Annotated in this window: 46 protein-coding genes, 2 pseudogenes and 1 riboswitch (1 of these 49 running past the window's edge); of the genes and pseudogenes, 18 read left to right on the forward strand and 30 right to left on the reverse strand. The window is 72.4% G+C overall.

Annotation, left to right across the window (positions count from 1 at the left end; translation table 11 throughout):
* Positions 1-22 precede the first annotated feature (22 nt).
* On the forward strand, positions 23-1378 hold the full coding sequence (locus K228_RS0104000; protein ID WP_025617248.1) for a right-handed parallel beta-helix repeat-containing protein: 1356 nt from the start codon (positions 23-25) through the stop codon (positions 1376-1378).
* 303 nt (positions 1379-1681) lie between these two features.
* On the opposite strand, the gene K228_RS0104005 is transcribed toward K228_RS0104000, so the two are convergent.
* Together K228_RS0104005 and K228_RS0104010 are read right to left on the reverse strand one after the other, a co-directional pair.
* Positions 1682-2452, reverse strand: a complete 771-nt coding sequence (locus tag K228_RS0104005; protein ID WP_025617249.1) for a DUF5995 family protein — start codon at positions 2450-2452, stop codon at positions 1682-1684.
* Between the two features lie 94 nt (positions 2453-2546).
* Positions 2547-5453: a helix-turn-helix transcriptional regulator gene (locus K228_RS0104010; RefSeq protein WP_025617250.1), complete on the reverse strand. Its 2907-nt coding sequence runs from the start codon at positions 5451-5453 to the stop codon at positions 2547-2549.
* Positions 5454-5659: 206 nt separating this feature from the next.
* On the opposite strand from K228_RS0104010, the pseudogene K228_RS29355 reads away from it, so the two are divergent.
* Positions 5660-6889, forward strand: a pseudogene (locus K228_RS29355) (adenylate/guanylate cyclase domain-containing protein); the annotation flags it as partial.
* A 546-nt stretch (positions 6890-7435) separates the two neighbouring features.
* On the opposite strand, the gene paaI reads toward K228_RS29355, so the two are convergent.
* Positions 7436-7939 (reverse strand): hydroxyphenylacetyl-CoA thioesterase PaaI, encoded by a 504-nt coding sequence (paaI, locus tag K228_RS29360; RefSeq protein ID WP_025617253.1) that lies wholly within the window; start codon positions 7937-7939, stop codon positions 7436-7438.
* Positions 7940-8094: 155 nt separating this feature from the next.
* Between paaI and K228_RS0104025 the strand changes: the two genes are divergently transcribed.
* Together K228_RS0104025 and crcB are read left to right on the forward strand one after the other, a co-directional pair.
* Entirely contained in the window at positions 8095-8610 is a 516-nt protein-coding gene (locus K228_RS0104025; protein ID WP_025617254.1) for a fluoride efflux transporter FluC, read from the forward strand.
* On the forward strand, positions 8607-8972 hold the full coding sequence (gene crcB / locus K228_RS0104030) for a fluoride efflux transporter CrcB (protein WP_025617255.1): 366 nt from the start codon (positions 8607-8609) through the stop codon (positions 8970-8972). Before K228_RS0104025 ends, crcB begins: the two co-directional genes overlap by 4 nt.
* 65 nt (positions 8973-9037) lie before the next feature.
* On the opposite strand, the gene cobA is transcribed toward crcB, so the two are convergent.
* The 14 genes and pseudogenes from cobA to K228_RS25310 all read right to left on the reverse strand — a co-directional run bounded on the left by cobA (position 9038) and on the right by K228_RS25310 (position 27371).
* Positions 9038-10699, reverse strand: a complete 1662-nt coding sequence (gene cobA, locus K228_RS0104035) for a uroporphyrinogen-III C-methyltransferase (RefSeq protein ID WP_025617256.1) — start codon at positions 10697-10699, stop codon at positions 9038-9040.
* Positions 10696-11286: a precorrin-8X methylmutase gene (locus K228_RS0104040; protein ID WP_025617257.1), complete on the reverse strand. Its 591-nt coding sequence runs from the start codon at positions 11284-11286 to the stop codon at positions 10696-10698. The genes cobA and K228_RS0104040 overlap by 4 nt, the downstream gene beginning before the upstream one ends.
* The gene (locus tag K228_RS0104045; protein ID WP_025617258.1) at positions 11283-11540 is read right to left on the reverse strand and encodes a DUF362 domain-containing protein; all 258 of its coding nucleotides are present in this window, start codon (positions 11538-11540) and stop codon (positions 11283-11285) included. The genes K228_RS0104040 and K228_RS0104045 overlap by 4 nt, the downstream gene beginning before the upstream one ends.
* A complete protein-coding gene (cobJ, locus tag K228_RS0104050; protein WP_025617259.1) occupies positions 11528-13261 on the reverse strand; it encodes a precorrin-3B C(17)-methyltransferase in 1734 nt (577 codons plus the stop codon). Before cobJ ends, K228_RS0104045 begins: the two co-directional genes overlap by 13 nt.
* Positions 13258-14574 (reverse strand): bifunctional cobalt-precorrin-7 (C(5))-methyltransferase/cobalt-precorrin-6B (C(15))-methyltransferase, encoded by a 1317-nt coding sequence (locus K228_RS0104055; protein ID WP_025617260.1) that lies wholly within the window; start codon positions 14572-14574, stop codon positions 13258-13260. Before K228_RS0104055 ends, cobJ begins: the two co-directional genes overlap by 4 nt.
* Entirely contained in the window at positions 14541-15683 is a 1143-nt protein-coding gene (locus tag K228_RS0104060; RefSeq protein WP_025617261.1) for a cobalt-precorrin-5B (C(1))-methyltransferase, read from the reverse strand. Before K228_RS0104060 ends, K228_RS0104055 begins: the two co-directional genes overlap by 34 nt.
* On the reverse strand, positions 15683-16594 hold the full coding sequence (gene cobM / locus K228_RS0104065; RefSeq protein WP_025617262.1) for a precorrin-4 C(11)-methyltransferase: 912 nt from the start codon (positions 16592-16594) through the stop codon (positions 15683-15685). The genes K228_RS0104060 and cobM overlap by 1 nt, the downstream gene beginning before the upstream one ends.
* Entirely contained in the window at positions 16591-17334 is a 744-nt protein-coding gene (cobI, locus tag K228_RS0104070) for a precorrin-2 C(20)-methyltransferase (RefSeq protein ID WP_025617263.1), read from the reverse strand. Before cobI ends, cobM begins: the two co-directional genes overlap by 4 nt.
* Positions 17331-18689: a cobyrinic acid a,c-diamide synthase CobB gene (locus tag K228_RS0104075; RefSeq protein ID WP_025617264.1), complete on the reverse strand. Its 1359-nt coding sequence runs from the start codon at positions 18687-18689 to the stop codon at positions 17331-17333. The genes cobI and K228_RS0104075 overlap by 4 nt, the downstream gene beginning before the upstream one ends.
* Entirely contained in the window at positions 18683-19294 is a 612-nt protein-coding gene (gene cobO / locus K228_RS0104080) for a cob(I)yrinic acid a,c-diamide adenosyltransferase (protein WP_019872397.1), read from the reverse strand. Before cobO ends, K228_RS0104075 begins: the two co-directional genes overlap by 7 nt.
* Positions 19294-21513 carry a VWA domain-containing protein gene (locus K228_RS0104085; RefSeq protein WP_025617265.1) on the reverse strand — a complete coding sequence of 740 codons (2220 nt, stop codon included), beginning with the start codon at positions 21511-21513 and terminating at the stop codon, positions 19294-19296. The genes cobO and K228_RS0104085 overlap by 1 nt, the downstream gene beginning before the upstream one ends.
* On the reverse strand, positions 21510-25178 hold the full coding sequence (cobN, locus tag K228_RS0104090) for a cobaltochelatase subunit CobN (RefSeq protein ID WP_025617266.1): 3669 nt from the start codon (positions 25176-25178) through the stop codon (positions 21510-21512). Before cobN ends, K228_RS0104085 begins: the two co-directional genes overlap by 4 nt.
* A gap of 259 nt (positions 25179-25437) precedes the next feature.
* A riboswitch (cobalamin riboswitch) is annotated at positions 25438-25568 on the reverse strand.
* Positions 25569-25677: 109 nt separating this feature from the next.
* Positions 25678-26022: a hypothetical protein gene (locus K228_RS0104095; protein ID WP_025617267.1), complete on the reverse strand. Its 345-nt coding sequence runs from the start codon at positions 26020-26022 to the stop codon at positions 25678-25680.
* Positions 26023-26160: 138 nt separating this feature from the next.
* Positions 26161-27371 (reverse strand): annotated as a pseudogene (locus K228_RS25310) (RsbRD N-terminal domain-containing protein).
* A 201-nt stretch (positions 27372-27572) separates the two neighbouring features.
* Here K228_RS25310 and K228_RS0104105 point away from each other — a divergent pair.
* A complete protein-coding gene (locus tag K228_RS0104105) occupies positions 27573-29228 on the forward strand; it encodes an FAD-binding dehydrogenase (protein WP_025617268.1) in 1656 nt (551 codons plus the stop codon).
* 96 nt (positions 29229-29324) lie between these two features.
* Here the strand turns inward: K228_RS0104105 and K228_RS0104110 are convergent, their stop codons facing one another.
* Together K228_RS0104110 and K228_RS0104115 are read right to left on the reverse strand one after the other, a co-directional pair.
* A complete protein-coding gene (locus K228_RS0104110) occupies positions 29325-30104 on the reverse strand; it encodes a TIM barrel protein (RefSeq protein WP_025617269.1) in 780 nt (259 codons plus the stop codon).
* Positions 30105-30275: 171 nt separating this feature from the next.
* A complete protein-coding gene (locus K228_RS0104115; RefSeq protein WP_025617270.1) occupies positions 30276-31490 on the reverse strand; it encodes an MFS transporter in 1215 nt (404 codons plus the stop codon).
* 168 nt (positions 31491-31658) lie between these two features.
* On the opposite strand from K228_RS0104115, the gene K228_RS0104120 reads away from it, so the two are divergent.
* The 3 genes from K228_RS0104120 (at position 31659) to K228_RS0104130 (ending at position 34554) form a co-directional block, all read left to right on the forward strand.
* A complete protein-coding gene (locus K228_RS0104120; RefSeq protein WP_025617271.1) occupies positions 31659-32645 on the forward strand; it encodes a LacI family DNA-binding transcriptional regulator in 987 nt (328 codons plus the stop codon).
* A gap of 94 nt (positions 32646-32739) precedes the next feature.
* Positions 32740-33387, forward strand: coding sequence for a CatB-related O-acetyltransferase (locus K228_RS0104125; RefSeq protein WP_025617272.1), 648 nt, complete (start codon positions 32740-32742; stop codon positions 33385-33387).
* A gap of 267 nt (positions 33388-33654) precedes the next feature.
* Complete coding sequence (locus K228_RS0104130; protein WP_025617273.1) at positions 33655-34554, forward strand: hypothetical protein; 900 nt, start codon at positions 33655-33657, stop codon at positions 34552-34554.
* A gap of 26 nt (positions 34555-34580) precedes the next feature.
* Here K228_RS0104130 and K228_RS0104135 read toward each other — a convergent pair whose 3' ends face one another.
* The gene (locus tag K228_RS0104135; protein WP_025617274.1) at positions 34581-36203 is read right to left on the reverse strand and encodes an ABC transporter permease; all 1623 of its coding nucleotides are present in this window, start codon (positions 36201-36203) and stop codon (positions 34581-34583) included.
* Positions 36200-37126 (reverse strand): ABC transporter ATP-binding protein, encoded by a 927-nt coding sequence (locus K228_RS0104140; protein WP_025617275.1) that lies wholly within the window; start codon positions 37124-37126, stop codon positions 36200-36202. The genes K228_RS0104135 and K228_RS0104140 overlap by 4 nt, the downstream gene beginning before the upstream one ends.
* 321 nt (positions 37127-37447) lie before the next feature.
* Here K228_RS0104140 and K228_RS0104145 point away from each other — a divergent pair, with 321 nt between their 5' ends.
* Positions 37448-39229 (forward strand): N-acetylglutaminylglutamine amidotransferase, encoded by a 1782-nt coding sequence (locus tag K228_RS0104145; RefSeq protein ID WP_080671537.1) that lies wholly within the window; start codon positions 37448-37450, stop codon positions 39227-39229.
* Between the two features lie 19 nt (positions 39230-39248).
* Here K228_RS0104145 and K228_RS0104150 read toward each other — a convergent pair whose 3' ends face one another.
* Positions 39249-40385: a carboxylate-amine ligase gene (locus K228_RS0104150; protein WP_025617277.1), complete on the reverse strand. Its 1137-nt coding sequence runs from the start codon at positions 40383-40385 to the stop codon at positions 39249-39251.
* 153 nt (positions 40386-40538) lie between these two features.
* Complete coding sequence (locus tag K228_RS0104155; RefSeq protein WP_025617278.1) at positions 40539-40961, reverse strand: Fur family transcriptional regulator; 423 nt, start codon at positions 40959-40961, stop codon at positions 40539-40541.
* 258 nt (positions 40962-41219) lie between these two features.
* Here K228_RS0104155 and K228_RS0104160 point away from each other — a divergent pair, with 258 nt between their 5' ends.
* Genes K228_RS0104160 through K228_RS0104175 form a run of 4 tightly spaced genes read left to right on the forward strand, consistent with a single transcriptional unit; the run spans position 41220 to position 44324 of the window.
* Positions 41220-41645, forward strand: a complete 426-nt coding sequence (locus tag K228_RS0104160; RefSeq protein WP_025617279.1) for a TOBE domain-containing protein — start codon at positions 41220-41222, stop codon at positions 41643-41645.
* Positions 41642-42418, forward strand: a complete 777-nt coding sequence (gene modA, locus K228_RS0104165; protein WP_025617280.1) for a molybdate ABC transporter substrate-binding protein — start codon at positions 41642-41644, stop codon at positions 42416-42418. The genes K228_RS0104160 and modA overlap by 4 nt, the downstream gene beginning before the upstream one ends.
* Positions 42415-43263 carry an ABC transporter permease gene (locus K228_RS0104170; RefSeq protein WP_025617281.1) on the forward strand — a complete coding sequence of 283 codons (849 nt, stop codon included), beginning with the start codon at positions 42415-42417 and terminating at the stop codon, positions 43261-43263. The genes modA and K228_RS0104170 overlap by 4 nt, the downstream gene beginning before the upstream one ends.
* Positions 43260-44324 (forward strand): ABC transporter ATP-binding protein, encoded by a 1065-nt coding sequence (locus K228_RS0104175; RefSeq protein ID WP_025617282.1) that lies wholly within the window; start codon positions 43260-43262, stop codon positions 44322-44324. Before K228_RS0104170 ends, K228_RS0104175 begins: the two co-directional genes overlap by 4 nt.
* An 89-nt stretch (positions 44325-44413) precedes the next feature.
* On the opposite strand, the gene K228_RS0104180 is transcribed toward K228_RS0104175, so the two are convergent.
* The 5 genes from K228_RS0104180 to K228_RS0104200 form a co-directional block, all read right to left on the reverse strand.
* Positions 44414-46204: an IucA/IucC family protein gene (locus K228_RS0104180; RefSeq protein WP_025617283.1), complete on the reverse strand. Its 1791-nt coding sequence runs from the start codon at positions 46202-46204 to the stop codon at positions 44414-44416.
* Positions 46201-46767, reverse strand: coding sequence for a GNAT family N-acetyltransferase (locus K228_RS0104185; RefSeq protein WP_025617284.1), 567 nt, complete (start codon positions 46765-46767; stop codon positions 46201-46203). Before K228_RS0104185 ends, K228_RS0104180 begins: the two co-directional genes overlap by 4 nt.
* Positions 46764-48050 (reverse strand): lysine N(6)-hydroxylase/L-ornithine N(5)-oxygenase family protein, encoded by a 1287-nt coding sequence (locus K228_RS0104190; RefSeq protein ID WP_025617285.1) that lies wholly within the window; start codon positions 48048-48050, stop codon positions 46764-46766. Before K228_RS0104190 ends, K228_RS0104185 begins: the two co-directional genes overlap by 4 nt.
* A gap of 36 nt (positions 48051-48086) precedes the next feature.
* A complete protein-coding gene (locus K228_RS0104195; protein WP_025617286.1) occupies positions 48087-49688 on the reverse strand; it encodes a pyridoxal phosphate-dependent decarboxylase family protein in 1602 nt (533 codons plus the stop codon).
* A 127-nt stretch (positions 49689-49815) separates the two neighbouring features.
* Positions 49816-50847 carry an ABC transporter substrate-binding protein gene (locus K228_RS0104200; RefSeq protein ID WP_025617287.1) on the reverse strand — a complete coding sequence of 344 codons (1032 nt, stop codon included), beginning with the start codon at positions 50845-50847 and terminating at the stop codon, positions 49816-49818.
* Positions 50848-50912: 65 nt separating this feature from the next.
* Between K228_RS0104200 and K228_RS0104205 the strand changes: the two genes are divergently transcribed.
* Genes K228_RS0104205 through K228_RS0104225 form a run of 5 tightly spaced genes read left to right on the forward strand, consistent with a single transcriptional unit; the run spans position 50913 to position 56511 of the window.
* Positions 50913-52013, forward strand: a complete 1101-nt coding sequence (locus K228_RS0104205; RefSeq protein WP_025617288.1) for a FecCD family ABC transporter permease — start codon at positions 50913-50915, stop codon at positions 52011-52013.
* Positions 52010-53038: a FecCD family ABC transporter permease gene (locus K228_RS0104210; RefSeq protein ID WP_025617289.1), complete on the forward strand. Its 1029-nt coding sequence runs from the start codon at positions 52010-52012 to the stop codon at positions 53036-53038. The genes K228_RS0104205 and K228_RS0104210 overlap by 4 nt, the downstream gene beginning before the upstream one ends.
* 26 nt (positions 53039-53064) lie before the next feature.
* Complete coding sequence (locus K228_RS0104215; RefSeq protein ID WP_025617290.1) at positions 53065-53874, forward strand: ABC transporter ATP-binding protein; 810 nt, start codon at positions 53065-53067, stop codon at positions 53872-53874.
* On the forward strand, positions 53871-55964 hold the full coding sequence (locus K228_RS0104220; RefSeq protein WP_025617291.1) for a penicillin acylase family protein: 2094 nt from the start codon (positions 53871-53873) through the stop codon (positions 55962-55964). Before K228_RS0104215 ends, K228_RS0104220 begins: the two co-directional genes overlap by 4 nt.
* Positions 55957-56511 carry a GNAT family N-acetyltransferase gene (locus K228_RS0104225; RefSeq protein WP_025617292.1) on the forward strand — a complete coding sequence of 185 codons (555 nt, stop codon included), beginning with the start codon at positions 55957-55959 and terminating at the stop codon, positions 56509-56511. The genes K228_RS0104220 and K228_RS0104225 overlap by 8 nt, the downstream gene beginning before the upstream one ends.
* Before the next feature lie 124 nt (positions 56512-56635).
* On the opposite strand, the gene K228_RS0104230 is transcribed toward K228_RS0104225, so the two are convergent.
* Positions 56636-57325, reverse strand: coding sequence for a RibD family protein (locus K228_RS0104230; protein WP_025617293.1), 690 nt, complete (start codon positions 57323-57325; stop codon positions 56636-56638).
* A protein-coding gene (locus K228_RS0104235; protein WP_025617294.1) for a GTP cyclohydrolase II crosses the window boundary here: on the reverse strand, positions 57318-57671 show its 3' portion. It continues 291 nt past the right edge of the window; only the last 354 of its 645 coding nucleotides appear in the window; the start codon falls outside the window, past its right edge; its stop codon occupies positions 57318-57320. Before K228_RS0104235 ends, K228_RS0104230 begins: the two co-directional genes overlap by 8 nt.

Raw genomic sequence — 57671 nt, forward strand, 5'->3', positions numbered from 1 at the left:
GGGGAAGGACACCGAGACCGCGATGAACCATCCGCACCAGGACCACGAACCGAACCGGCCAGGTGGAGGCCGGACGAGGGGACGGTGGTGGACCCTCGGGCTGGCCGGGGTAGCTGGCCTGGCCCTGACCACCGCCGCCGCCACCCCGGCCGCCGCCGCCATCGGACATGCTCTCAGCGCCGACGACCGGCCCTCCGCCGACGGGCACCGCAAGGCGGGCAAGGGCGACGACAAGAGCAAGGGAGGTAAGGAGAACAAGCCCACGGGCACCCCGGTCCCCTGCAGCGCGGACCAGCTGATCGCCGCGATCACCCTCGCCAACGCCAACGACGGCGCCGTCCTCGACCTCGCCAAGGACTGCACCTACCTGCTCACCGCCGACATCGACGGCGCCGGCCTCCCCGCCATCACCGCCCCCATCACCCTCAACGGCAGCAAGAACACCACCATCGAACGCTCCACCACCGCCGACGAATTCCGCATCCTCACCGTCAACACCGGCGGCAACCTCACCCTCAACAAACTGAAGATCACCGGCGGAGTATCCGAGAATAATGGTGGGGGCATCCTCGTCAATGAGGGTGGGGAATTGACCGTCAAGCACAGCACCATCACCCGCAACGTCGCCGACAACAACGGCGGGGGAATCGCCAACAACGGCACCACCCGAGTCAAGAACTCCACAATTACCCTCAATCGCGCAGAGGTGGGTGGCGGCATCCAGAGCAACGGCATCCTCACCGTGACGGAAGCGAAGATAACGGACAACGTGGCCTCCGACAACGGAGGCGGCATTGACGCAAACGAGGGTGGCACCACACTGATACACAAGAGTGTCGTCAGCGACAATGTTGCCGAAAGCGAGGGCGGCGGAATAAATGTAGTCGCCAGCATTCTCCAACTCACCAGGTCGGAAGTCACGGGCAACTCCGGCCCGGAAGAAGGGGGCGGCATCCGACTCGACGAGTCAACGCAGGCCACCCTACAGCACGTGAAAGTCCTCAAGAACCGCGCTTTCGAAGGCGCCGGAATAAATTCCCTGTCTGGTTCCACGCTCGTGATCGACAAGGCCTTGGTCACGAAGAACATAACCCTGGCGGATGGCGGCGGAATCGCCACCGAAGGAGACACCGTAATACGTAATTCCGAGATCGTCAGCAATCTGTCCGAGGACATAGGTGGCGGGATATACAATGACGACCCCGGCACGGTCAGCCTGTTCAACACAAAGGTGATCAAGAACCTCGCCGTCCTCGAAGGTGGCGGAATCTTCAACGAAGGCGGCGGCACGGTGAACCTGAACCCCGCCACCGGCACCGTTGTGATCAAGAACCGGCCGGACAACTGCTCCGGCGACGTACCCGACTGCGTCGGATAGCAGGATCCGAACACCTCGGACCCACGAGGGGTTTCGTTCCCGCCGCTGGCCGGTGGGGGCGGAACCCCTCCGCCCGTACGTGCAGCCGGGTGGATTGGCCAGCACCTGCCGGCCAACCCACCCGGATATCCCCCCGCCCCTCGGCAGCGGCCGGAACGGATACCCCCGTTACCGCCGAACGTCCCCACGCCCGGCGCGCATCCATTCCTGCCTCCACCACGCCGTCCGCAACCCGGATCCCCGGGCGGACGACGCGGACGGTGCCCGCGCCCCGCTGCGCTGCGGAGCGCGGTCCCCCGCCGACTACTGCAGGTATGCCCCCAGGGGCGAGAGCAGTAGCCGGCCGAGCAGTTCGGCATGGTTCTCCAGCCGCAACCGCTCCTGCTCGTGGGCGGCCCGATCGTTGCGGCACCGCCAGATCTTCTTCGCGTTTCGCCAGGCGACGTCGCGGACGTACTCGACCAACTCCCCCTGGTACCAGTCGTCGATGTTCCCGTTGAGCAGGTCGATCACCAGCTGCCAATGGTCGAGATAGCCGCGCCGCAGGCTGGGGATCTCCGCGGCGAAGATGTCGTTGATCTTCAGATAGTCGGCATGCTGGTCGCTTCCGTCCACCAGCTCCGACTCGAGGCTGTCGAACGTCGTCACCAGCGCGAACGGCAGGTCGTAGTTGATGTGCGCGTTGATCCCGGCGGCAGCCGACGGCAACGGCCGAACATCCGGGCCCTCCATTCGCTGGAACAGGCACGACCATGCCTTCGGGCAGCGCGAGCTGGAGTCGGTCCACAGCCGCAGCGCGTCGAAGTAGCGAGCGGCGAACTCGACATCCAACCGGGACAGAAAGACCACGTCGGCGAAGGATCCCTCGTACAGGCCCTCCAACACCCGCTCGGTGATAGTCAGGTAGAGCCGGTTGAAGACGGCCAGCGGGCAGCCATCCTTCGAGGGAGAACGCCGATCCAACAGATCCTGCAACTTGGTCAGGTGGTCAACTACCGCCGGAACGTCCACTGGACGGTCGGCGAGCAGGTCGACGACGTCCCGGTGCACGAAGCCCCAGACCACATCACTCATCTCTGCTCCCCTGCGGCAGACGTCCCGTGGTGCCGTACGCTGCACAGCCTCGCAGCTGGCAGGAGCAGCGCGAATCAGTAGAACGACGTATTCGTCAGCGCACGTCCGGCGGCTGGTTGCGGAGGAGGATCGCGCTCGCCTGCACTCGGGTACGGACCTGCAGCTTGTCGAAGATGTGCGAGACGTGCACCCCGATGGTCCGCTCACTGATGAACAGCCGCTGGCCGATCTCCTTGTTGGTCAGCCCCTCGGCCACCGCCGCGAGCACCTCCCGCTCGCGTGCGGTCAGCGCCGCCAACTCGCCCCCACCAACCGGAGCACTGGAGGTTGGGCGATCAGCCGTCGCATCCCGCTCCGCCAACGAGACCCGCGCCCGCCCGGCGACGGTCCTGATCTCAGCGGTCAACGGCACCGCGCCCAGCCCCAAGGCCGCCTGATACGCCTGGCGAAGCAACTTCCCGGCCTTCGCACTCCGGCTGCGTCGGGCGAGCAGCGCCTCCGCCTGGCGCAGCCGCGAGTAGGTTGCCGGATAGGGGTGGTTACGCCGGTCCCACTCCGTCACCGACCGGGCCCAGAGCTCCGGGTCGCTTCCGTCGATCCGGCTCACCTCGCCGGCGCAGAGGGCCAGGAACGCCTCGACCACGCTGCGCACCGGGCGGGCCGCCGTCCCGGCCCGCCGAGCCACCCGGTCGGCGGCCGCACGGAGCCGCCGCACCGCCGTCTCGTCCACCGGGATACTCCGGCTGGCGTGCGCCTCGGCCTCCGCCCGCAAGCCGTGCCAGATCAGGGCGGCGAGGATCACCAGATCGTCGGAGCGGCTCTCGGTCAGGCCCCGTTGTACGGCCTTCCGGGCCAGATCGTGCCGGCCCTGCCACATGGCCAGCCCGGCTCGCAGGGTTAGCAACGGGATCACGTGTCGCGCCCCGCCACCGGCGCAGAGGGTAGCGACCGCGTCGAGATCCCGGTCGGCGGCCTCGATGTCGCCGTATCCGACCGAGAGCCGACAGCGGGCCAGCAGCACCTCGACCGCATCCGCACCGGACGGTCGGTGCCGTAGCGCCGCCGCGGCCACCTTCTCCGCCTCGGCCCACTGACCTACCCGGAACAGTCCGTTGATGGCGATGGCCAGCAGCCGGGTCTCATAGGTCCGGCCGAGCCCCAGCTCGGCGACCCGCTCCGCGCCCCGTCGCGCGACGACCACCCCCTCCTCGAGAGTGTTCAGCGGTCCGGTCAGCAGCTCGGCCAGGTGCAGGTACGCGCAGGCCACATCCTCCGGACGGCCGGACCGCTCAGCCGTGTCCAGGGCCCGGCGCACCACGGCCAGACCCGCCTCCGGGTCCTCCCGAAAGGCCTCGGAGAAGCCCAACGCCGCGCTGGCCAGCACTACCTCCGAGGTGGAACCCGCAACAGCGTCGGCCAGCTCCAGCGCTTCCCGGGCCCGGGCACCGGCGTCGGCGTACCGGCCCAGATGTAGCAGCAACTCGGCGAGGTGGGCCGTGATGGTGGCCCGCTCGCGGGGCGTACAGTCGGCGGCAGCGAGGGCTCGCTGGTATTCGACCTCGGCCAACGCGGAGCGACCGGCGGCGGCGAGGTAGCGGGCCCGCCGGATGGACAGCCCGCAGGTCGGCTGGGCAGCGTCGGCGTCCGCCACCTCCGCCAGCAGGGTCAGCGCCCGGGCATGCTCACCGCAGTGGTGCGCCGCCTCGGCGGTCCGCTCCAGCAACATCACCCGGTCGGCGGTCGCCCCGACGGAGGGCACCTCGGCCAACTGCACGGCGGTCGACCAGTGCCGGTGCGCCTCGACGTAGCCGTGCAGCCGCTCGGCTTCCTCGGCCGCTGCCATCGCCGCCGGCAGCGCCCGGACCGGCTCCCCGGCGAGGCGCCAGTGATACGCCAGTCGGGCCTGGTGCAGCTCGGCGTGCGCGCCGGTCAACGCCTGCGCGTAGCGCTGGTGCAGGGCGGCCCGCTCCACTGGCAGCATCTCCTCCTCCAGCACCTCGGCGACCAGCCGGTGTCGTAGCCGGTAGCCCTCGTCCGCGCCGACCAGCAACCGGTGCGCGACGGCTTCCCGGACCGCGTCGATCAGCTCGTCGTCAGGCAACCGCACCACCTTTGCGAGCAGCCAGTGCTCCACCGGCTCCACGCCGACGGCTACCGCGTGCACCACGGCATGCGCGTCCGGCGGCAACACCTCCACCCGGGCCAGAAAGATCTCCCGCACCGTGTCGGAGAGTCCGTCCCGGCCATCCCGCAGATCGCGAGCCAGCTCCTCCACCACGAAGGGGTTACCACCGCTGCGCCGCCACAGTTGCTCGGCTGCAGTTGTGGACAGGGCCGCACCGGCCACCGCAGCGGCCAACTGCTCGGTGTCGGCCCGATTCAGCGGCGCCAGGTCGAGCACCCGCACCGTACGCAGGCGGCGCAGCTCGGTGAGCATCCGGCGCAGCGGGTGCGCGCCCTGGAGGGACTCGGCGCGAACGGCGGCCAGCACCGAGAGGTGTAGGTCGCCCAGCCCTGCGAGCAGGTAGAGCAGGAGCTGCCGGGTGCTGCGGTCGGCCCATTGGAGGTCATCGAGGACGAGTACCAGCCGCTGCCCGCCGGCAATCAGGTGTAGTCCGTGGGAGACCTGCTCCAACAGCGCTCCGGCACCGTCGAGGCTACCGGCCTGGTCAGCGAACATCTCCAGCAGCCCCCGGAGGGCCGCGGAGGCGTGGGTGGGCCGGGTGGTCAGCTCGGCGTCGAGGCGACGCAGCGCCTGGCGCAGTGGATGCAGCGGAGAGGCGTCACCGATGTCCAGACAGGCGCCGGTGAGCAGCAGGGCACCCGCCTCCCGCAGCTCAAAACCGATCTCACGCAGCAGCCGACTCTTACCAACCCCACTCTCACCGGTGAGGAACACCGCCGTGGGTTGCCCCGGACCAGTACCGGCCAGAGTGGATCGCGCCGCCGCCAGCATTTCGCCCCGGCCGACGAGCGGCGCACCGTCCACATCGCTGATCATCCATGCAGACTAGCTACCAGGCCCGGCGTATTCTACCAGCAATTTAGCTGATTTTCCTCATTCCGTCGGCATTGTGAATAAAAGTGGCAGCCAGCGGAGATACGTCATTCGGCAGATCCCGAAGCGACTCAAAGCTGACAGTCTCGGATTGTTGGCAAGGTTCGCAGGAGCCCACCCACGGGGGACCGAAAGGACAGATGCACGCCATGTTGAACGTCACCGCTGGGCCCCCTCTGGTCGCCAACCGGTATCCCAGCACCCCCCCTCACACCCCACGCGTCGGCGCCGACACACCTGGCCGCTGGCCGGTGCCCGAGGAGAGGCGCACGGTCAGCGTCCTCTTCGCCGACATCGTCGGGTCCACCCGGCTGGTCGACCAGCTCGACCCCGAGGAGGTACGGGCCCTGCAACAGGCCTACTTCGACACGGTGGCCCGGGTGCTTCGCCGCTGGGGCGGAGTGGTGGAGAAGTACATCGGCGACGCGGTGATGGCGCTCTTTGGTGCCAGGGAGTCCGACGGCTTCGATGCCTACCGCGCGGTCCGGGCCGGCCTGGAAATCCAGCGCTCGCTGGACCGGCGGACGTTCCCTGGGGCACCGACGCTAACCGTCCGGGTCGGGGTGGCGACCGGCGAGGCGGTGGTCGATCTCAGCACCATCCACGACGGCGCACACGGCATGGCCAGCGGCGCGGTCATCACCGTCGCCGCCCGCCTACAGACCTACGCCCCGCCGGGTGGGGTTGTCCTCTGCGCCGTCACTCACCGGGCGACCAACCGGCTGATCGGTCAACGGCCGGTGCCCGCGGTGGCGGTCGTCGGTAAGTCTCGGCCCATCGAGGTCTGGCACGCCACCGGCCCGGCCCGGCCCGAGCCGACGCGGCACTGCGGGCCCCTGATCGGGCGCCGCGGGGAGCTCGCCGCCGCCCGGGACCAGCTGGTGCGGGCGGTGCGGGACCGCCGACCCCGTTGGGTCTCGGCGACCGGCCCGGCGGGCAGCGGGCGCAGCCGGCTGCTCCACGAGCTGGTACGCGCGGTCCCGGCAATCGACGGAGCCCCGGTCCGCTGGTGTGTGGCGGCGTGCCCGCCGTACCCGGAGCAGCCACTGGCACCCGTAGCCGACCTGGTCCGCGCCTTCGCCGGAGTCGGTGACCAGGATCCGACCCCGGTAGTCCGGGCCCGGCTCACCTCCGCCGTCGCCACGGTGATCCCGCCGACACGCCGCGCCGAGGTGGTGTCCGCGCTGCAGGAACTGCTGGCGGAGCCGGACACCGGCGGCAACGCCCATCGGGGGGTGGCGAGATGGCAGGAGTGCCTGCTCGGCCTCGCCGAGCGGCAGCCCGTGGTGGTGGCGGTTGACGACCTCGACCGAGGCGCCCCGGAGGTGAGCCGCTTCCTGCACCGGCTGCTCGCCGCCGCCCGGATCCGGGCCCTGCCCCTCGCGGTGATCGCCCTGCACGGTCCGGGGCCGGCGGCTGCCCGGATCGTCGGAGGCCGGCGGGAAGGGCTGCCGCTGCACCACCTGTCGACCAACGAATCCGAACGGCTCCTGCACCACCTGCTGCACCGGGCCGGTCAGCCAGCGGCGCTCGCCACAGTGCTACTACCACTGGTCCGCGGCCTCCCCGGTCGGGCCGCCGCGTACGTGGCGTCGCTGGCCCCCGGCTCCGTGCCATCGGTTCCCGATCCGATCCGGCGTGCCCTCGACACTCGGCTCGACCAGCTGGACGGTACCCGCCGGGCAGTGTTGATGGCCGCCGCCGCCATCGGGACGCCCATCACGCCGGTGCTGCTGGACCGCGTACTCGGTTGGCCACCGGGCTGGGCGGTCGCGGCGCTGCACGATCTGGCGAACCAGGACCTGCTGGCCGCAGGGCCGGACGGCTACACCGTGCCGGACCCGGTGGTCGCCGCCGTCGCCGCCGCTCGCCTCACCCGGGCCGTCCGGACTCAGTGGCGCACCCGTGCCGCCGTCCCGGCCGGCTCAGGCCCCGTTCAGAGTGCGGCTACGGCCACGGAACTCGGCGATCACCGCACCGTCGTCCCGGGTGACGGTGACGTCGTAGATCCCGCTGCGGCCGTACCGAACGCACTCGGCGGCCCGGGCAAGCAGCACATCCCCCTCGCGCGCCGGCCGGACAAAGACAATGTCCCCGCCGGCCGCGACCGTCACCGGGCCGTAGCTGTTACAGGCCAACGCGAACGCGGTGTCGGCGAGCAGGAACAGATAGCCGCCGTGGGCGATGCGGTGACCGTTGACCATCGCCTCGGTTACCCGCATCCGGGCCACCGCCGCCCCCGCCGCCGCCTCGACCAGCTCGATGCCGAGCGCACGCGAGGCGGCATCGGCAGCGAACATGTCGTACGCGGCGTTGCGCCGCTGCGGGTCCGGCTTTGGACGGTGACCGGGCCCGTCCGGCTCCGGCACCGGCGCGCTCTCCCGTCCGGTCGGCTCCCGCCGGTCCGGGTGGGGCGGACGATCCGACATCGCCGCTCTCCTCACTGCGCCGGACGAACACTTCGACGATCTTGCCACCGTACGCCACCGCCGCGGGTCCGGCACCACCGACGCCCGCCCGTACCCCGCTGCCACGTGGCCGTACCGCCCCGCCGATAGGGTGGGCTCGGTCGGCGGCGGTGGGGATGGGGGAACGGGTGTCCGAACCGGAGCAGCGACGCGTCGACCCCGATGTGGACCTGGCCGTGCCCGCCGATCGAGCCGAGCTGCCCGCCCACCCGGCCGCGGTGCTCGCCGCCGTCTCCGCCGGCGGTGTGCTGGGCGCGCTGGCCCGCGCCGGCCTCTCGGCTGCGCTGCCGCACGATCCCACCGGCTTCCCGTGGCCGACGTTCGCGGTCAACCTGAGCGGGTGTCTGCTGATCGGCGTGCTGATGGCGGTGCTCGCCAAGCGGGCCAACCCACCGGTGCTGGCCCGGCCGTTTCTTGGGGTAGGGGTGCTCGGCGGCTACACCACCTTCGCCACCCACGCCGTGGAGGCGCGGCAGCTGGCCAGCGACGGCGCGGCGACGACCGCCCTGGCCTACCTCGCGGCGACCCTGGCCGGCGCGCTACTCGCCGTCTGGGTCGGGTACGCGGCCACCGACCGGCTCACGCCGTCGGTCAGCGGCACCGGGGCGGGACAGCGGCGGGTGCGCAGATGACCGCGCTGCTCGTCGCGCTCGGCGCGGCCGTCGGGGCGCCGCTGCGCTACCTCGCCGACCGAGCGGTACAGGACCGCTTCGGCGCCCGCTTCCCCTGGGGCACGTTGACCGTCAACGTGGCCGGCTCACTGCTGCTCGGGTTTCTGCTGGGGCTCCCGCTCCCGCCGGCGGCCGGTGCGCTGCTCGGCACCGGGCTCTGCGGCGCCCTCACCACCTACTCGACATCCAGCTACGAGACCCTGAGCCTGGCCACCGCCGGCCGGTTTCGTCCGGCGGTGGCCAACGCGTTCCTCGGCGTCGCCGCCGCAGTGGCCGCGGCGGCGCTCGGCCACCTCGCGGCGACCGCTTTGCCCTGGCCGTGAGCCGGACCGCCGCTCCCACCACCGGGGTGGGTCACCTGCGCGGTGGTCGACAACCGGGAGTCAGCTCAATGGCCCGACGCGGCCAGGACCGGCTCCGCGGCGAACGCCGCGACCGGGCCGACCACGAAGACCGCCGGGGGGCCCACGCCCGCCCGAGCCGCCACCACAGCGATCTCGTCCAGGCGCGCGGGCAACGAACGCTGCCCGGGGTGGCCGGCGTCCTGCACGGCGAGAACGGGGGTGTCCGGGGCGCGCCCGTGCGCGATCAGCTCCGCGGCGACGGCGCCAATCGTCTCGACTCCCATCAGCACCACCAGAGTGCCCCGGGCCCGGCCCAGTGCCGCCCAGTCGACCAGCGAGTCCGGATGCCCCGGCGGTAGGTGCCCGGAGACCACGGTGAACTCGTGCGCCGTCGCGCGATGGGTGACCGGTACCCCGGCCAGGGCGGCCGCGGCCACCGCGCTGGTCACCCCTGGCACCACGGTCACCGGAACCCCGGCCGCCACGCAGGCCAACACCTCCTCGTGCCCGCGCCCGAAGACGTACGGGTCGCCACCCTTGAGCCGGACCACCCGGCGCCCGGCGCGGGCGTGCCGGACCAGTGCGGTGTTGATGGCGTCCTGCCCGACCGACGGCCCCCGCGGTGACTTCGCCGCATCTACCACCCGTACCCCTGGGCGTAATCCGGCGAGCAGGCCCTGCGGGGCGAGCCGGTCCACCACCACCACGTCGGCGACCTCCAGCAAGGCCCGACCCCGGACGGTGATCAGATCCGCCGGGCCCGGCCCACCTCCGACGATCGCCACCGCACCCGGCCGCAACGCGGGCTCAGGGTGCTGGTGCTGGTGCTGGTGCTGGTGACTGTGCCCACCCACCGGGTCGTCCGGGTGGTCGTGCGGGGTCTGCGGCCGACCCACCTTATCGACGAAGCCCGGCATCGACACCCGGTACGCACAGGTGTCGCAGTTCATCCGAATGTCGCCGCGTACCGCCTCGGCGTGGCGCTCCAGCACCAGGTCGGCAAGGGCATCGCAGTCGCCGATCAGGTCCGCCACTCGCAGGTCCAACTCGGGGTGGGCGGCGGCGAACTCCCGCGCCTGGGCCCGGATCCGATCCGGCAGCACCCCGGCGAACAGGAAGTACGGAGCGACGACGATCCGCCGCGCCCCGAGCCGGCGTAACCGGTCCAGCACCGCCGGCACGGACGGCTCGGCGAGCGAGATGAAGCCCGGTTCCACGCCCGCGTAACCCCGTCCCTCCCACAACAACCGGGCCACCTTGGCCACCTCGGCGTTCGCGTCCGGGTCGGTGGAGCCACGCCCGATCAACGCCACCCACGTGCCGGCCCGATCCGCACCGGCCAGCGCCGCGTCGATCCGCTCCGCAAGGGCGGTCTGCAGCGTCGGGTGCGGACCGAGCGGTCGGCCGTAGGCGTAGGACAGGCCGGGATGGCGCTGCTCTTCCCGGGCCAGTGCGGCCGGGATGTCGCCCTTGCCGTGCCCGGCCGCGGTCAACACCAGCGGCAGCGCCACCAGCGCCTGGTGCCCTCGATCGACGAGCGCGCCGACGGCGTCGGTCAGGGGCGGACGAGACAACTCGATGAAGCCGCCCTCGACGTCGCCGACCGTATCGCTGGCACGGGTGCGCACCCGCTCGACCAGCGCGGCGAACTGCGCCACTCCCTCGGCGCTGCGGGTGCCGTGTCCAACGATGACCAGTGCGGTCACTCTTCCCCCTCCACATAGAGCAGGGCGTTGAGGGCAGCGGCGGCCACCGCCGACCCGCCCTTCTCGCCCCGGTTCGAGATTCCCGGCAGGCCGCTGACCCGCAGCGCGGCCTTCGACTCCGCGGCACCGACGAACCCCACCGGCAGGCCGACCACGAGGGCCGGCCGGGCATCCAGGGTGAGCAGTTCGGTCAACGCGGTAGGCGCGCAGCCGATCACCCACACCGCACCGGGCCCCACCCGCTCCAGGGCGACCCGCACCGCAGCAGCCGAGCGGGTGATCCCGGCCTGCCGGGCCAGCCCGGCGGTGCCCGCCTCGGCAACCGGGCAGACCGTCGCCCGACCGGTGATCCCAGCGGCGACCATCGCCACATCGGCCACGACGGGGGCGCCGCACCGGAGCGCGGCCAGCCCACCGGCCAGCGCGGCCTCGTCACAAACCAGATCGGTCACGTAGCTCAGGTCCGCGCTGGCGTGTACCACCCGCTCGGTGACCGCTCGGGTCAGCGGCGACAGGTGCCGAAGGTCGACCCGCTCCCGCAGAATTCGGTACGACTCCACCTCGATCGGATGCACCGACCGGCTCATCCGTCCTCCTGCGCAGGTGCGGGGTTGACCGGGGTGATGACCATCGGCTCCTCCAGGTGTCGCGAGCCGGTGGCGCGGATGGCGCCGACCGGGCAGATCTCCAGGCATTCCAGGCAACCGGTGCAGCGGTCAGCCCGGATGACGAGGCCGCCGGGCACCGGCCGGATGGCGTGCGTGGGGCAAGTCAACAGGCAGGCCCCACAGCCCTGGCAGGCGTCAACGAATACCGGTGCGGGGCCGGTCATGCCCGCCACCGGTAGCCCCGCGGGGTAACCATCCGGCCGGCGATCCGGCGCGTCTGGCTACTACCCACGACCACGACGCCGTACATGTCGACGATCGCCGGATCGAGGGTGGCCAGGGTGGCCAGGTGCACCCGCTGCCCGTCCCGGCTGGCGTTGCGGACCACGCCGACCGGTGTCTCCGGTTTCCGGTGCTCCGCGAAGAGCTGCAGCGCAGCTGGCAACTGCCAGTCCCGTTTCCGGCTACGCGGGTTGTAGAGCACCGCGACGAAGTCCCCCTGCGCCGCAGCGGCCACCCGGCGGGCGATGACCTCCCACGGGGTGTGCAGGTCGGAGAGGCTCAGGTAGGCGTGGTCGTGCCCCAGCGGCGCCCCGAGCAGGGCCGCCGCCGCGAGGGCGGCGGTCACCCCGGGCGCGCCGACCACATCGACCCGCTCGTCGGCGTACTCCAGGGCAGGGCTCGCCATCGCGTACACCCCGGCGTCGCCGGATCCGACCAGGGCGACGGCATGACCGGCGGTGGCCTCGGCGACGGCGGACCGGGCCCGCTCCTCCTCGGCACCGAGCCCGCTGGCGAGCACCCGGGTCCCCGGGCGCAACAGGTCGCGGATCTGGTCCAGGTACTGGTCCAAACCGACCACGACGGCGGCCCGCCGTAGCTCGGTCACCGCCCGGGGGGTACGCAGGTCGGCCGCACCGGGCCCGAGGCCGACCAGGGCGAGCCGGCCGCGCGGCGTGTGCCGGGCGACCGCGACGGTCGCCATCGCGGTCGCGGTCTTGGCGACCAGCAGTTCGGCGTCGCCGCCGAGCAAGGCCGCGGCCTCCGCGACGCTCGGCGTGCCGACCGCGGCGCGAACCACCTCGCTGGGGTTGGGTACCGCAACCGCCGCCAGCTCCGCGGCGGACCAGGTTGTCAGGGGTATCCGCAGCGCGTCGGCGGTGCTGCGGATACCGTCCTCGTCAGCCTTGATGTCGGCGCTGGCCAAACAGCGCAGGCTCGCCGCGCTGAGGCCCGCGGTGGCGAGCACCCGATCCAGCAGGGCACGCACCTCCGCAGCTGGCACGCCACGGCTCGCCCCGACCCCGGCGACCAGGGAGGGGGGCCGGAGCACGGCGGTCCGCCCGTCCAGGGGCACGATCCGGTCGGTGACCAGCACCCGATAGCGCGCAGCGGGGGCACCGGCGGGGCCGGCCGGGGCGACGTGGACGTTGGCTGGCAGTGCCGGCAGTGGCCAGGGCGCGTCGGCGACCACCGTGACCGGCTCGCCGTCCAGGATCGCCCGGCTCACCGCGGCGACCGCCCCCTCGACCGGCCAACCCAGGGTGTCCAGGCCGGGCAGGTCGACCGCGTCGGTGGCGGTGGTGACCACCGGCGCCGCATCGAGTAGCGCCCCGACGTCGGCAGCGAGGGCGTTGGCACCGCCGGCGTGCCCACCGAGCAGGGCCACCGCGTGCCGAGCTGCCTCGTCCACCGTCACCACCGCCGGATCGCTGTGCTTGTCGTCCAGCAGCGGCGCGAGGAGGCGGACCACCGCTCCGGTGGCCAGGAACGCGACGATCTGGTCGCACTCCGACCAGGCGGCCCGGAGTCCGGCGGCGGCGCTCTCCGCCTCCAGAAGCCGGGCCTGCGGCCAGGCATCGGCGAGGACACGGGCATGCCGGCGCCCCGCCGCGGTGACCGCGACCAGACCGATCCGGCGCGACCGCGCATCCGTGCATTCGACGTGCTTCACAGGCGCTCCCCGGTGAGGACGACCACCGGATTGGTGGCCGCGAGACGGATCGACCCGCCGGGCAGGTCGGCGAGGCGGGCGGCGGAGAGTTGGACACCGTTGACCGTGTAGCCGGCGGTACGCAGCACGCCCCGGGCCGGGGCGACCCGGTCCAGCGCGGCGAGCGCGACGAGTACCCGCGCCGGTCGGCGGGCCGCCACCGCGGCAAGCACCCCGATACCGCCCCCGCCGACAAAGACCGAGTCGGCGTCGGGGAGCCCGTCCAGGGCGGCCGGGGCAACACCGGGAACCACCCGTACGTCCACGCCGTGCCGAGCGGCGTTGTCGTGCACCAGGTCGACGGCGGCCGGGTCCCGCTCAACCGCGACGACCGCCGCACCGAGCAGGGCACACTCGATGCCCACCGAGCCGCTGCCGGCACCCACGTCCCACACCAACCGGCCAAGCCGGGGCCGCAGCCCGGCCACGACCAGCGCCCGCACCTCCGCCTTGGTGATCATCGAGTCGCGGTGCCGGTACGCCCCCTCGGGCAGCGCCCACCCGGCGGCCGGGGCGGCGGCCGGCTGGTTGTCCACCCGCGCTGCTCCGACCGGTGTGGGGGCGAGGCTCAGCAGCACGTGCGGATCGGTCCAGCTACCGGCCGCCGCCTCCGCCGGGGTCGTCCAGGTGATCCGTTCGGCGTCGGTGCCGAGGTGCTCGGCCACCACCAGCCGACGCGACCAGCCCGCCAGACCGGCACTGAGCTCGGCGGCCCCCGCACCCGGCGCGGTGAGCACCGCGACCCGGGGCAACGCCCGGCAGGCGTTGAGCGCCGCTCGGGCGTCCCGACCGTGGGCGCTGACCACGGCCGCGCCATCCCAGGAGAGCCCGGCCCGGGCGAACGCGGCGGCGACGCTGGACACCGCCGGTAGCACCCGCACCGGCAGCCCGGCCGCCCGCAGCCGCCGCACGATCCCGAAGCAGCCCGGATCACCGCTGGCGAGGACGACGGCCGGAATGCCGGCGGCAACCGCGGTGGTGAGCCGCTCCAGGGCCGGCGACAACGGACCGAGCACAACCGTCTCCACCCCGGCCGGCACCGGCGCAGCCGCCAGGTGGCGGGCCGCACCCACCACGAGCCCCGCCCGCACCAGCTCGGCGGCGAGGGCGGGGTGTGCCGGGTTACCGGCGGCGTCCACACCGGCCACCGTCACCACCGGCGCTGCGGCAGCGGAACCACCGGCGACGCCGGAGTCACCGAGGCCGTCGGCGCTGGTGCTCCGCCGACCTGGCGTACCGGTCACCGGGCCCACCGCCCACTGGCGGCCACGCACCGCACGCCGGCGAAGTCGACCATCGCCACGTCAACGGCGACGGCGTCCCCGGCGAAGCGTCTCAGCACCGCGCGGACCCGACGGCAGAGCAGGTCACCGGCACCGCCGAGCAGGCCGGCCGCCTCCCACAACTCGTACACGTGCCGACCGGTGTTGGCGGCGGTGACGGCGGCGGCCAGCTCGGCGGTGCCGCCCGCCTCGACCGTGACGGTGCCGAGGAGCGACAGGTCCACCTTGGAACGGGTGTAGTGGGTCATCAGCACCCCGGCGGCGAGCTTGGCCAGCTTGCCGGCCATGCCGACGAAGACCACCCCGGACAGGCCATGCGTGACGGCGGCGGTGACCGCCGCACCGGTGAAGTCACCCACCTCCACGAAGCACACCTCCGGCAGCTCCGGCAGCAGCTCTCGGGCGGCCCGCTCGGTCCGCCCGCCCGTGCACAGCACCACCGTCGACTCTTTCTGAGCAGCCGCCACCTGTACGGCCTGCACGACGCTGGCCCGCCAGGACGCGGTGGAGAAGGGTCTGACCACACCGGTCGTACCGAGGATCGAAATGCCGCCGAGGATGCCGAGCCGACGGTTCGTGGTCTTCCGGGCCATGATCTCGCCGCGCGGGACGCTGATCACCACCCGGACGCCGAGGACGGCCAGGTCGACCAGCTCGGCGACCGCCGCACCGATCATCTGACGCGGAGTGTCGTTGATCGCCGGTCCACCGACCGGCAGCCCCAGCCCCGGCTTGGTCACCGTGCCCACCCCGGGCCCACCCTCCAGGGCCAGTCCGGGGACCCGCCGCCAGCCAACCGTGGCGGTCAGCTCGGCGCCGTGGGTGACGTCCGGGTCGTCGCCGGCGTCCTTGACCACCACCGCCTCGGCGCCGCCAGCCGTACGGTCGCAGCGGGCCACCGGGAAGCGCACCCGCCGCCCGGCCGGCAGTCCGATCTCGACCTGCTCCGGCGACACTCCGGTGACCAGGGCGGTCAGCGCGGCCTTCGTCGCGGCCGTCGCGCAGGCGCCGGTGGTCCAGCCGGTACGTAGCGCCACGGGCCGGACCTTCGCGGTACGCGGCAGGTCCGGCTCGCGCAGCGGCGGCAGGTCGTAGGCCATCAGGTCGGCTGATCCGCCTGTTCCGACCCCGGTCCGGCGGGGCCGGAGCGGGCCGGACCACCGGTGCTGGAATCGGCGGTGCTGGAATCGCCAGCCCTCGGCGCCCCCCGATCGGTGGCCTCCCGACGAAGGGCGGCCCGCGCGGCCGGCTCCGCCCGCCGGTGACCGTGGAAGTGCCCCGGGTGGTAGAGGTGCGAACGGGTACCGGCAGCCGCCAGCGCCGGCCCGACCAGGATGAGGGTGTGCTTCCAGAGCCGGTGTTCCCGGACCGTCGCCGCGAGGGTGCCGACGGTGCAGTGCGCCACCAGCTCGTCCGGCCAGGTCGCCTGATATGCCACGACCGCCGGGGTGTCGGCCGAGTACCCTCCGGCGAGCAGCTCGGCCTGCACCTGACCGGAGCGCGCGGCGGAGAGGAACAACGCCATCGTGGTGCCGTGCCGGGCGAACTCACGCACCCGCTCACCCGGCGGCATCGGCGTCTTCCCGCCCTCCAACCGGGTGAGGATGACCGACTGCGCAATCTCCGGAACGGTCAACTCCCGACTGACCCGGGCGGCGACCGCGGTGAACGAGGAGACCCCCGGCACGATCTCCACGGCCAGCCCGAGTGCCCGACACAGGTCGAGCTGCTCCTGCACCGCGCCCCACAGCGCCGGGTCGCCCGAGTGGATCCGGGCCACGGTCAACCCGTCGGCGGCGGCCCGCCGGTACAGGGGCAGCACCCCCTCCATCGGCAGCCGCGACGAGTCGACGATCTCGGCGTCCGGTCGGGCGTGGGCCAGCACGTCGGCGTGGACCAGGCTGGCCGCCCAGACCACCACGTCAGCGGTGGCGATCACCCGGGCCGCGCGCAGGGTCAGCAGATCCGCCGCGCCAGGCCCGGCGCCCACGAACCAGACGGTGCCGCTCACAGTTTCCCCCCTCGGCGGTCCCGGCGGGCCGGGACCAGCAGTGTCGACAGATACGGCGGGTCGTCGCCGGCCTCGGTGGCTGGACCGACGCGGTCGCCGGCCAGACCCAGCCCGCTGCCCAGCACCGCGTCGGTGAGTCGACCCTGCCGGCGGAGCTCGGCCAGCAGCTCCGCGTGCCGCCGCCACCCCTTGTAGGCGACGACCGTGCCGGGCCCGGCGACCGCGTCAGCGAAGAGCGCCAGCCCGGCGGTGGCCGGCAGCAGGGTCAGCGGCTCTCGCCCCTCGCAGAGTGGAACTCCGCTTCTGGCGGCGAGTTCCTGCATGGCCGTGATGCCGGGGACGGTGTGCACGGCGACCGCCGGCCGCAGTTCGCGGAGGGTCTGCGCCAGATAGCCGAAGGTGGAGTAGACGTTGGGGTCGCCGATGGTGGCGAAGGCCAGTGCGCGGGCGCCGTCGTCGACGGCGGTGGCGACCGCCTGCGCGGCGGCGTTCCACGCGCTCTCCCGCCGTTGGGTCACCCCACCCCGGTCGTCCAGTGCGAACGGCAGCCGGCGTAGCCGCTCCGGCGAAACGTACGGGGCGACGGTGGTCTCGGCCCGGCCGACGGCCCGGGCACCCTCGGGCCGGTCCAGCACGGGTACGAAGACCACGTCGGCCTCGCGCAGCACCCGTACCGCACGCACGGTGAGTAGCTCGGGGTCGCCAGGTCCCACCCCGACCCCGGTCAGCGTCGCGGTCACCGGGTCGCCGCCGCTACCAGCCGCTGGGCTGCTCGGGGCTGGCCGGCCCAGTGGGTGTGTAGGTACGAGGCGTGGATCCGACCGGCGACGAAGCCGTGCGCGACGCCGTCCCACCGCCACGCCGGCAGCTCACCGTGACCGGGGTCGGTGCCGGTGCGGTGAAACTCGTGCCCCCGGACCCGGTCACCGGCGGCGTGCGCCACCGAATCGGCGGCAGCGACGGCCGTCCGGTAACCAAGGGTGAGCCGTCCGGTCATTCGGGCGGTCAGGTCAAGTCGGCCGCACATCGGCACCCCGTCCAGTTCACGTCCCAGGTAGAGCAGGCCCGCGCACTCGGCCACCACCGGCCCGTCGAAGGCGGCCAGATCGGCGCGCAGCCCGGTGTTGGCGGCGAGCGCCTCCACGTGCACCTCGGGGAAGCCTCCGCCGACAACCACCGCCCGGGTGCCCGACGGCAGCGCCGCATCGCGGAGCGGGTCGAAGGAGACGACGGTCCCACCGGCGGCGGTGAGCAGCTCGGTCGTCTCGGCGTAACCGAAGGTGAAGGCCGGGCCACCGGCGACGGCGACCACCGGACGGTCGGACCCGGCCGGGCCGCCGACGGCGGCGACGGGGTCCCAGGCCGACGCGGTCAGTGGCGGCGCGCTCCGGGCCAGCTCCAACACCGCATCGAGGTCCACGGTGGCTCCCACCAGGTCGGCCAACGCGTCCACCACGGCGATCGACTCGGCGGCCCGCTCCGCGACCGGCACCAGGCCGAGGTGGCGGGCGGGGGCGGCGACCTCGGCGTCCCGGGTGACCGCGCCCAGCACCGGTACGCCGACCTCGGCCAGGGCCGCGCGCAGCAACGACTCGTGCCGGGGCGAGCCGACCCGGTTGAGAACCACCCCACCGATTCGCACCGCCGGGTCGAAGGCGCTCATTCCGAGGGCCAGGGCGGCGGCGCTGCGCCCCTGGGCGGTGGTATCGAGCACCAGCAACACGGGCGCGGCGACGAGCCGGGCGACGTGGGCGGTGGAGGCATACCCGCGGTGGCCGACCGCACCGTCGTGCAGCCCCATCACCCCCTCGATCACCGCGATGTCGGCGGGGCGGGGCACGGCCGCGCCGTGCCGCAGCAGACCGGCGATCCGCGCCTCCCCCACCAGCCACGGGTCGAGGTTGCGGCCGGGCCGGCCGGCGGCGAGCGCGTGGTAGCCGGCGTCGATGTAGTCCGGGCCGACCTTGTGTGGACTGACCGTGTGGCCCCGACGGCGCAGTGCGGCGAGCAGCCCGGTGGCGATTGTGGTCTTGCCGTGGCCGCTGGCCGGTGCGGCGACCACGACCCGTGGCAGTGACCAGGGGACGCTCACCACTCGATGCCCTTCTGGCCCTTCTGGCCGGCGTCCATCGGATGCTTCACCTTGGTCAGTTCGGCAACCAGGTCGGCGGCGGCCACCAGGCGCGGGTCGGCGTCCCGGCCGGTGATGACGACGTGTTGAAAACCGGGTCGGGTGGTGAGGGTGTCGACCACCTCGGCGACGTCCACCCAGCCCCACTTCATCGGGTAGGTGAACTCGTCAAGCACATAGAGGCCGTACCGCTGGGCAGCCAGGTCGCGTTGGATCTGCCGCCACCCCTCACGGGCGTCGGCGGCGTGGTCGGCCGCGCCGTCGCGCTGGATCCAGGACCAGCCCTCACCCATCTTGTGCCAGCTCACCGGGGCGCCCTGACCGGTCTGCTCGTGTACTTCGCCGAGGGCGCGGAACGCGCTCTCCTCGCCCACCCGCCACTTGGCGCTCTTGACGAACTGGAACACCCCGATCGGCAGTCCCGCGGTCCAGGCCCGCAGCGCGAGACCGAAGGCGGCGGTGGACTTTCCCTTCATCGATCCGGTGTGGACGATCAGCAACGGGCGGTTCCGCCGCTGCCGGGTCGTGAGCCCGTCGGCCGGCACGTGCGTCGGTTTACCCTGCGGCATCAGAGCACGCTCCGCTCCGCGGCGAAGCCGGCGGTCGCCAACGCCGCCAACGGGGCGGTTGTCACGGTGGGCAGGGGATGGTGGGCGGCGGCCAGCTGGGTGGCCAGGCGGCGGGCCAGGTCGAGGCGGACGGGGCCGGACTCGCAGTCCACGACGACACAGGGGGTGCCGGTCGCGCGCAGCACCGCCGCCGCCCGCGCCGCGCGGGGCAACGGGTCCGCCCCGGCGGTGGCCCTACCGTCGGTCAGGACCAGGGTCAACGGTCGCCGGCGGGGGTCTCGTAGGCGCTCCACCCGCAACAGCTCAGCGGCGGCGAGCAGGCCCTCCGCGAGCGGGGTACGCCCACCGGTGGGTAGCTCGGCCAGCCGGGTGGAGGCAGCGAGCACCGAGGCGGTAGCGGGCAGCAGGACCTGCGCGCCAGCACCGCGGAAGGCGACCACCGCCACCTTGTCGCGGCGCTGGTAGGCGTCGGTGAGCAGCGCGAGCACCGCGCCCTTGACGGCACTCATCCGCTGCCGGGCACCCATCGAACCGCTGGCGTCCACCACGAAGAGCACCAGGTTGCCCGCTCGCCCCTCCCGAACGGCCTCCCGTACGTCAGCCGGGCGAATCCGCAGCGGTCCACCGGCCCGTCCCCGGGTGACCTGGTGTCCGACGGCGGCGCGGATCGTCGCCGGCAGGTGCAGCGCGCCGAGACGCCCGGCCGGTACCCGGGCGCCGGTGGTGCGGCCCCGCCCGGTCCGCGCCAGCGACCGCCGGCCCGGCACCCCCTCACCGCGGCCCGGCGCGGTGAACAACCGCGCCCGGAGCCCGAGCTGCGGTGCGGCCACCGGGTGCGGGACCCCACTCGAATCCGCATCCCGGCTCGGGTGCGTGGACTGGGGCGCATCGTCTTCGGCGACCGCGGGCCGGTCCGGACCGGACGGGTCCGCCATCGGGTCGGCGCCGCCACCGGGGTGGATGTCTGCCGCGGCGCCGACGTCCGGCTCGGGCCCGGTGTCGCCAGCCGGGCCGCCCGCACCACTGGGACCGGTGCCCCCGCCGGGGCCGCCGTCGGGTGTGGTGCCGCCCCCCGGATCACCGTCGGGTCCGGCATCATCGCCCGGACCACGGTCGGTGCCGCTGTCGTCCGGGTCGTCGGGATGCTCCTCCTGCGCCCGGTTCAGCGCCTCATCGAGGCGCTGTTCGTCCAGTCCCGGAGGGTCGAACGGGTCCCGGCGGCGACGGTGTGGCAGGGCGAGTCGGGCGGCCACCCGAACGTCTTCCGCGCTCACCCGGTCCCGGCGCTGCCAGGCGGCGTGCGCCACGGCGGTCCGGGCGGTGACGATGTCGGCCCGCATCCCGTCCACATCGAAGGCTGCGCAGACCTCGGCGATCTGCCGCAGGGCGGCGTCGGTCAGCACCACCCGGTCCAGCCGGGCGCGGGCGTCGGCCACCCGCCCGGCAACCGCCGCGTCCTCCCCCGCCCAGCGGGCGGCGAAGCCAGCCGGGTCCGCGTCGGCGTCGAGCCGACGACGCACCACCTCCACCCGTACGGCCGGGTCGCGGCTGGCCGTCACCTCCACGGTCAGCCCAAACCGGTCGAGGAACTGTGGACGTAGCTCCCCCTCCTCCGGGTTCATCGTGCCGACCAGCAGAAACCGGGCTGCGTGGCGGACCGACACGCCCTCCCGCTCGACGTGGCAGCGCCCCATCGCGGCGGCATCCAACAGCAGGTCAACCAGATGGTCGTGGAGCAGGTTCACCTCGTCGACATAGAGCACCCCCCGGTGGGCAGCGGCGAGCAGGCCGGGCTCGTAGGCGCGGATCCCGTCGGCGAGCACCCGCTCCAGGTCGAGCGAGCCGACCACCCGGTCCTCGGCGGCGCCGACCGGCAGCTCGACCAACGCGGCCGGGCGACGTTCGGTCGCCGGCACCCCCGGGTGGGGACCGTCCGGGCAGCCGGGGTCGGGCGTCTGCGGATCACAGGCGAACCGGCAGCCGGCGACCCGGACCACCGGTGGCAGCAGAGCGGCGAGGGCGCGCACCGCGGTGGACTTGGCGGTGCCCTTCTCGCCGCGCACCAGCACCCCGCCGATCGCCGGGTTGACCGCGTTCAGCAGCAGCGCCAGACGCATGTCGGCCATACCGAGCACGGCCGAGAACGGGTAGTTCGCCCCGGGCGCCTCCGGTCGCGGCGGCCGTGGAACCCGCATGCCCGGTTCACTCGTCGTGCTCATCCGCGGTCCTCCAGATCACCCTCACTGGCCAGATACGTCTCCCGGAGCCGATCCAGGGTGCTCGGCTCCGGCTTCGCCCATAGCCCCCGGTCGGCGGCCTCGAGCAGCCGTTCGGTCATACCGCGCAGCGCCCACGGGTTGGACCGCTCCAGGAACTCCCGGGTCTCTTCGTCAAACAGGTACGCCTCAGCGAGCCGCTCGTACATCCAGTCATCGACCACACCCGCCGTGGCGTCGTAGCCGAACAGGTAGTCGACGGTGGCCGCCAGCTCGAAAGCGCCCTTGTAGCCGTGCCGACGCATCGCCGCGACCCACCTCGGGTTGACCACCCGGGCCCGGAAGATCCGGCGGGTCTCCTCACTGAGGGTGCGGGTCCGCACGTCGTGCGGCATCGCCGAGTCGCCGACGTACGCGGCCGGTGCGGCGCCGGTGAGGTGCCGGACCATCGCCACCATTCCGCCGTGGTACTGGAAGTAGTCGTCGGAGTCGACGATGTCGTGCTCCCGGGTGTCCTGGTTCTTCACCGCCACCGCGATCCGCGCGAAGGCACGTTCCATGTCGGTGCGGGCCTCCCGGCCGTCCAGCCCCCGCCCGTACGCGTAGCCACCCCACACCGCGTACACCTCGGCCAAGTCGGCGTCACTGCGCCAGTTCCGGGCATCGATCAGCGGAAGCAGTCCGGCCCCGTACGCGCCCGGCTTCGACCCGAAGATCCGCGCGGTGGCCCGGCGCTCGTCGCCGTGCCCGGCGAGGTCCTCGGCCACGTGCGCCCGGAGGTAGTTGTCCGCGGCCGACTCGTCCAGCGCGGCCACCTGTCGTACCGCGTCGTCCACGAGCGCCACCACGTGCGGAAAAGCGTCCCGGAAGAAGCCGGAGATACGGACGGTCACATCGATGCGGGGGCGACCCAACTCGGTCAGGGGCACCACCTCGACCCCGGTCACCCGCCGGGACCGGTCGTCCCAGGTGGGCCGACAGCCGAGTAGCGCGAGCACCTCGGCGATGTCGTCGCCCTGCGTCCGCATGGCGCTGGTGCCCCACACGGTGAGCCCGACCGAGCGCGGGTACGCCCCGGTGTCGGCGAGGTGCCGGCTCAGCAGCGAGTCGGCTAGGGCCACGCCGACCTCCCAGGCGTTGCGGCTCGGGATCGCCTTCGGGTCAACCGAGTAGAAGTTGCGGCCGGTGGGCAGCACGTTGACCAGGCCCCGGGTGGGTGAGCCGGACGGCCCCGGGGGCACGAACCGCCCGTTGAGGGCGGCGAGGGTGTGCGCCAGCTCGTCGGTGGTGCGCTCCAGCCGCGGCACCAGTTCGGTGGCGGCGAAGCGCAGTACCGCGGCGACCTCCGGAATCGCCCGGCCGGTGACCTCGACGACGGCCTCCTCCACCCGGTCGGAGGGCCAGCCGAGCGTCTCCATCCCGAGGGCGAGGCGCCGGGCCAGACCCTCGATCAGGTCGACGGCGTCGGCGGCGGTGCCGGCCGGGCCATCGGCCACCTCGGTCAACGCGGCCGGTACCCGCACCCGGTCCCCGGGCGCGGCAAGCAGCGCGGACTCGTCCAGGCCGTAGCTTGCGGCGAGGGCCTGCCGCAGCCCGGGCAGGGCCCGGGTCCCGCCCCACACCTGTGGGGCACGCAGCACGGCCAGCACCAGGTTGACCCGAGCCTCGCCGACGGGTGCTTCGGCCAGCACGTGCAGGCCGTCGCGGATCTGCACGTCCTTGACCTCGCAGAGGTAACCGTCGAGGTGCAGCACGAAGTCGTCGAAGTCGTCGGCGGCCGGCATCTCCGACTGGTGCAGGTCGTGGTGCAGCTCCGCGGTGCGTACCAGCTCCCAGATCTGTCCCCGTACGACGGGCACCTTCGCCGGGTCGAGCGCCTGCACGGTCGCGTACTCGTCGAGTAGCTGCTCCAGCTTCGCCAGGTCCCCGTAGGTCTCGGCGCGGGCCATCGGCGGCACCAGGTGGTCGACGACGACCGCGTGCGCGCGGCGCTTGGCCTGCGTCCCCTCCCCGGGGTCGTTGACGATGAACGGGTACACCAGCGGCAGGTCACCGAGGACCGCGTCCGGTGCGCAGTCGGCGGCCAGTCCGAGGCCCTTGCCCGGCAGCCACTCCAGGGTGCCGTGCTTGCCCAGGTGCACCACGGCGTCCGCGCCGAAGCCCCCCGCCGTGGCGGGGGCGGCCAGCCACCGGTACACGGCCAGGTAGTGGTGACTCGGGGGCAGGTCCGGGTCGTGGTAGATGGCGATCGGGTTCTCCCCGAAGCCGCGGGGCGGCTGAATCAGCAGGACCACGTTGCCGAACCGCAGGCCGGCCAGGACGAGGTCGCCGCCGTCGGTGTACAGCTCGCCCGGCGGCTCCCCCCAGTGGCTGACCATGGCGGCGCGCAGCGGCGCCGGCACCTCGTCGAACCACCGCCGGTACGTCTCCCGCGGCACCCGTGCGCTGGCGGCGGCGAGCTGCTCGGGGGTGAGCCACTCGACATCGTGGCCGCCGGCGGCGATGAGGGCGTGGATGAGGGCGTCCCCGTCGTCCGGGACGGGTGCCGCGCCGAGGTCGTAGCCGGCGGCGGCCAGCGCGGCGAGCAGCCGCACCGCGCTGGCCGGAGTGTCCAGGCCGACGGCGTTGCCGACCCGGGAGTGCTTTGTCGGGTACGAGCTGAGCACCACCGCCACCCGCTTGCCGGCGTTCGGCAGGTGCCGCAGCCGGGCGTGCCGGACGGCGATTCCGGCCACCCGGGCGGCGCGCTCCGGCTCCGGCGCGTAGACCGACAGCCCGTCGGCGTCGATCTGCTTGAAGGAGAACGGCACGGTGACGATCCGCCCGTCAAACTCGGGGATCGCCACCTGCATCGCCGCGTCCAACGGGGACAGCCCGGCGTCGCTGTCGGCCCACTGCTCCCGCGTGCTGGTGAGGCAGAGCGCCTGGATGACCGGCAGGTCGAGGGCGGCGAGCGCACCCACGTCCCAGGCGTCCTCGTCGCCACCGCCGGCCGCGTCGGCGGCCACGGTGCCCCCGGCGGCGAGCACGGTGACCAGCAGCGCGTCGCAGCGGGCGAAGAGTTCCAGTGGACCCGCGCCAGCGGTCAGCCCGCGCAACGAGCCGCAGAAGATCGGCACCGCGTTGCCCCCCGCGGCCTCCACGGCGTCGGCGAGCGTGTCCACAAAGGCGGTGTTGCCGGCGAGCGCGTGTGCCCGATAGAAGACGATCCCGACGGTGGGTCGGTCCGGATCGGTCGACCGTTCACCGTGCATCCCGTACGCCGGAGTCGGTGCGGGGGGCGCGAACCCCTCGCCGGTGAGCAGCACCGTGTCGGAGAGGAACCGGGCCAGCTGCGCCAGGTTCTCCGGGCCCCCCTCGACCAGGTAGGACAGGGCTTGGGTGGTGACACCGGAGGGCACGGTGGAGGCGGCGGTCAGCTCGGCGTCGGGGACGCTCTCCCCGCCCAACACCACCGTCGGCACGTCCGAGCGGAGGACCGCGGCCAGTCCGTCCGGCCAGGCGGCCCGGCCACCGAGCAGACGTACGACGGCCAGGTCCACGCCGTCGAGCAGTTCCGGGACGCCCTCAATGGCCACCCGGGTCGGGTTGGCCAGGCGATAGTCGGCCCCGCTGGCCCGCGCGGCGAGCAGGTCGGTGTCGGCGGTGGAGAGCAGCAGAATGCGCACGGCAAACTCCGGAGAGTGACGCCCGCGCCGGGGTGCGGGCGATCAGCGAAACGGGAGACGATTCAGCCTCGCGGGCACCGCCTCAGGCCGCCCGACCGGGCGGCTGACCGGGGCGCGCGTCAGGCAGCGATCAACCGCGCGGCTCGGTCGCGGGCATACCGCCATCCGCCGGTTTGATACGACAAATGTCGATGAATGAGGTGCTACGCGTCATCGGGTCCTCCTCGGGTATCCACGCCCTGGGGTGCACCGACGGCCGAAGTATCCTGGCTCCCGGATCAACGCTCACCTCCGGCCTTCCAACCGCGCGACGCACGGTCGTGGCTCCACAAGGAGGATCACTCCCCGGTGACAGTGGCGGGACCGCGCCGGATTCACACCGGCTTCCTTCACTGCCGTCCGGCCGCGAACTCTGCCACACCAATACGTCCCGGTCAACGAGCGACGGGAGACCAGCGGTCAACCAGGCCCCGAGGCCATGCCCGCGGGGCCACAGCGACTACCGAACGCGCCGCTCCGGGTGGGCCCGGTTCCAGGCGCGCATCCGCTCCGGATAGCCGATTTTGGCCGCTTCGTACAGCGGCAGGGCCAGCCGGCGGGCAAGCTCCGCGGCAACCCGTGGCGACCTGGTACGGCGGCGGATCCACTCGCCGTCGTGAGCGATCGCCACCACCGTCGTGTCCGTCGCCGTCGTCTCCGGCTCCAGGTAGAACTCGACCCCGGTCCGGCTGGTGACGAACTGTTCCAGCGCCACCAGGTCCTCGCGGGTGCCCTCCCGGTCGAGCTTCGTCGGCACCCCGTCAGCTCCCCAGGTGCGCGACCGCTTCCGACTGAACCAGCCCATGCCGCTCCTCCTTGAGTCTCCAGTGCCGCCGGCCTCCAGTGCAGCACCTTTGGCTGAGCGCCACCTGTACGCCCCCTGATGCTGTGCTGGGGGTGCGGTGGATGGGGAGCCATGTCCGCACCGGAGGCACCCGCCGGCTCACCGTCCCGGGGGTGGGAGTGAGGCGTGCGTCACCGCGAGCACGAGCCGGTCCCAGGAGTGGGTCAGACTGCGGCCGGTGAGCTCGGTGAGACGGCGGAGCCGATGGCGCATGGTCTGCGGGTGCAGTCCGACCGCGGTCGCGGCCTCGATCGCCGACCCGTGGGTGAGGTACGCGTCGAGCCCTTCGAGCAGGTGGGCGTTGGCGGGGGTGAGCACCGGCCCGAGGACCGCGGCGTGCAGTGCGGCCCGGTCGACGGGGGGGGTGCGCCGTGCAGTACCGCGACGGTGAGCGCGTCGCCGCGGTCGAGCAGGGTCCGGCGGGCGAACGCCGCCGCGGGTGCGTGCTCGAGCGCGGCTACCGCAGCCCGGTAGTCCTGGGGCAGGGTCGCCGGGGAGGCACCGCTGATCAGGCAGGCCCGCCAACCGCCCGCAGCCACGGCCGTCGCAACCGCGGAGTGATCGTGCTCGTCCGGGAGCAGCAGGACACCCGCACCGGCGCGCATCATGCTCAGCAGCGCACCGGTAGTCAGGTCGACCGGGCCGTGGTCCGCGCCGACGGCTGGAGCCGCAACGAGCGCGGCGACGCGGGCCGGGTGGGCCTCCGGGCTCGTCGGGTCGCCGACGGCGAGGAGGAGGCCGAAGCTGGCGGGAACGCGGACGTTGAGCTGCTCGGTGCGGTCGGCGAGGGCGCCGGGCGAGGTCTGGCGACCGGCGAGCAGATCGTGCAGGAACTCGTCGATCAGCTGACTTCGGTCGGTGATCAACTCGGCGGCCTTATGCTGGTAGCCGTTGGCCAGCGCCTCGGACAACTCGTCGAGCGCGGCGACGAGGGCCTGCACCAACGCCGCGAGGTCGGCGACGGTCAGCCCGGGCGGGGCATGCTCGGCGACAGCGTCCGTGATGACAGCCGCCGCGACCCGATAGGCGCGCAACACCGCCAGCAGTGGCCGACCGTCGGTGGCCCGGGTGGCGCCGATGCCCCGAAAGCGGCTGATGTCCCGGGTGGTCAGCCGAGTACCGTCAACCCACATCTCGGTGAGCCGGGTGACGGCCCACCGGGCGATGGCCGTGACCTCCCGCAGTTGGGTGTCGCTGAGTTCGCGGTAGATCGGGACCTGGTCAACGACCGCGCCGACCATCTCGTCCACGAGGGTCGCGCTACGCTCCGTGAGCATCCGATGCACGGTCAGCCGTTCCGCGAGGCCCACCCCGGTCACCGCCCCTCGCACTGCCAGCCGGCCCGCCCACCCACGAACCGCGTGGGATGACCATACTCATACTCATCCGGCGCGGAAGTGGTGGCGTCACCCCGTTGACTGCGGCACGGTGAGGCAACCCCCGGCGCCGGCCCGCTCCCGCGATCGGCCCGGAAGCGGGTCAGTGCCCGCCCGCACCGATAGGAGGCATCCGTGGAAGCTGACGTCGTCGTGGTAGGAGCCGGTCTGGCCGGGTTGGTCGCCGCCGCCGAGGCAGCAGACCTCGGCCGCAGCGTGCTCCTCGTTGACCAGGAGGGGGAGCAGAACCTGGGCGGGCAGGCATTCTGGAGCCTGGGCGGACTGTTCCTGGTCGACAGCCCCGAGCAGCGGCGGTTGGGCGTTCAGGACTCCCTCGAGCTGGCCCGGCAGGACTGGTTCGGCAGCGCCCAGTTCGACCGCGACGAGGACCGGTGGCCGCGCGCCTGGGCCGAGGCGTACCTGGAGTTCGCCGCCGGCGAGAAGCGGTCCTGGCTGCGGCAGTACGGGCATCGCTTCTTCCCGGTGGTCGGCTGGGCCGAACGCGGCGACGGCCGGCCCGGTGGGCACGGCAACTCGGTTCCGCGGTTCCACATCACCTGGGGCACCGGTCCCGGCGTGGTGGAGCCGTTCGAGCGACGGGTACGGGCGCACGTCGACACCGGGCGGATCCGGTTCGCGTTCCGCCACCAGGTTGACGGGCTGCTCGTGGAAGCCGGTGCGGTGGTCGGGGTGCATGGCAGCCGGCTGGAGCCGACCACGGCCGAGCGAGGCCGGCCGAGCAGCCGGACCATGGTCGGCGAGTTCCAGGCCCGGTCCCAGGCCGTCATCGTCACCAGCGGCGGCATTGGCGGCAACCACGACCTGATCCGCCGGGCATGGCCGGCGCGGCTCGGCAGCCCGCCGAAGCGGATGGTGGCAGGAGTGCCGGCCCACGTGGACGGCCGGATGCTGGGCATCGCCGAGCAAGCCGGCGCCAACATCATCAACCCGGACCGGATGTGGCACTACGTCGAAGGGCTCCGGAACTGGGATCCGATCTGGGAGAACCACGGAATTCGCATCCTGCCCGGCCCCTCCTCGCTCTGGCTGGACGCCGCCGGCAACCGGCTACCGGCTCCGTACTTCCCCGGCTTCGACACCCTCGGCACCCTGCGCCACCTACGCCACAGCGGGTACGACTACTCCTGGTTCCTACTTACCCAGAAGATCATCGAGAAGGAGTTTGCGCTCTCCGGCTCCGAGCAGAACCCGGACCTGACCGGCAGGGACCTCAAGCTGCTGCTGTCCCGGGTGCGGGCCGGTGCTCCCGGACCGGTCGAGGCGTTCAAGCGGCACGGCGAGGACTTCGTCGTCGCGGACACCCTCGACGACCTCGTCACCGGGATGAACCGCATCGCCGACCCAGACGTGCCGGCGATCGAAGTCGGCCGGATCCGTACGCTCGTCACCGAACGGGACCGACAGCTCACCAACACCTTCTGCAAGGATGCCCAGGTCAAGGCGATCCGCTCCGCCCGCAACTACCGCGGTGACCGGCTCCTGCGGGTCGCCGCGCCGCATCGCCTCCTGGATCCGAAGGCCGGGCCGCTGATCGCCGTACGGCTCAATGTTCTCTCCCGCAAGACCCTCGGTGGGCTGGAGACCGACCTGGACGGTCGCTGCCGGACTCCCGACGGCGACGCCTTTCCCGGCCTCTACGCCGCCGGCGAGGTCGCCGGGTTCGGCGGTGGCGGCATGATGGGCTACAACGCCCTGGAAGGTTCCTTCCTCGGCGGCTGTCTCTTCTCCGGCCGGGTCGCCGGCCGCGCCGCCGCCCGCCAGATCAGCTGACGGCAAAGCCAGGCGGGGCCACCGTTCGGAGGTGGACATCCACCGTCCGAGGCGACGCTGACCCGCACCGCGATCGGGCGCGGTCGGCACACCCGGTCAACTGCGGGCGGCCTCGACGGCCGGCTGGGCGAAGACCTGGAAGGCCTGCCGCAGTGCGGCGACCGGGTCGCCCCGCGGGATGAACTCGTGGGTCACATACCCGGGGTAGCCGTGCTCCCGCAGCGTTGCGGCGATCGCCTGCCAGTTCACCTCCTGGCGGTCGTCGAGTTCGGCTCTGCCTGGCACACCGGCCACGTGGACGTGGCCAATAAAGGAAAACTTTTCCCTTATTGTCCGAATAAGGTCACCTTCCATGATCTGCATGTGGTACATGTCGTAGAGCATCCGCAGCGCCGGCGAGCCGACCCGCTCGACGACCGCCGCCGCCCACGCCGTTGAGTCGCACTCGTGCCCGACGTGGTCCACCTTCGAGTTGAGCGGTTCCAGCAGCAGCCCCACATGTGCGGCCTCGGCCTCGGCGGCGAGGGGCGCCAGGCCCTCGGCACAGATACTGATCCCGTCATGCGGAGGGCCGGACCAGTTGCCCGAAGCGACCGCAAGGTTCAGCACCCCTCCGGCGGTCGCGACCTCCAGGTTGCGGCGTACCTCATCGGCCAGCGCCCGGTGATTGGCCCGATCACTGAAGCCGACCTCGACACACTCGTGGCCATCGATAACAGTTAGTTGCAGGCCCAGGTCGTAGGCCTCCTGCCAACGGTCGCGGGGCAGGAATTCGACGCCCTGGCAGCCGATCGCTGCGGCCTGCCGCAACAGGTCGGGCGCCTGCTGCGGTGCCGCCGCGAACGACCACCAGGCGAAACACTGCTTGATGCTCACGATGCCCCCATCTCACTCATCGTGCGCGGTCCGGCGGCGGCACCGACGGGCCGGGTGGCGTCATGACCCCTTGGCCGTCAAAGTACGCGCCGCTGCTCCGGCACGAGGACCGGATGTCCGAAGTCGGGCCCGCCAGATCAGCTGACGGGTGCAGCTAGGCCGCCAGTACGGTCAGCGAGGAGGGCGGGTCGCCGGCAGCAGCGCCAGCGACGGCAGTAGCAGAATCGGCACGACCAACAGGGCGTGCAGCGTCCCGACCCGGTCCCCGATCAGGCCCAACAGGGGCGCTCCGGCGAGGAACGCGGTGTAGCCGATCACGGCCACCACGCTGACCCGGGCCGGGGCGTGCTCCTCCTCGTCGGCCGCTGCGCTCATCCCCACCGGGAAGCTGAGGGCAATGCCGAGGCCCCACAACGCTACGCCGGCGACCGCGACCGGCCCGGAACCGGCCAGCACCGCCACGCTCGCGCCGACCACGGCAAGCAGGATCGTGGCGCCGAGCACGGGTACCCGGCCCCAGCGGTCCAGGGCGAGGGTGCCGACGGTCCGGCCGATGGTCATGCCGATCACGAACACGCCGTAGACGGCGGCTCCGGCCGCCTCGGTGACGCCGTAGCCGTCCACGAATGCGACCGCGACCCAGTCGGTGGCAGCCCCTTCGCTGAACGCCGCGACCAGTACGAACAGACCGATCAGCAGGGTCCGTGGTTCCCGCCAGGCGGCCAGCAGCGCCCGGCGGCGGGCTGCCGGGGAGACTCCGTCGGCGGCCGGCGTTGTCTCGGAGACCGGCAGGAAGGCCCGGGCGCCGAACACCGCGCCGACCAGCACCACCCCGGCAGTCAGCGGCAGGTGGACGGCCACCGCCAGCCCCACCTGGGCGGCCACCGCACCGAGGCCGGCCCCGGCTACCGAGCCCAGGCTCCACGCGGCGTGGAACCGAGGCATGATCGTGCGGCCGAGCCGTCGCTCAACGGCAGCACCCTCGATGTTCATCGCGACATCCCAGGTGCCGGTGCCATAGCCGAAGGCGAAGAGGCCCACCGCAACCCCGGGCAGCCAGGCGGCCGTGCTGGCGAAGGCACCGGCGGTCCCCAAGCCCACGGAGACCAGAAGGGCCCCCAGCGCCACCGTCCGGGCGGTACCCAACCGCTGGGCGACCAGACCGGAGGTGGGCATCGCCACCACCGCTCCCGTCGACATGGCGAGCAGCAGCAGCCCGAGCCGACCCGCGCTGAGGTCGAGTGTCTCCCGGACCGCCGGTACCCGGGCAAACCAGGACCCGATGGCGAGGCCGTTGAGGGCGAACGCCACCGCGACCCCGGTGCGGGCGGCCAGCACCGACCGAGGGCCGGCAGCGGAGGCGACCGGAGTAGTAACGCTGTTCACGACAGGGGTCCTCTCGCGCAAAGTGATCAGGGCCGACCGCACGAGCACACCTCTGAGAACGTTCTCAGGGCAAACCGAAAAGTCCTCGCAGGCCATCGCCGTCGAGCCGAGCAATAATGTCCTGACCACACACGTCGCCCGACGGCGGGAAAACGGGGAGGGATCACGATGCCGGCACCGCAGCGTGCGCCGACTCTGGCGGATGTGGCGCGGGCGGCCGACGTCTCCCGGGCCACCGCCTCTCGGGTGCTCGCCAACAACGGGTACGCCGCGCCCCACACCCGCGACCGGGTCACTGCCGCCGCCGAACAGCTCGGCTACGTGCCGGACCCGGCCGCCCGCGCCCTGGTCCGCGGCACCGGTGTGCGGCTGGTCACGGTGGTCCACGGCACCTCACCCCAGGTGCTCGAGGACCCGTACGTCGACCAGGTTGTCGGCGCCGCCGCCCGGGTGTGCGCCCCGCACGGCGTCGGCGTGGCCCTGCACTGGCTGCCGACCCGGGACCTGGCCCAGCTGCGTCGGCTCGCCGAGCAGCGCGGGGTGAGCGGGCTGATCCTGGTTAACACCACCCCCGCGGTCCTGGCCGCCGTGCCGCCCACGCTGCGCGGCCGGGTCGCCTCGCTCGGCGTCGGCTCCCCCGTGGTGGCCTCCTTCGACATCGACAACGGTGGCGGCACCACAGCCCTGGTGGAGCACCTGTACGCCACGGGCCGCCGCCGCATCGCCATGATCAGTGGTTCTCGCTGGCTACCCTGCGCCGGCCGCTCGGTGCGCGCCTACCGGGCGGTGCTGCGAGCGGCGGGGCTGCCGCCCCGGCTGGTTCGGGGTGACTTCACCGCGGGCCGAGGGCGTGCCGCCACTCGGGAGGTCCTGGCCCGCTGGCCGGACACCGACGCGATCGTCGGCGCCAGCGACGTGACCTCGTTCGGTGTGCTCAACGGGCTCCTTCGGGATGGCGTCCAGGTCCCCGGGGACATCGCGGTGACCGGCTTCGACGACACCCCACTGGCCGCGATGACCAACCCCTCGCTCACCACGTCCACCCACCCGGTGGCCGGAATCGCGACTGCCGCCGTGACCGCCGTACTCAACAGCGACGCGGTCCTACCGCCAACACTCTTTCCGTCCCGCCCGGTGCACCGGATGAGCGGCTGACGTAACACGCTTCTCCGCAAAACGGGTGCAGTGATAGCCTCCCGCTTGGGTGCCGCAGCCCCGTCTCCCACCTTTTATCCAGAAGGAAGTTGCGATGACGGGCATTCCAGCCGACCCAGGGGTCCTACATCCGATGCCCGAACAGTCACGTGTGGTGCTGCTGAAGCCGCTGATCACCTCGCCACTGATCGAAGTCGGGGAGTTTACCTACTACGACGACCCGGACGATCCGACCGCTTTCGAGGTTCGGAACGTTCTCTATCACTACGGGCCGGAGCGGCTGGTCATCGGGAAATTCTGTGCATTGGGCGAGGGCGTGCGGTTCATCATGAACGGCGCCAATCACCGCCTGGACGGGCCCTCGACCTTCCCGTTTCCGATTATGGGTGGCTCCTGGAGCGAACACTTCGATCTCATCGCCAACCTGCCCGGGCGGGGTGACACGGTGGTTGGTAACGACGTGTGGTTCGGCTACCACACCATGATTATGCCCGGCGTCCACATCGGTAGCGGTGCGATCATTGCTTCTGGATCTGTCGTCGTTGACGATGTTCCCGAATACAGCATCGTCGGCGGCAACCCGGCCCGGGTGATCCGCCGCCGCTTCCATGAAGAAGAGGTTGCCCGGCTGATGGCGCTCGCCTGGTGGGACTGGCCGTTGCAACACATCACCGATCACATTCGTACGATCATGTCCGGCAGCATTGACGCTCTGGAGGCCGTGGCACCGCCAACGAGCTGATGAGTCTTGTTGTCCCCCAGCCACCACGACGCCAGCTCCGCGACCACCCACGGAGTTCACGAGGGACGGATGGCTGGCACCCACCCCGACCGACGACAGCAACAGAATCGGCACCGTCAGCGCGCCGCGCCGCTGCCGCCCCACTGGCCCGGTCCTTGTTAACGTGAGTAAGCGGCGACACCGCACCTGCCGGCACTCCCCTCGTACCTGGCACCGACCGCACCACCCTTCGGCCCGGCGGACCGGTTGACGGACGAGGGAGGCGACATGGCCGAAGGCCCGCCGGCGGAGATGCCCTCGCCGGCCGTACCCCCCGATCCGAAGGAGCATCGCCCAGCCACGCCCGACGCCGCGGGACCCGCCCGCTGGGCTCGTCCGGTGCGGGCCTGCCGACGGAGCGCCGCCCGGCTGGCAGCCGGAGTGCGGCGAGTCGCCACCCGGCTGGCACCGGCCGTCCGGCGGCTGTGGCGGTGGCTGCTCACCGTGGCCCGTACGGTCGACACAGCCGCGAAGCAGGGGCCGGCCCCGCCCCCACCACAGGATCCGATCGAGCGGCGTGAGCCGGCCGGGCAGATCACCGTCTTCGCCCGGGGTTACGTCTTCACCTTCACCATCCGCGCCGACCTCACCTGGCGTTCGCAGGGACTGCGACCCGATCAGCTGGCCTGGTACGCCCACTACTTTCTGCCACCGGCCACCCAGCGGCTAGCCAGCATCGCCGCCGATCTCGCCCGCACCGTCGCACCGCACCGGGCCGGTGAGCTGGAAGCGCAGCTGCAACGGAAGCTCGCCCAACAGGAACCGTGGTCGTTCGAGCGCGGCGGTCAAACGGTCACCTGCCGCCCCAGGGCACGGGTGCAGCTCGACGAGCGAGTCCGACAAGCCCTCCAGCCCTACTGGGAACGCGTGATCGCGCTGGACTGCCGGCACGAGGAGCTGCTGCGCCGCGCCCGCTACGCCGAGCAGCTCAACCGACGCTGGTCGGCGATCCTCGCCGACCTGCCCGACGCCGACGTCCCGGAGGCGGTCCGCGAGGAGCTGGCCCGCGCCCGGGAGCGGGTCCTCGCCGAGCAGCGGGCCGCCGCGCGGTGGAGCGGCGAGCTGCTACGCCAACGCCACACCGGCTCGGAGGCCGAAGCGGAGCCGGAGCCGGAGGTCTCCGGCTAACGGCCCGGAATGGAGCTGCGGGCCACTCAGTTGGGGACGTCGCGGCGGCGGAAGCCAGCCAGCCCGGCGGCGAACAGCGCACCGGCCACGGCGACAAGCAGCACCAGCGGCAGCGTGGTTGCCTCGACCGCCGGCACTGCGGGGACATGGGTGTACGGCGAGAGGTTGAGCACCGCCTGCGGCAGGTCGAGCGCCGCGCCGAGCTGCCCCAACAGCAGGAGCCCGATCAGCACCGCCCAGGACAGCGACACCGACCACCGGGGAACCAGCCCGAGCAGCGCGGTCACCAAGCCCGCCACCACCAGCAACGCCGGTAGCTGAAGCAGCCCGGCCCCGCCCAGTTCAAGCGCATTCCGGCCCGGATCGCCGGCTGCGAGTCCGTAGCCGAGGCCGGTCGCGAGCCCGGCCAGCAGCACGAGGACCGCCGCGCCCAGGACGGCGCCCACCACCTGGGTGGTCAGCCAGCGAACCCGGCCCACCGCAGTCGCGAGTACCGCCTCCAGGACGCCGCCCGACTCGTCGGCGCGGGTTCGCAGCAACGCCTGCACCACGTACGCGCCGATGGCCAACGCGAACACCCCCAGCATCGCGGCGAGGAACGCGTCAACCAGGTCGTCAACCCCGCCCCCCATCGCGGCGATCAGCTCGGCGGCGGCCGGATTCTCGGCGATCACATCGTTGACCTCGTCCGCGGCGAAGCCCATCGAGACCCCGAGGGCCACCACCGCCACCGACCAGCCGACCAGGGAGCCGCGGTGTAGCCGCCAGAGCAGCCCGCTCGGGCTGAGCAGGCCGGTGGCGGCCCGGGCCGGCCCCCGCCGGTCGCTGAGCAGGCCGGCGCCGAGGTCCCGCCGACGGGCGAGACCGAACGCGGCCAGGGTGGCGCCGATCAGCAACACGACCGGCAGGCCCAGAACCCACCACCGCTCGGCGCCGAACGCGCGTACCTGGTTGCCCCAACCGAGCGGGGAGAGCCAGGACGGCCAGGCGCTCACCAGTTGCAGGCCGTCCCGCTCGCCGAGGACATCCCCGGCGGCGCGGAGCAGGAACGCCACCCCGACGGTGGCCGCTGCCAGCGCGTTCGCACCACGGGAGGTAATCGTGAGCTGGGCGGCGACGGCGGCGACGCCGGTGAAGGCGACACCGACCCCACCGACCGCCCCGGCGGCGGCGAGGGATCCGGGCAGCGGCAGGCCGGCAGCCGCGAAGGCCAGCCCGAGGAGTAGGGCGGCGGCGACGTTCGCCCCGACGACAACCAGCAACGGGGCGGTGAGCAACGCATGCCGACCGACGACCGCCGCACCAAGCAGCTCCGCCCGGCCGGTCTCCTCGTTCTGTCGGGTGTGCCGGACGACGGCGAACGTGCTGACCAGGGCGGCGAGCAGGGTTAGCGTCAGGTACGCCTCGGCGACGACGATCGAGCCCAGCTCGGCGTTGAAGATCGGCCCGTTGAAGGCGCGCGCCACCACGCTGGTGAGCGCGGTGTCGGCATAGCTGAGGCGAGCGGCCTCGTCGGGGTAGAACTCGATGACACTACCGGCGAGGGCGAACCCGAGCAGCGGCGTACCGAGCAGCCAGGCCCCGAGCTTGATCCGGTCGCGGCGCAGGACGAGCCGGGCCAGTCGGCCGGTGCCGGTGAATGCGCTCACTGGGCCCGCTCCGCGCCGCTGTCGGCGACGACCCGGCCGTCGTCGGCCCCGTCGTAGTGCCGCAGGAACAGCTCCTCCAGGGTGGGCGGTGCACTCACCAGCGCCCGGATCTCAAAGCGGATCAGGTGGGTGAGCAACGCGTCGAGGTGCTCCGGCTCGACCTCCAACCGGACCCGGCCGTCAACGGCCCGGACCTCGTGCACGCCGGGTAGCTCCGCGACGCCGGTCAACGGGCGCACCGTCTCGACGGTGACCGTGGTGCGGGCGAGGTGCCGCAGCTCACTCAGGGAGCCGGACTCGACGGTACGGCCGGCGCGGATGATGCTGACCCGGTCGCAGAGCGCCTCCACCTCGGCGAGCACGTGACTGGAGAGCAGCACCGTGGCTCCGTTGCCGGTGAGCCGCCGGACCTCTTCCTGGAACACCGCCTCCATCAACGGGTCGAGCCCGGAGGTCGGCTCGTCGAGCACGTACAGCTCGACATCGGAGGCGAAGGCGGCGACGATCGCCACCTTCTGCCGGTTGCCCTTGGAGTAGGCCCGGCACTTCTTGGTCGGGTCGAGGTCGAATCGCTCCAGCAGCTCATCCCGACGGCGCTGGTCCAGGCCACCGCGCAGCGCCCCGAACAGGTCAATCGCCTCCCCGCCGGAGAGGTTGGGCCACAGGTTCACGTCGCCCGGCACGTAGGCGAGTCGGCGGTGCAGCGCCACCGCGTCGCGCCAGGGATCACCGTCGAGCAGCTGCACCTTGCCGGCGTCACCGCGCAACAGCCCGAGCAGGACGCGGATGGTGGTGGACTTCCCGGAGCCGTTGGGCCCGAGGAAACCGTGCACCTCCCCCGCCTCCACCTGCAGATTGAGCCCGTCGAGCGCGCGGACCGCACCGAAGCTCTTCACCAGTCCGTCAATCGCGATAACGGGCATGGCATCTCCTGTCGCCGTCAGTTCGCGCTGGTTACGCGTGTCCGGACCCACCCGGTGAACCGATCGCCACCAGCCTAGGGGTCCCGCGCCACGCTATACCGATCTCGAATCCGGCTCTGAACTCGGTCCGGCCGGCGGCGGGCACCGGACCGGGTTTGAGTGACCCGATCACGGGTACCCGGCGCACCCGTCCGCGGGACGGGGGCCCGGGCCCATGCCCGGTGGCCAGATGAGACGGTGCGACGGGACGGTAGCCATGAATTCGACGCTCGGCCATCGGCCCGCCCGGACCGCCGGACAGCGGCCGGAGGGGCACTGAGCGTGTGCGGCATCAGCGGGGAAGCGCGTTTTGACGGATCGAGGCCGGACACCGACGCGGTGATCCGGATGAGCCAGGCGATGGAGTCCCGCGGCCCGGACGACACCGGCCACTGGACGGACGGTTGGGTGGCCCTCGGGCACCGCCGGCTCACCATCATCGACCTCTCCGACACCGGCGCGCAGCCGATGGTGCGCGAGGACCTCGGTTCCGCGCTGGTCTTCAACGGATGCATCTATAACTATCCGCAGTTGCGCGAGGAGCTCCGGGCCGCCGGGCACACCTTCCGCTCCACCAGCGACACCGAGGTCATCCTGGTGGCGTACGCCGAGTGGGGAGAGGCCTTCGTCGACCACCTGGTCGGCATGTTCGCCATTGGGCTGTTCGACCGGACCCGCCAGCGGCTGGTGCTGGCCCGCGACCGGCTCGGCATCAAGCCGCTCTATCTGGCGGAGTCCCCCGGCCGCCTGCGCTTCGCCTCCACCCTGCCCGCGCTCCTGCACGCCGGCGACGTGGCCACCGACATCGACCCGGTGGCCCTGCACCACTACCTCTCCTGGCACTCGATTGTGCCGGCGCCGCGGACCGTGCTGCGCGGCGTCCGGAAGCTGCCCCCGGCGACGCTGCGGGTGGTCGAGGCGGACGGGCGCAGCCGCGACCACGTCTACTGGCAGCCGGAGTACGCCCGCGACCCCGCCCACGCCGGCCGGGATGCCCGGGACTGGCAGGCGGCGGTCGGTGACGCCCTGCGCGCGGCGGTTCGCCGCCGGCTGGTGGCGGACGTACCGGTCGGGGTGCTGCTCTCCGGTGGCCTGGACTCCAGTCTCATCGTGGCCCTGCTCGCCGAGGCGGGCCAACACCACCTGCAGACGTTCAGCATCGGGTTCGACAGCCGGGGCGACGAGGCCGGCGACGAATTCCACTACTCCGACCAGGTGGCCCGGGCCTTCGGCACCGATCACCGCCGGATCCGGCTCGCCGACAACGACCTTCTGCCGGCGGTCCAGGCCACGGTCGCCGCGATGACCGAGCCGATGGGCAGCCACGACGTGGTGGCCTTCCACCTGCTCAGCGAACAGGTGGCCAAGCACGTCAAGGTGGCCCAGTCGGGGCAGGGCGCCGACGAGGTGTTCGCCGGGTACGGCTACCACCAGCCGCTCGCGACGGCGCCCCGGGACGGGGCGGCGGAGGTCTTCGCCGCATCGTTCTTCGACCGCGACCACGCCGAGCTGTCCCGGGTTGTCAGTCCGGCGTACGCCCACGACCGAGATGCCAGCCGGGAGTTGCTCGTCGCCGAGTTGGCCGCGCCCGGCGCGGAGACCGCGCTGGACGCGGTGCTACGCCTGGATACCCACCGGATGCTCCCCGATGACCCGGTCAAGCGGGTGGACAGCATGTCCATGGCGTGGGGGCTGGAGGTCCGCACCCCCTTCCTGGACCAGGACCTGGTCGCGCTCGCCGCGGCCTGTCCGCCGGAGCACAAGGTGGCGCAGGGTGGTAAGGGCGTGCTCAAGGAGATCGCCCGGGAGGTGCTGCCGGCCGAGGTGATCGACCGGCGGAAGGGGTACTTTCCGGTGCCGGCGCTGCGCAACGTCTCCGGGCGGGTGCGGGAGCTGGTGCTCGACGCGCTGCGGGCACCGGCCGCCCAGGAGCGGGGGCTGTTCCAGCCCGAGTACGTCAACGAACTGCTCGCCGACCCGGCGGCGACGCAGGCCGCGGCCGGCAGCAACAAGCTGTGGCAGCTCGGGCTGCTGGAGCTGTGGCTGCAGACGCACCAGCGGTAGGACGGGCGGCCGCACCAGCTCAGGCCGGGGCGGGGCGGGTCTCTGCGGCCAGGTGGGCCAGGACGGCGCGGACGTCGCAGCCGGTCCGCTCCAGAATCCGACGCTGCCGTGCCGCGCCGGTACCCTCGTCCCGGAGCCGAGTCAGCTGGTCGAGCACGTACCCCCGATCGCCCTGGCGTTCCAGGGCGGGCGTGACGAGGGCGAACATCTCATCCACCAGGTCCCAGGCCGGCCGGGCGTGCCCGGTACGAAGATCGACAAGGTCACCGTCGAGCCCGTCGTGGGCGGCTCGCCAGTGGGCGGCGGAGACCAGGCAGCCACGGATCCGGGTCGCCCGGACCCCGTTCTGGGCATCCGCCGCGAGGGTCGCGACGAGGGCTCGTACCAGCGCAGCCACCAGCACCGTGTCGTCCACGGTGAGGCAGACGTCGCCAACCCGAACCTCGACCGTGGGGTACGCGACGGAGGGCCGGACATACCAGTAGACCATCCCGGCGTCGAGCATGATCCCCGCCTTGATCAGGTCCGCCACCGTGGCGTCGTAGTCGGCGGCCGAGTCGAAGAACGGGGTGGGGCCGATGCTCGGCCAACGCTCCAGTTGCATCCCCCGCCAGCTCGCGTGCCCGGTGTCCTGGCCGTCGTGCAGCGGCGAGTTGACGGTGAGGGCCTGCACAACCGGCAACCACGGGCGCAGGTGATTGCAGACCTGGACCGCCAGTTCCCGGTCGGGCAGGCCGACGTGCACGTGGCAGCCGCAGACCGCCGGATCGTGCGCGACCGGTCCGAACCGCCGGGACATCGCGTGGTAGCGGGGTTCGTCCGGTACGGTCCGGTGCGCCTCGTTCACCGGAGTCGCACCCACCGCGACGAGGCGGGCGCCGGCGTCCTCGGCCGCGTCAATGGCGGCGGTACGCAGCGCCACCAGGTGCCGCCGCAGCTCGGTCAGGTCGGAAACGACCGGCGTGACCATCTCGACCATGCTGTGTCGAAACTCCCGCCGGCTCTGCTCGTAGGCGGCGCCAGACAACCCGTCGAGTACCCGGGCGGCGATCGGCATGCTCTCCCCCGTATCGGAGTCCAGCAGCAGAAACTCCTCCTCGACCCCGAGGGTGAGGTTGTCCAGGTCGGGACGGTCGGTGGCCGGACGGTACGTCATGGCGATCGGCGTCCGTTCGTCGGGCGGCGCGCGAGACGCCGCGTTGCCGGGGTGCCGCGGTGACGGCTTCCCGGCCGCGTTGCCGGGGTGCCGCGGTGACGATTTCCCGGCCGACGGGGCGGGAAACGCCCCGGCTGGTGGCAGCCGGTCGGGTCAGGACGCGGCGCAGCCGGCGCAGTTGCCGAAGATCTCCAGGGTGTGCCCGACCTCGGTGAAGCCGTGCTCGGCCGCCACCTGGTCGGCCCAGCGTTCGACCGCCGGGCCGGCCACCTCCACGGTCCGTCCGCAGGACCGGCAGACTAGGTGATGGTGGTGACGACTCTGGCTGCACTGGCGGAAGAGCTGTTCGCCGCCGGGCAACCGGGTGGAGTCGATCTCACCGGCGTCCACCAGAAGCTGGAGGGTCCGGTAGACGGTGGTCAGGCCCACCCGGGCGTCCCGATCGCAGAGCATCCGGTGCAGTTGCTGCGCCGTGTGGAACCCGTCAACCTCCCCGAGCAGCGCGAGCACCTCGCCCCGCTGCCGGGTGTTCCGCGTTGCGTTCGGAATCGTCCGCGGCACCGTACTCCCCACCATCTCCCGTGTGCTGACCGCCGAGGGCGGCTCCGGCGTACCCACATTATGCGCCGTCGGGTCGAACCCGCCCGCGGCGTACACCGCGGCACCGGCCGCCCCCGTCGCCGACGGGTCGACTGACCGTCGGGTCAAGTCAGCCACGCCAGCGCCCGACCGGACCCAGACCTCGCGGTTACGAGGAAATTTGACTCCGATACCTTGCAATCGCCGGGGATGAGCGGGGCAACAGCTCTCGGATGCAGACGCTAGGGTGACCAGGTGACGAGGTTCCGGATCGGGGAAGCGGCCGAGCTGCTCGGGGTGAGTGCCGACACCGTCCGCCGCTGGATCGACGCCGGGCGGATTCGGGCAGAACGCGACGAGCACGGACACCGGGCCGTGGACGGGGTGGATCTGGCGGCGTTCGCCCGCGCGCAGGCGGCCGAGCGCGACGAGCGCTCCGACGCCTCGTCGGCCCGCAACCGACTACGCGGCATCGTCGTCGGCGTCGTCCGGGACACCGTGATGGCCCAGGTCGACATCCAGGCCGGCCCGTTCCGCATCGTCTCCCTGATGAGCCGGGAGGCCGTCGACGAATTGGAGCTACGGGTCGGCTCGCTGGCCGTCGCCGTGATCAAGTCGACGAACGTACTGGTCGAGCGAGCTACGCCGCCGGCCGGCACCCGGGGAAGGCCGGCGCCGTGAGGCCGCGCGCCTCGGTCGTGGCGGGTGCCGTCGCGCTGGTCCTGGCCGGCTGCGGCGCCCCGGGCGGCGAAGCTGCCGGCGGTGGGGTGGCCGGCACGGTGACCGTCTTCGCCGCCGCGTCACTCACCGCATCGTTCGACCGGATCGGGCGCGACTTCGAGGCAGCCCATCCGGGCAGCACCGTCGTGTTCAACTTCGCCGGCAGCTCCGCGCTCGCCACCCAGATCACCGAAGGGGCCCCGGCGGATGTCTTCGCCTCCGCCGCCCCGCAGCACCTGGCCGCCGTCACCACCGCCGACGGCGTCAACGGCGCGGCCGGCACGCCGGCTGTCTTCGTCCGCAACCAGCTCGTCATCGCGGTCGCCGCCGGCAACCCCGAGGGCGTACGGAGCCTGAGTGACCTGACCCGGCCTGGGCTGAAGGTGGCGCTCTGCGCCGAGCAGGTGCCGTGTGGGTCGGCGGCCCGCCGCGCGCTCGACGCCGCCGGAGTCACGCTGACCCCGGTCACCCTGGAGGCGGACGTGCGGGGGGCCCTGGCGAAGGTACGGCTGGGTGAGGTGGACGCCGCCCTCGTCTACCGCACCGACACGCGGGCCGCCGCGCCGGACGTGACGGCGGTGGAGTTCCCCGAGTCCGCCCAGGCCGTCAACGACTACCCGATCGCCGTGTTGGCCGACGCGCCGAACCCGACCGCGGCTCACGCCTTCGTGGCCCACGTCCGGTCTGCCCAGTCCCAGGCGGTGCTCACCGAGGCCGGGTTTCAGGCGCCATGACGCTCATCGAGCATCCGCTCCGCCGGCCGGCGGGTTCCCGCCGGCCGCGCGGTTCGCGGCGGCGGGGCGGTGGCGTTCCGGTCGCGTTGCTGCTGCCGGCGCTGCTCGGGCTGGCCTTCCTGACCCTGCCGCTGATCGGGCTGCTGGCCCGCACCCCGTGGAGCACGCTGCCGCAGCGGCTCACCGAGCCAGGGGTGCTCGCCGCGCTACGGCTGTCGCTGCTCACCGCCACCCTGGCGACCCTGCTCTGCCTGCTGCTCGGGGTGCCGCTGGCGTGGCTGCTCGCCCGGTTGGAGTTCCCCGGCCGGCGGCTGGTGCGCGCCCTGGTCACCGTGCCCCTGGTACTCCCGCCGGTGGTGGGCGGGGTGGCCCTGCTACTGGTCTTCGGTCGGCGCGGGCTGATCGGCGGCTGGCTCGACCAGACCCTCGGGATCACGCTGCCGTTCACCACCACCGGCGTGGTGTTCGCCGAGGCGTTCGTGGCGATGCCGTTCCTGGTCATCGCCGTGGAGGGGGCGCTACGGGGTGCCGACCGCCGATACGAGGAGGCCGCGGCCACCCTCGGCGCCGGACGGTGGACCACGTTCACGCACGTCACCGTGCCGCTGGTCGGCCCGGGCCTGGCCGCCGGCGCGGTGCTGTGCTGGGCCCGCGCGCTGGGCGAGTTCGGTGCCACGATCACCTTCGCCGGCAACTATCCGGGCCGGACCCAGACCATGCCGCTCGCGGTCTACCTGGCGCTGGAGACCGATGTCGAGGCCGCGATCGTACTCAGCCTGATCCTGCTCGTCGTCTCGGTCGTGATCCTGGCGGGGTTGCGCGACCGGTGGATCAGCACACCGTGACCGGGCACCTACTGGACGCACGCCTCGCCGTGGAGCGAGGCGACTTCCAGCTGGACGTACCGCTACGAGTCGCCGCCGGTGAGGTGGTGGCGCTGCTGGGTCCAAACGGCGCCGGCAAAACGACCGCCCTAAGGGCGCTTGCCGGCCTGCAGCCCCTGACCGCCGGCCACATCACGGTGGCGGGCAGCGACCTGGACCGGCCGGACCGGCGCAGGTTCGTCCCCGCCGAGCACCGTTCGGTCGGCGTGGTCTTCCAGGACTACCTGCTCTTCCCACACCTGAACGCGCTCGACAATGTGGCCTTCGGCCCGCGCCGGCACGGCGCCAACCGGCGGGCGGCCCGGCGGAGCGCCGGCGACTGGCTGGCCCGGGTGGGGCTGGTCGAGCACGCCCGCCGGCGACCCGGGCAGCTCTCCGGCGGGCAGGCGCAGCGGGTGGCGCTGGCTCGGGCGCTCGCGGTACGGCCGGCCGTGCTGCTGCTCGACGAGCCGCTGGCCGCCCTGGACGCCCGTACCCGCCTGGACACCCGCGCCGAGCTGCACCGGCACCTGGCCGCCCACCCCGGCGCCACCGTGCTGGTCACGCACGACCCCCTCGACGCTCTGGTGCTGGCCGACCGGCTGGTGATCGTGGAGGAGGGCCGGGTGGTCCAGGAGGGGGACGCGGCCACCGTCACCGCCCGGCCCCGTACCGACTACGTCGCCCAACTGGTCGGCCTGAACCTGCACCGGGGCCGAGCCGAGAACAACCACATTCGGATCGCCGACGAGCTCCTGCTCACCGTCCCGGAGCACCTCGATGGGGACGCGTTCGTCGCGTTCCGCCCCTCGGCGGTGGCGCTACACGACGACCAGCCCGCCGGTAGCCCACCCAACACCTGGCCGGCGACGGTCACCGGGGTACAGCGCCACGGTGACAACCTGCGGGTGCAGTTGGACGGGCCGGTCCGAGTAGCGGCCGACGTACCACCCACGACCGCGGCGACCCTGCGCCTGATTCCAGGTCAACGGGTGTGGGCCGCGGTCGGGGTGACGGAGACGCACGCCTACCCAGCGGGGTAGCGGGCGCGGCGATGCGGTCAACCTCTGGGCCGCCCGAGGCGCCGCCCCGTCCTCGCTCAGCCTGAGGGGGCGCCTCGGGTTCGGGCCCTTCAGGTCCCGGGACGGTACGGGGCGAGCGGGTTGGCCAACGTCCCCACGAGCTGCAACGCCCCCGCCGGATCGGCGAGGTCAACCATCTGCTGGTTGTCCCGCAGCTGGAGCCGGTTGAGGCAGGAGAGCGCGAACTCGGGCGCGAAGAGCTCGTACCGCCGGGCCCGCTCGGCCAGGTGCGGCACCCGGTCCAGGTATCCCGTTGCGGATTCGGCGACCGTCCGCCAGAAGGTCTCCTCCGGACAGACCCCCGCCTCGACCAGCACGGCGTTGAGGTGCCGCAGGAAACAGTCAACGACATCGGTGAAGATCGACAACAGTCGCATCTCTTCCGGTACGTCCGCCCGGATCCGCTCCACCGCCGGGGGCAACGGCGCGTCGACGCTCATCACCGCGATCTCCTCGGCGATGTCCTTGAAGATCACCCGCTCAACCACGCCCTCGTGCAGGACCAGGATGACGTTCTCGCCGTGCGGCATGAACGCGAGGTCGTGCGCGTAGAAGGCATGCAGCAACGGCACCAGGTAGGCGTCGAGGTAGCGGCGGAGCCAGGCCGCCGGGGTGAGCCCCGAGGCAGCGATCAGCGCGGCGGTGTGGGACCGGCCGTCCGGGTCAACGTGCAAGAGCGAGGCCATGGTGGCCAGTCGCCGACCCGGCGCCAACCCCTGCACCGGGCTCTCCCGCCACAGCGCCGCCAGCATCTTCCGGTACGGGGAGTAGCGATCCGTCGCCGCCTCGTACTGCCGATGCCGGTAGCCGACGGCAGCCCGCTCACGCAGGATGGTCAGCCCGGTGCTGCGGAACACCTCGTCGCCGTCGATCAGGTCGGCGAGCCAGTCGTTGATTGCCGGAGTGGCCGCCATGTAGGCGGCCGACAGGCCCCGCATGAAGCCCATGTTCAGCACCGACAGCGCGGTCTTGACATAGTGCCGGCTGGGTTCGGTGAGGTTGAAGAAAGTCCGGATGGACTGCTGGGCCCGGTAGTCGTCCGGCCCCGCACCGAGGTAGACCAGGTGCCGGCGGGCCACCTCCCCGGCGAAGGTGACCGAGAGCTTGTGCTGCCACTGCCAGGGATGCACCGGGATCAGATGATGGTCGGCGAGGTCCAGGCCGAGTCCGGCCAGGGTGGCAGCGAACCGGGCCCGGGTCTGCTCATCCAACTCGGCCTGGATGAGGGTGTCGTAGTCCAGCTCGGCCGAGCAGCTGAAGGTCGAGTGGTCGCGGTGCGCGGCGAGCCAGATCAGCCGTACCGGCGTGGCGGCCTCCGGCGCGTACCGGTGGTACTCGTCGGAGCTGAACCCGAGCCGGCCGTTGTTGGCTACGAAGCAGGGATGCCCCTCGGTCATCGCCGATTCCACGGTCTGGAAGTCGGCGTCGACCAGCTTCTCCGCCGCCGGCCCACCTCGGGCGAGCTTGTACGCCGTCCCGGCGAGGGTGGCGGTGATCTCCTCCAGGTAGACCGGCAGGACCCGGTCGGAGAGACCGAGTGCGCCCCGCAGTTCCAGGCAGAAGTCGGCGGCATCAGGTGGCAACTGCCCAGACTCCCCGTGTCGGGTGATGCTGTCCGGGTCAATCTGCCAGTGGTCCAGGGCGAGCAGCCGGGCGGTGAAGCGATACTCGACCGTGCCGTCGTCGCTGCGGACCCGGTAGCGACCCGGCTCGGCCGGAATCGGCTCCGGGGTGAGTAGCCGTTCGTGGGCGAACTCGGCGAGGGCCTTGCGCACCAGCAGTCGGTTGGCCTGCTCCCAGCGCGCCGGGGTGAGGTGCGTGACGGCGTCGCCGGGGATCATGCGGGCGCTCCTTGGGTCGCGGCGCGGAAGGCCGCGCGGGTGCAGATGCTCAGTAGGGCGGTCTTCGTCGGTAGCTCCACCGGGCCGACGACCTGGAAGCCCACGGCGGCGTTCAGGGCGTGGACCGCGGTGTTGCGGATGTCCGGCTCGACCACGACCCGCTGGGTGGCGGGGTCGGTGAAGAGCCAGTCCAGCACCGCTGTGATGACGGCATGGGTGAATCCGTGCACCGGTGTCTCGGTGGGAGCGCAGAGGAAGTGCATGCCGACGTCGCCGGGGCGGGCGTCGTACCGGCCCACGAGTTCCACGTGGGCCGGGTCGTAGCGTTCGGCGAGGAACACCGGCGCCCCCTCGTGCCACCCGAGGTACGCGTCGTGGTGCGGGTGGTCGGCGATCCGCCGGTACTCGGCGGCGACCTGCGCCACGTCGGCGTCCTGCATCAGCCAGAAGGCCGCCTTCGGATGGGTGACCCAGCGGTGCAGCAGCGGGGCGTCCCCGTCCGGGTCGAGAGCGCGCAGCGTGAACTCGCCCAGGAGCGGATCCTGGCGGGTGTGCACGGTCACGAATCCACCGCCGCCGGGGCCCCGAACTCCTGGAAGGTGACGCTCTTCTCCACCTGGTAGTACTCTCGGCCGAGCATTTCCCGGATGAGGTACGAGTTCCGGTACGGCCCCATACCCAGGTCGGGTGAGGTAACGCTGTGCGTGTGGGTGCCGCCGTTCTGGAGAAAGACCTCCTGGCCAGTGTGGTCGATGCTGTAGTTACGGGCGATGTCGAACCGGCCGTGGCTGTCCCAGCGGAGCCGGTCCCGGATCCCGTCCACGAACGCCGGCACCGGGAACCGGTAGCCGGTGGCCAGCACCAGGCCCTCAGTGTCGAGGGTGAAGTCCCTGCCCTGCTCGTGGTGGCGCAGACCCAACGTGTACGTACCGGCGTCGTGGGCCGCGCTGACCAGCTCGGTGTTGGTGATCAGGCGGGTACGGACCGGGCCGGCGGTGCTCCGCGCGTACAACAGGTCGAAGATACTGTTGATCAGGTCGGAGTTGATCCCCTTCAGCAGCCCGACCTGCTCCCGCTCCAGCTGGTAGCGGGTCTCCTCCGGCAGCGCGTGGAAGTAGTCCACGTAGTCCGGTGAGGTCATCTCCAGCGTCAGCTTCGTGTACTCGAGCGGGAAGAAGCGGGGCGACCGCGTCACCCAGTTGAGCTGATAGCCGTAGCTGTCGATGTCGGTGAGCAGTTCGTGGTAGATCTCGGCGGCGCTCTGCCCACTACCGACGATCGTGATGCTCCGCTTGCTCCGCAGTGCGTCGCGGTGCTCGAGGTAGTTGGAGTTGTGGAACGCGTCCCCACCCAGCCCCTGGCAGACGGCGGGCAGCTCCGGCGCGGTGCCGGTGCCGAGCACCAGGCGCCGGGCCCGGTGGGTGACCGGACCGTCGGCGGTCTCCGCGTGCACCACGTACTCGCCGTTGGCCTCGTCGTAGGACACCGTGGTGACGGTGTGCCCGAAGCGCAGGTTCGACAGCCGGTCCGCCGCCCACCGGCAGTACGCGTCGTACTCCGCCCGCAGCGGGAAGAAGCTCTCCCGGATGTAGAAGGGGTAGAGCCGGCCGGTCTCCTTCAGGTAGTTGACGAAGGAGAACGGCGAGGTGGGGTCGGCGAAGGTCACCAGGTCGGCGAGGAACGGCGTCTGCAGTCGGGTGGACTCCAGCAGCATGCCGGGGTGCCAGGAGACATCGGCGCGGGCCTCCAGGAAGAGCCCGTCCAGCTCGGAGATCGGCTCGGTCAGGCAGGCCAGGCCGAGGTTGTACGGGCCGAGTCCGATCGCGATGAAGTCGCGGGTGGTCATGTGGTTCTCCAGACGGGGTGTTGCGGGGATGATTGGTCAGGCGACCGAGCAGGACAGGTCGGCGGGGCGGTCGCTCCGCCCGGAGGCGTGGTCGTGCGCGTACCGACCGGCGTGTTCGGCGATCAGGTCCAGCACGAGGGTCACGTCCGCGCCCGTGGTCGCGGGATTGAGCAGGGTAAACTTGAGGTGCGCCCGGCCGTCTACCATGGTGCCGGCCACCATGGCGGCACCGGAGGCGGCGAGTTGGGCCCGGGCGTGCCGGTTGGCCTCGTCGGCCAGCTCGGCATCGGTGCCGGCGGGGCACCAACGGAAGACGACGGTGCTCAGCGGTGAGCGGGCGACCACCTCGAAGCGGGGGTCGGCGTCGGCGAGGGCCCAGGCGTCAACGGCGCGGCGGCAGACCTCGTCGAAGAGCGCGCCGACCGCGTCCGGGCCCATCACCCGCAGGGTCAACCACAGCTTCAGCGCGTCGAACCGGCGGGTGGTCTGCAGACTCTTGTCCACTTGGTTCGGGATCCGCTCGGCGACCGCCCGGGCCGGGTTGAGGTAGTCGGCGTGGTAGGTGGCGTGCCGCAGCACCTGACGGTCCCGTACCAGCAGCGCGCTTGAGCTGACCGGCTGGAAGAAGGACTTGTGGAAGTCGACGGTCACCGAATCGGCCTGCTCGATGCCGTCGAGCAGGTGCCGGCGGGTCGGCGAGACCAGCAGGCCGCAGCCGTACGCGGCGTCGACGTGCAGCCAGACGCCAGCGGTGGCGCAGCGCCCGACGATCTGCGGCAGCGGGTCAATGGTGCCGAAGTCGGTGGTCCCGGCGGTGGCGACCACCGCCATCACCGGCAGGTCGGCCCGCTGACAACGCTCCAGCTCCCGGTCCAACGCCTGCGGGCACATCCGCCGGGCCGCGTCGGTCTCGACGGTAATCACCGCGTCCGGGGCCAGTCCGAGTAGCTTCGCGGCCTTCTGGACGCTGAAGTGCCCGGCGGCGGAGGTGAGGATGCGCAGCCGGGGCAGGAGCGCGGCCCGGGCGTCGGCATCGGCGGCGTGCGCGACGGCCTCCTCCCGGGCCAGCAGCAGGGCGTGCAGGTTGGACTGGGTTCCACCGCTGGTGAAGATCCCGTCGGCAGTCGCTCCGAGGCCGATCCGGGCAGCCGTCCACTCGATCAACCGGCGCTCGATGAAGGTGGCGCCAGCGCTCTGGTCCCAGGTGTCCAGCGACGGGTTGACCGCGGTGAGCATCGCCTCGCCGAGCAACGCGGGGATTGCCACCGGACAGTTGAGGTGGGCCAGGGAACGGGGGTGGTGGAACCAGACCGCGTCGCGCAGCCACAGCTCGTCCAACTCGTCCAGGGCGGTGGCGTGGTCGCCGAGCGGCCGGTCGAGCTCGACGCCGCCGACGAGCGGGGCCAGCTCGTCCGGGGCGACCCCGGTGAAGGGTCGGTCGACCGTTGCGACCCGACTGGCGACCCGCTCCACCCCGTCGGCGAGCGCCTGTCGGTAGTGGTCGACCGAACCGTTGCCGAGCAGGTACGCCTGGGCTGCCTCGGCAGCGCCCGGGGACGCGGACTCCGCGTCGGGTCGGACCGAGGTGGGCCCTTGGTCGAGCGGTACGGCGTCAGCGGGGTCTGCGGACGGGTTCATGCGCGATCCTCATGTTCGTGGCGCCCGAATGCGGGCAGCCGCCATCGTCCGCCGTACGCGGACGGCGGTTGCGGTGAGTGGTTCGGGCGGGTCCCGGCCGACGGCGTCGCCGGCCGGGACGCGATGGTCAGCTGACCTTCTTTGCACCCTTGATCGCGGTGGCCAGGTTCTCCAGCAGCGGAGCGGCACCGGCGTACGAGAAGCGGGGCACGGAGTCCCAGGCGGTGACCTGGTTGGCCGCCACGGCCGGTAGCTTCGCCCAGGTCGGCTTGGCGGCGAGGTCGTCGGCCTGCAGCGCGGTGCCACGGTTGTCGAGCAGAAGCAGGTCGGCCGGGAACTTGCCGGCGTTTTCCCAGCTGAGTGCCTCGAAGTAGTCGCCCGCCTCCAGTTTGGTGGGCACTACGAGGTCGACGCCGAGCTCGGCGAAGTACATCAAGTCGGTGCTCACCTGCGGGTTGGAGACGTAGAACAGGTCGGGACTGCCGGAGCAGGCCATCACCTTGATACCCGGGTTGGCCTTGACGGCTTCACGGACCGACTCCGCCGCGGCTTCGAAGCGGGCCTTCGCCTTGGCGACCGCCGGCGCGGACAGGTCCGCGCCGAGGGACTCGGCGAGCTGCGCGTATCGTTCGATGGGCTGGGTCATCGGCACCCGGGCGGTGGTGATCGCCGCGACCGGGGCGAGGGGGACAATCTTGTCTTTGCTCTCGTCCGGCACGTACCAGAGCGCATCGGGGTCGTACATGTGGGTGACCAGCAGTTCGGGCCGCAGGCCGACGTACTTCTCCAGATTGAACTCGCCCCAGGTGTTGCCCAGGATCTCCACGCTCTCCACGTTCAGCTCCCCGGCCTGCGGGTCCTTGCTGCCATCGGCGCGGGTGGTCTCGCCGAACACGCCGACGACCTGCTCGTTGAGGCCGAAGTCGACCAGCGCCGCGGCCACTCCGGTGAAGGCGACGACGCGGGTCGGAGACGCGTCGGCGGAGAGCTTCTCGCCTCGGTCGTCGGTGAAGGACCAGGGGCCGGATTTAGCGTCGGCGGAGGGGTTGTCGGTGTCCTCGCTGCCGCAGCTGGCGAGGAGGGCGGCCAGGCTGACACCGCCGGCGGCGGCGAGCAGGCCACGACGGGAAAGTCGACGGGCGGAAGCGGGGTGCGACATGTTAGATCTTTCGGTCGGGGTCGCGGGCGACCATGGACAGCGGGGTTAGGCTAACCTAACCTAAGATGCTGTCAAGTCCCGCCCCGGCGATTCGCACCAACTCGGAGCTCACCCTGTCCGTCACTCATTCACCGCCGTCCGCTGCGCAAACGGTGTCGGCGCACCCCGTCCGACGCGGTCGCACCGCCACCCGCGTCAGCGGCCTCGCCGCCGCCGTTCTTCTGCTCGCCGTCGTCGCGGTGCTCAGCATCGCCGTCGGGGCAAAAGCCCTCCCCCTCGCCGACATCTGGCCCGGACTACTCGACCCCGACGCGGACGAATACACCGTGGTCCACCAGATGCGCCTGCCCCGCACGCTGCTCGGCCTGCTCGCCGGGGCCGCCCTCGGGGTTGCCGGGGCGGTCATGCAGGCACTCACCCGCAACCCGCTCGCCGACCCCGGGCTACTCGGCATCAACGCCGGCGCCTCCGCGGCGGTAGCCACCGGCACGGCCCTCGTCGGTGTCGCGGGGCTGGACGGACAGGTCTGGTTCGCGCTGATCGGCGCTGCCGCCGTCACCGCCGCCGGCTACGTCGTGGGCGGCGGGCGCGGCGCCACCCCCGCGCGGCTGGCCCTCGCCGGCGCCGCGCTCAACGCCACCCTCTACTCATACGTGAGCGCGATCATGCTGCTCGACGCCGCCTCACTGGAACGACTGCGGTTCTGGACCGTGGGCTCCCTGGCCAGCGCCGAACTGGCCATCGTCGGCACAGTGGCGCCGTTCATCGCGGCGGGGCTGCTGCTCGCTCTCGCCGTGGCCCGCCCACTGAACGCCCTCGCCCTCGGCGACGACACCGCACGGGCGCTCGGCGCACGGCCGGCGCTGATCCGGGCGGCGGTCATCGCGGCGGTCACCCTGCTCTGTGGTGCCGCCACCGCCGCCTGTGGACCGATCGTCTTCGTCGGGCTACTGGTCCCGCACCTGGTACGCGCGCTGACCGGGCCGGACCTACGGTGGCTGCTGCCCTACTGCGCCGTACTCGCACCCGTGCTCCTGCTCGGCGCCGACGTGCTCGGCCGGATCCTCAGCCGCCCCGGCGAACTCCAGGTCGGCATGGTCACCGCCGTGCTGGGTGGGCCGCTCTTCCTCTGGCTGGTACTCCGCGGGCGGGTGGGGCAGCCATGATTGTCCTGCGCACTCCTGGCGGTGTCTCGCTGCGCCTGCACCCGCGCGCCCTCACCGTCGGCCTGACCTGCGCGCTACTCACCCTGGCCGTGGGTGTGCTGGCACTGGGTAGCGGCGACTACCCGCTGAGCGCCGCCGACGTGCTCCGCACCCTGGCCGGTGACGGCACCCCGGCCGAGGAGTTCATCGTCCACGAGCTGCGGCTTCCCCGGCTGGCCACCGCCATCGCGGTCGGCGCCGCCCTGGCTCTGGCCGGCGCCGTCTTCCAGACCCTGGTCCGCAACCCCCTCGGCAGTCCCGACCTGCTCGGCTTCACCCAGGGCGCAGCGACCGGCGCGCTGGTGGTGATCGTCGTCGGCGGCACCAGCACGATGCTCTCCGGCGCCGCCGCCGCCAGCGGACTCGCCACCGGCCTCCTGGTCTACATGATCGCCTGGCGACGCGGAGTGCACGGCTACCGACTCGTACTGGCCGGCATCGGGGTCGCCGCGATCCTTACCGGAATCAATGGATGGCTGCTCACCCGCGCCCCACTGATGGACGCCGCCCGGGCCGTACTCTGGCTCACCGGCAGCCTCGACGGCCGGGGCTGGATACACGCCCTGCCGGTCCTGATCGCCCTCGCCCTACTCGGGCCGGCGGTGCTGGCCGGCGCCGGACCCGCCCTGCGGCTGATGGAGATGGGCGATGACTCCGCCAACGCCCTCGGCGTGCCGGTCGAGCGCCTGCGGCTGGCCCTGCTCGGCGCGGCCGTGCTGCTGGTCTCCCTCGCCTCGGCGGCTGCCGGCCCGGTCAACTTCGTGGCGCTCACCGCGCCGCACCTGGCCCGACGACTCACCCGCGCACCCGGTCCCAACCTGCTGCCCTCGGCGCTGCTCGGGGCATTACTACTGGTCATTGCCGACCAGATCGCTCAGCGCGCCATCCCCGGCCACCAACTGCCGGTAGGCGTGGTGACCGGCTTGATCGGCGGCGGATACCTGATCTGGCTACTGGCGGCTGAGCGCCGGGCGGGTCGACTGTGACAACGACGGAGAACGGAGCACCGAAAATGCGGTCCCGGCTACGCGGTAGCGCGATGACCCTGGCGTACGAACGGCGGACCATCTCCCGCGAGTTGACCGTCGATGTTCCGGACCAGTCGTTCACCGTCGTCATCGGCCCGAACGCGTGCGGCAAGTCCACCCTGCTGCGCGCCCTGTCCCGGCTGCTTCGGCCGAGCGCCGGCGCGGTCCTGCTGGATGGGGCGGACATCCACCGACGTCCCGCCCGGGAGATCGCGAAGACCCTTGGCCTGCTGCCCCAGTCCTCGATCGCCCCGGACGGCATCGGGGTGGCCGAACTCGTCTCCCGGGGCCGATACCCACACCAGGGGCTACTACGGCAGTGGTCCCGCGAGGACGAGGCAGTGGTCGCCGAGTCGATGGCGGCCACCGGCGTCACCGACCTCGCCGACCGTCCAGTAGCCGAACTCTCCGGCGGGCAACGACAACGGGTCTGGCTCGCCATGGCCCTCGCCCAGCAGACCCCGCTGCTGCTGCTCGACGAACCCACCACCTATCTGGATATCGCCCACCAGATCGAGATCCTCGACCTCTGCGCCCGGCTACACGAGGAGGAGGGCCGTACGCTGGTCGCCGTACTCCACGACCTGAACCAGGCCGCCCGCTACGCGACCCACCTGATCGCGATGCGCGACGGGCAGGTGGTGGCGACGGGCCCACCCCAGACGGTGGTTACCGCCGCGCTCGTCGAAGAGGTCTTCGGCCTCACCTGCCGGGTCATCGACGATCCGGAGACCGGCACCCCGCTGGTGGTGCCGGCGGCCCGGCGCCGGACCGCGATCGGAGTCACGGCGTGAGACTCTTCCGAGACCAGTGGGGTGTCCCGCACCTGCGGGCCGCCGGCCCCGACGAGCTGGCATACGCCCAGGGCCGGGTCACCGCGTACGACCGGGCCTGGCAGATCGAGGTGGAGCGGCACCGATCGCTGGGGGCGAGCGCCGCGTTCCTCGGCCCCGAGGCGGTGCCGTGGGACCGACTCGCCCGCCAGGCCCGCCTCGCCGACACTGCCCGGCGCTGCCATGCTCGCCTCGACCCGGCGACCGCCTCCTGGGTGGGCCGGTACGTGGCCGGAATCAACGCCGGTCTGGCGGCGGGGGCGGCCCGCGACCCGCGCTTCGCCACCGCTGGGCTCGACGCCGGTCGGTGGGAGCCGTGGACCCCGCTGGCGATCTGGCTGGCCCACCACGTCCTCTTCGCCGGCTTCCCCAGCAAGCTCTGGCGCGAGCACGTCACCCGGCGACTCGGCCCGGACGCCGTCGCGCTCTTCCAGGCCGACGCGCCGATCAGCTCCGGCAGTAACGGCTGGCTGCTGGCCGGCGGACGTACTGCCACCGGCGCCGCCCTCATCGCCGGCGACCCACACCGGTACATCGAGGACCCGGGCATCTACCAGCAGGTCCGCCTCGCCTGCCCGGCGTACGACGTGGTCGGCCTGGCGGTACCGGGGGTTCCCGGCATCGCCCACTTCGGGCACACCGGCGAGGTCGCCTGGGCGATCACCAACGCGATGGCCGACTACCAGGACCTGTACGCCGAGCGGCTACGTCGACGGGGTAGCGGCGTGGAGGCGTACGGGCCGGATGGTTGGGAGCCGACGCGCACCCACGCAGAGACGATCGCGGTGGCCGGCGGCGAGCCGGTCGAGGTGGAGGTGGTGGAGACCGACCGGGGGCCGGTGGTGGTCGGCGGCCCGGAGTCGGCCGAGGCGATCAGCCTCCGCTACCCACCCCGGGTCACCGGCGAGCTGGGCTTCGCCGCGTTGCCGGCGCTACTGCGGGCACGCACCGTCGCCGACGTTGACGCCGCCGTGGAGCACTGGGTGGAGCCGGTCAACGTGGTGCTCGCCGCCGACACCACCGGTGGACTACTGCACCGGGTCGCCGGTGCGGTGCCGGCCCGCCCCCCGGCCAACGGCGTACGGGTCGTGCCGGCGTGGGAGCCCCGGTACGCCTGGTCTGGCTGGTGCTCGATGCCGCGGGCAACCGTCAACGAGGTCGCCGTGATGGCCAATGAGCGGGCTGTCTCCGCTCCGCTGGGGGTCGAGTTCGCACCCCCGCACCGGGCCCGGCGCATCCGCGAGCTGCTCGACGCGACCGCCGGTTGGACGGCGGAGCGAATGACCGACGTGCACACCGACACGTACACGGCCGCCGCTGGGCCGCTGCTCACCCTCCTGGCGGGCCTGGCGGAGCTGCCGACGCCGGCCGCCGCGCTGCGCGACCGGCTGCTGCGCTGGGATCGACGGATGGCCGCCGAGAGCACCGACGCGGGCGCCTTCGCCGCCGTCCGGGCCGCCCTGGTCCGGCGGATCACCGCCCACCCGGCGCTGGCGGCGCTGACCGACCCACCGGCGTACCCGGAGGTCTTCGCGCCCTGGTTGGCGCTGGCCCCTCGGGTGGGGACGGCGCTGGCCGCGCTGCTCGCTCCCGACGCGCTACCCGGACTGGACGCGCCGGCCCTGGTCCGGGCCGCGCTGCTGGAGGTCGCGGGCAGCGACCTCGACCCCGCCGTCGGCGGTGAGGCAGCCCGGTGGGGTGCCCGGCACCGGCTTGCACCCTGGCGGGCGGTGCCGGTCAGTGTTGGCGCGGACAAACTGGGGCCAGGCTCCGCGGGGGCGGCTGCCGGACCGGAACTCGACGGGGAGCACGACTGCGTGCTCTCCACCTCCAGCGTGCCCGGGGTGACCGACCGGTGCGGGCGCGGGCCGGCCGCCCGGTACGCCTGGGACCTCGCGCGGCGCGAGAACAGCCGCTGGGTGGTGCCCCTCGGCGCGGATGGCGTGCCTGGCTCGGCGCACGACGACGACCAGCTGACCGCCTGGCAACGCGGGGAACTGCTGCCGGTAGTCACCGACTGGGACAAGCTGACTGAGGAGCGAAATGGGTGACCGGGTGGTCTTCGGGCGGGTAGTCCCGGGCTTCGGCGAGGTGCAGCTGCGGCCGGTGGATCCGGAGGGCGACCTGGACCTGATCCACGGCTGGGTCAGCCAGGAGCGGGCCCGGTACTGGGGGATGCGCGACGCCGGTCGGGATCGGGTGGCGGAGATCTACCGCTACCTGGACTCACTTCCCACTCACCATGCCTGGCTGGCGCTACGCGACGGGGCTCCGGCGGCGTTGTTCCAGACGTACCAGCCGGACGCCGATCCAGTCGGTGAGGTGTACCCGGTCCAGCCCGGCGACCATGGCATACATTTTCTGATCGGCCCGCCGACCCGCCCCGAGCCGGGCTTCACCGGCCACCTCTTCGGGATCCTGGTCGACTTCGTCTTCGCCGACCCCACCCACCACCGGATCGTCGCCGAGCCGGATGCCCGCAACGAGCGGGCACAGGCCCGACTGCGCCGTACCGGCTTCGTCGACGGGCCGCTGGTCGACCTGCCGGACAAGCAGGCCCGACTGATGTTCCTGGACCGCGCCGCCGCCGGCCGCTGACTGGCCGCCGGTAGCGGGAAGGCCCAGGCCATGACGATGGGTGTCATCGCGCCCCGCCGCCCGCGCCCCGCCGCGGGCTACAGCGGGGATCGCGGCGTGTGAGCATCCACACCAGATACTGCCATCAGCCAGGACAACGGTCGGAGAGGGCGTAGCGGACCAACGCGACATCGCCGATCTGTCGTACCTCGGCGATCTGGGCCCGGTGATTGGCATGCCACGGAAAGGAGCCGTCCCGGACGAAGCGAGGTGCCCGGCCGTCCCCGACGAAGAACGGGGCGATCACCAGATGCAGCTCGTCGGCGAGCCCGCTGGCGAGGAACTGGGTGTGCATGCTCGCGCCCCCCTCCACCAGCAACCGACCAATCCCCCGTGCGGCTAGGTCGGCAAGCACCGACACCAGGTCAACCGGCTCCCCGGCGTCAACCACGGTGGCGAGGTCGCCGAGGCGTTCCCGGACCTTGACCACCCCCGAGGAGGCACAGTAGATCAACCGTACGGTCGCACCGGTGGTGAACACCCGAGCCCGTGGGTCAAGGTCGCCGCAGCCGGTGACGGTCACCCGGGCGGGCGAGGCAGCCAGGCCACGGGCAACCCGCTCGGCACGTCGCGCCGCGGACCGCACCAGCAGCCGTGGATCGTCTCGCCGGATGGTGCCCGCACCAACCAGGATCGCGTCGCAGCCAGCCCGCACCCCGTCGATCCGCTCCAGATCGGCGTCGTTGGAGAGCACCAGCCGCTGACTGGTCGCATCGTCGATGTAGCCGTCCAACGACGTGGCACAGCTAAGCAGGACGTACGGGCGCTCAGTCACGAACGAAGGGCAGGTCGAGGGCGTGCTCGCCGCGAGTCGCCTTGACCGCCAGATAGTCGGCGTTGGCCGGGGAGAGGAAGACTCCGGTGGTCACCCGTTCGCTGATGGCGATGCCGTGTCGGTTCAGCTGTGCGCTCTTGTCCGGGTTGTTGCTGAGCAGTGCGACCCGGTCCACGCCGAGGGCGGCGAGCATCTGTACGGCGACGGTGTAGTCCCGCTCGTCCGCCTGGTGGCCGAGGGCGATATTCGCCTCGTACGTGTCCAACCCGGTGTCCTGCAACGCGTACGCCGCCAACTTCGCGAACAGGCCGATGTCCCGGCCCTCCTGGCGCAGATAGAGCAGGTA

Origin of the sequence: Salinispora cortesiana, from assembly GCF_000484695.1 — a bacterium.
GTDB lineage: Bacteria > Actinomycetota > Actinomycetes > Mycobacteriales > Micromonosporaceae > Micromonospora > Micromonospora cortesiana.

Excerpts from the sequence above, each read along its gene's own strand:
- K228_RS0104200 (WP_025617287.1), bottom strand. The coding sequence starts at position 50,847 with ATGTCGCACCCCGCTTCCGCCCGTCGACTTTCCCGTCGTGGCCTGCTC.
- K228_RS0104215 (WP_025617290.1), top strand. The coding sequence starts at position 53,065 with ATGCGGTCCCGGCTACGCGGTAGCGCGATGACCCTGGCGTACGAACGG.
- K228_RS0104225 (WP_025617292.1), top strand. The coding sequence starts at position 55,957 with ATGGGTGACCGGGTGGTCTTCGGGCGGGTAGTCCCGGGCTTCGGCGAG.
- K228_RS0104130 (WP_025617273.1), top strand. The coding sequence starts at position 33,655 with ATGGCCGAAGGCCCGCCGGCGGAGATGCCCTCGCCGGCCGTACCCCCC.
- K228_RS0104125 (WP_025617272.1), top strand. The coding sequence starts at position 32,740 with ATGACGGGCATTCCAGCCGACCCAGGGGTCCTACATCCGATGCCCGAA.
- K228_RS0104095 (WP_025617267.1), bottom strand. The coding sequence starts at position 26,022 with ATGGGCTGGTTCAGTCGGAAGCGGTCGCGCACCTGGGGAGCTGACGGG.
- K228_RS0104085 (WP_025617265.1), bottom strand. The coding sequence starts at position 21,513 with ATGAGCACGACGAGTGAACCGGGCATGCGGGTTCCACGGCCGCCGCGA.
- crcB (WP_025617255.1), top strand. The coding sequence starts at position 8,607 with ATGACCGCGCTGCTCGTCGCGCTCGGCGCGGCCGTCGGGGCGCCGCTG.
- K228_RS0104005 (WP_025617249.1), bottom strand. The coding sequence starts at position 2,452 with ATGAGTGATGTGGTCTGGGGCTTCGTGCACCGGGACGTCGTCGACCTG.
- K228_RS0104170 (WP_025617281.1), top strand. The coding sequence starts at position 42,415 with ATGACGCTCATCGAGCATCCGCTCCGCCGGCCGGCGGGTTCCCGCCGG.
- cobO (WP_019872397.1), bottom strand. The coding sequence starts at position 19,294 with ATGCCGCAGGGTAAACCGACGCACGTGCCGGCCGACGGGCTCACGACC.
- K228_RS0104205 (WP_025617288.1), top strand. The coding sequence starts at position 50,913 with ATGCTGTCAAGTCCCGCCCCGGCGATTCGCACCAACTCGGAGCTCACC.
- paaI (WP_025617253.1), bottom strand. The coding sequence starts at position 7,939 with ATGTCGGATCGTCCGCCCCACCCGGACCGGCGGGAGCCGACCGGACGG.
- K228_RS0104040 (WP_025617257.1), bottom strand. The coding sequence starts at position 11,286 with ATGAGCCGGTCGGTGCATCCGATCGAGGTGGAGTCGTACCGAATTCTG.
- K228_RS0104180 (WP_025617283.1), bottom strand. The coding sequence starts at position 46,204 with ATGATCCCCGGCGACGCCGTCACGCACCTCACCCCGGCGCGCTGGGAG.
- K228_RS0104150 (WP_025617277.1), bottom strand. The coding sequence starts at position 40,385 with ATGACGTACCGTCCGGCCACCGACCGTCCCGACCTGGACAACCTCACC.
- K228_RS0104010 (WP_025617250.1), bottom strand. The coding sequence starts at position 5,453 with ATGATCAGCGATGTGGACGGTGCGCCGCTCGTCGGCCGGGGCGAAATG.
- K228_RS0104140 (WP_025617275.1), bottom strand. The coding sequence starts at position 37,126 with ATGCCCGTTATCGCGATTGACGGACTGGTGAAGAGCTTCGGTGCGGTC.
- K228_RS0104155 (WP_025617278.1), bottom strand. The coding sequence starts at position 40,961 with ATGGTGGGGAGTACGGTGCCGCGGACGATTCCGAACGCAACGCGGAAC.
- K228_RS0104190 (WP_025617285.1), bottom strand. The coding sequence starts at position 48,050 with ATGACCACCCGCGACTTCATCGCGATCGGACTCGGCCCGTACAACCTC.
- K228_RS0104000 (WP_025617248.1), top strand. The coding sequence starts at position 23 with ATGAACCATCCGCACCAGGACCACGAACCGAACCGGCCAGGTGGAGGC.
- K228_RS0104195 (WP_025617286.1), bottom strand. The coding sequence starts at position 49,688 with ATGAACCCGTCCGCAGACCCCGCTGACGCCGTACCGCTCGACCAAGGG.
- K228_RS0104210 (WP_025617289.1), top strand. The coding sequence starts at position 52,010 with ATGATTGTCCTGCGCACTCCTGGCGGTGTCTCGCTGCGCCTGCACCCG.
- K228_RS0104060 (WP_025617261.1), bottom strand. The coding sequence starts at position 15,683 with ATGGCCTACGACCTGCCGCCGCTGCGCGAGCCGGACCTGCCGCGTACC.
- K228_RS0104120 (WP_025617271.1), top strand. The coding sequence starts at position 31,659 with ATGCCGGCACCGCAGCGTGCGCCGACTCTGGCGGATGTGGCGCGGGCG.
- K228_RS0104025 (WP_025617254.1), top strand. The coding sequence starts at position 8,095 with ATGGGGGAACGGGTGTCCGAACCGGAGCAGCGACGCGTCGACCCCGAT.